Annotated in this window: 59 protein-coding genes, 1 pseudogene and 1 riboswitch (2 of these 61 cut by a window edge); of the genes and pseudogenes, 42 read left to right on the top strand and 18 right to left on the bottom strand. The window is 31.0% G+C overall.

All coding sequences use genetic code 11. The features are described 5' to 3' along the window. The 3 genes from CLJU_RS17440 to CLJU_RS17430 form a co-directional block, all read left to right on the top strand. Nucleotides 1-635, top strand: the 3' portion of a protein-coding gene (locus CLJU_RS17440; RefSeq protein ID WP_013240165.1) for a M16 family metallopeptidase. Its footprint begins 616 nt before the window's first position; 635 of the gene's 1251 nt are visible here — the last part of the coding sequence; the start codon falls outside the window, past its left edge; it ends in the stop codon at nt 633-635. Between the two features lie 32 nt (nt 636-667). Then, nucleotides 668-1519, top strand: a complete 852-nt coding sequence (gene recX, locus CLJU_RS17435) for a recombination regulator RecX (RefSeq protein WP_013240164.1) — start codon at nt 668-670, stop codon at nt 1517-1519. Between the two features lie 70 nt (nt 1520-1589). Continuing rightward, nucleotides 1590-2777 (top strand): transglutaminase-like domain-containing protein, encoded by a 1188-nt coding sequence (locus tag CLJU_RS17430; RefSeq protein WP_013240163.1) that lies wholly within the window; start codon nt 1590-1592, stop codon nt 2775-2777. Nucleotides 2778-2819: 42 nt separating this feature from the next. Here CLJU_RS17430 and CLJU_RS17425 read toward each other — a convergent pair whose 3' ends face one another. Further along, entirely contained in the window at nt 2820-3179 is a 360-nt protein-coding gene (locus CLJU_RS17425) for a tetratricopeptide repeat protein (protein WP_013240162.1), read from the bottom strand. Between the two features lie 204 nt (nt 3180-3383). Between CLJU_RS17425 and CLJU_RS23205 the strand changes: the two genes are divergently transcribed. Continuing rightward, nucleotides 3384-3515, top strand: a complete 132-nt coding sequence (locus tag CLJU_RS23205) for a hypothetical protein (RefSeq protein ID WP_013240161.1) — start codon at nt 3384-3386, stop codon at nt 3513-3515. An 18-nt stretch (nt 3516-3533) separates the two neighbouring features. After that, entirely contained in the window at nt 3534-3932 is a 399-nt protein-coding gene (locus CLJU_RS17420; RefSeq protein ID WP_013240160.1) for a hypothetical protein, read from the top strand. Nucleotides 3933-4162: 230 nt separating this feature from the next. Here the strand turns inward: CLJU_RS17420 and CLJU_RS17415 are convergent, their stop codons facing one another. Then, a complete protein-coding gene (locus CLJU_RS17415; protein WP_013240159.1) occupies nt 4163-4966 on the bottom strand; it encodes an ABC transporter permease in 804 nt (267 codons plus the stop codon). After that, nucleotides 4966-5724 carry an ABC transporter ATP-binding protein gene (locus CLJU_RS17410; RefSeq protein ID WP_013240158.1) on the bottom strand — a complete coding sequence of 253 codons (759 nt, stop codon included), beginning with the start codon at nt 5722-5724 and terminating at the stop codon, nt 4966-4968. The genes CLJU_RS17415 and CLJU_RS17410 overlap by 1 nt, the downstream gene beginning before the upstream one ends. Before the next feature lie 457 nt (nt 5725-6181). Between CLJU_RS17410 and CLJU_RS17405 the strand changes: the two genes are divergently transcribed. Then, the gene (locus CLJU_RS17405) at nt 6182-10477 is read left to right on the top strand and encodes a 2-hydroxyacyl-CoA dehydratase (RefSeq protein ID WP_013240157.1); all 4296 of its coding nucleotides are present in this window, start codon (nt 6182-6184) and stop codon (nt 10475-10477) included. A 378-nt stretch (nt 10478-10855) separates the two neighbouring features. Continuing rightward, the gene (locus tag CLJU_RS17400; protein ID WP_013240156.1) at nt 10856-11137 is read left to right on the top strand and encodes an ABC transporter substrate-binding protein; all 282 of its coding nucleotides are present in this window, start codon (nt 10856-10858) and stop codon (nt 11135-11137) included. On the opposite strand, the gene CLJU_RS17395 is transcribed toward CLJU_RS17400, so the two are convergent. Further along, nucleotides 11124-12761, bottom strand: a complete 1638-nt coding sequence (locus tag CLJU_RS17395; protein ID WP_013240155.1) for a recombinase family protein — start codon at nt 12759-12761, stop codon at nt 11124-11126. The genes CLJU_RS17400 and CLJU_RS17395 overlap by 14 nt on opposite strands. Before the next feature lie 73 nt (nt 12762-12834). Here CLJU_RS17395 and CLJU_RS22660 point away from each other — a divergent pair, with 73 nt between their 5' ends. The 5 genes from CLJU_RS22660 (at nt 12835) to CLJU_RS17375 (ending at nt 15898) form a co-directional block, all read left to right on the top strand. Beyond that, nucleotides 12835-12993, top strand: a complete 159-nt coding sequence (locus CLJU_RS22660) for a hypothetical protein (RefSeq protein WP_023162247.1) — start codon at nt 12835-12837, stop codon at nt 12991-12993. Between the two features lie 266 nt (nt 12994-13259). Beyond that, entirely contained in the window at nt 13260-13634 is a 375-nt protein-coding gene (locus CLJU_RS17390; RefSeq protein ID WP_013240153.1) for a GntR family transcriptional regulator, read from the top strand. A gap of 2 nt (nt 13635-13636) precedes the next feature. Then, entirely contained in the window at nt 13637-14494 is an 858-nt protein-coding gene (locus tag CLJU_RS17385; protein WP_013240152.1) for an ABC transporter ATP-binding protein, read from the top strand. Further along, nucleotides 14494-15144 (top strand): ABC-2 transporter permease, encoded by a 651-nt coding sequence (locus CLJU_RS17380; protein WP_013240151.1) that lies wholly within the window; start codon nt 14494-14496, stop codon nt 15142-15144. The genes CLJU_RS17385 and CLJU_RS17380 overlap by 1 nt, the downstream gene beginning before the upstream one ends. A gap of 106 nt (nt 15145-15250) precedes the next feature. Further along, nucleotides 15251-15898, top strand: a complete 648-nt coding sequence (locus CLJU_RS17375) for an ABC-2 transporter permease (RefSeq protein ID WP_013240150.1) — start codon at nt 15251-15253, stop codon at nt 15896-15898. Nucleotides 15899-16175: 277 nt separating this feature from the next. Here CLJU_RS17375 and CLJU_RS17370 read toward each other — a convergent pair whose 3' ends face one another. Next, nucleotides 16176-16418: an SHOCT domain-containing protein gene (locus tag CLJU_RS17370; RefSeq protein WP_013240149.1), complete on the bottom strand. Its 243-nt coding sequence runs from the start codon at nt 16416-16418 to the stop codon at nt 16176-16178. A gap of 235 nt (nt 16419-16653) precedes the next feature. Here CLJU_RS17370 and CLJU_RS17365 point away from each other — a divergent pair, with 235 nt between their 5' ends. From CLJU_RS17365 to CLJU_RS17355, 3 genes are all read left to right on the top strand, one after another. Beyond that, nucleotides 16654-17211 (top strand): nitroreductase family protein, encoded by a 558-nt coding sequence (locus tag CLJU_RS17365; protein ID WP_013240148.1) that lies wholly within the window; start codon nt 16654-16656, stop codon nt 17209-17211. Nucleotides 17212-17559: 348 nt separating this feature from the next. Further along, entirely contained in the window at nt 17560-19398 is a 1839-nt protein-coding gene (locus tag CLJU_RS17360; protein ID WP_013240147.1) for a serine hydrolase, read from the top strand. Between the two features lie 220 nt (nt 19399-19618). Then, a complete protein-coding gene (locus CLJU_RS17355; RefSeq protein WP_013240146.1) occupies nt 19619-20008 on the top strand; it encodes a carboxymuconolactone decarboxylase family protein in 390 nt (129 codons plus the stop codon). Between the two features lie 98 nt (nt 20009-20106). On the opposite strand, the gene CLJU_RS17350 is transcribed toward CLJU_RS17355, so the two are convergent. The 5 genes from CLJU_RS17350 to CLJU_RS17330 all read right to left on the bottom strand — a co-directional run bounded on the left by CLJU_RS17350 (nt 20107) and on the right by CLJU_RS17330 (nt 24547). Next, nucleotides 20107-20907: an ABC transporter permease gene (locus CLJU_RS17350; RefSeq protein WP_023162239.1), complete on the bottom strand. Its 801-nt coding sequence runs from the start codon at nt 20905-20907 to the stop codon at nt 20107-20109. Continuing rightward, nucleotides 20904-21590 carry a hypothetical protein gene (locus CLJU_RS17345; protein WP_013240144.1) on the bottom strand — a complete coding sequence of 229 codons (687 nt, stop codon included), beginning with the start codon at nt 21588-21590 and terminating at the stop codon, nt 20904-20906. Before CLJU_RS17345 ends, CLJU_RS17350 begins: the two co-directional genes overlap by 4 nt. Nucleotide 21591: 1 nt before the next feature. Next, nucleotides 21592-22302 carry an ABC transporter ATP-binding protein gene (locus CLJU_RS17340; protein WP_013240143.1) on the bottom strand — a complete coding sequence of 237 codons (711 nt, stop codon included), beginning with the start codon at nt 22300-22302 and terminating at the stop codon, nt 21592-21594. 179 nt (nt 22303-22481) lie between these two features. Beyond that, nucleotides 22482-23831, bottom strand: coding sequence for a sensor histidine kinase (locus tag CLJU_RS17335; RefSeq protein ID WP_013240142.1), 1350 nt, complete (start codon nt 23829-23831; stop codon nt 22482-22484). Then, nucleotides 23828-24547 (bottom strand): LytR/AlgR family response regulator transcription factor, encoded by a 720-nt coding sequence (locus CLJU_RS17330; RefSeq protein ID WP_013240141.1) that lies wholly within the window; start codon nt 24545-24547, stop codon nt 23828-23830. The genes CLJU_RS17335 and CLJU_RS17330 overlap by 4 nt, the downstream gene beginning before the upstream one ends. A gap of 400 nt (nt 24548-24947) precedes the next feature. Here CLJU_RS17330 and CLJU_RS21465 point away from each other — a divergent pair, with 400 nt between their 5' ends. The 3 genes from CLJU_RS21465 to CLJU_RS23200 all read left to right on the top strand — a co-directional run bounded on the left by CLJU_RS21465 (nt 24948) and on the right by CLJU_RS23200 (nt 32912). Next, a complete protein-coding gene (locus CLJU_RS21465; protein ID WP_013240140.1) occupies nt 24948-31361 on the top strand; it encodes a cell wall-binding repeat-containing protein in 6414 nt (2137 codons plus the stop codon). Nucleotides 31362-31799: 438 nt separating this feature from the next. After that, a complete protein-coding gene (locus tag CLJU_RS17320) occupies nt 31800-32426 on the top strand; it encodes a type 1 glutamine amidotransferase family protein (RefSeq protein WP_013240139.1) in 627 nt (208 codons plus the stop codon). A gap of 357 nt (nt 32427-32783) precedes the next feature. Continuing rightward, nucleotides 32784-32912 (top strand): hypothetical protein, encoded by a 129-nt coding sequence (locus tag CLJU_RS23200; protein ID WP_275935556.1) that lies wholly within the window; start codon nt 32784-32786, stop codon nt 32910-32912. A gap of 31 nt (nt 32913-32943) precedes the next feature. On the opposite strand, the gene CLJU_RS17315 is transcribed toward CLJU_RS23200, so the two are convergent. Next, nucleotides 32944-33723: a site-2 protease family protein gene (locus tag CLJU_RS17315; protein WP_013240138.1), complete on the bottom strand. Its 780-nt coding sequence runs from the start codon at nt 33721-33723 to the stop codon at nt 32944-32946. 178 nt (nt 33724-33901) lie between these two features. Between CLJU_RS17315 and CLJU_RS17310 the strand changes: the two genes are divergently transcribed. The 4 genes from CLJU_RS17310 (at nt 33902) to CLJU_RS17295 (ending at nt 35830) form a co-directional block, all read left to right on the top strand. Beyond that, nucleotides 33902-34222 carry a PadR family transcriptional regulator gene (locus tag CLJU_RS17310; protein ID WP_029169907.1) on the top strand — a complete coding sequence of 107 codons (321 nt, stop codon included), beginning with the start codon at nt 33902-33904 and terminating at the stop codon, nt 34220-34222. A gap of 4 nt (nt 34223-34226) precedes the next feature. Next, nucleotides 34227-34742 carry a DUF2812 domain-containing protein gene (locus tag CLJU_RS17305; RefSeq protein ID WP_013240136.1) on the top strand — a complete coding sequence of 172 codons (516 nt, stop codon included), beginning with the start codon at nt 34227-34229 and terminating at the stop codon, nt 34740-34742. 96 nt (nt 34743-34838) lie between these two features. Beyond that, complete coding sequence (locus CLJU_RS17300) at nt 34839-35261, top strand: GNAT family N-acetyltransferase (RefSeq protein WP_013240135.1); 423 nt, start codon at nt 34839-34841, stop codon at nt 35259-35261. Between the two features lie 314 nt (nt 35262-35575). Beyond that, nucleotides 35576-35830: a TfoX/Sxy family protein gene (locus CLJU_RS17295; protein WP_013240134.1), complete on the top strand. Its 255-nt coding sequence runs from the start codon at nt 35576-35578 to the stop codon at nt 35828-35830. An 88-nt stretch (nt 35831-35918) separates the two neighbouring features. Here CLJU_RS17295 and CLJU_RS17290 read toward each other — a convergent pair whose 3' ends face one another. After that, the gene (locus CLJU_RS17290) at nt 35919-36710 is read right to left on the bottom strand and encodes an alpha/beta hydrolase (RefSeq protein WP_013240133.1); all 792 of its coding nucleotides are present in this window, start codon (nt 36708-36710) and stop codon (nt 35919-35921) included. 191 nt (nt 36711-36901) lie between these two features. Between CLJU_RS17290 and CLJU_RS17285 the strand changes: the two genes are divergently transcribed. Then, on the top strand, nt 36902-37339 hold the full coding sequence (locus CLJU_RS17285) for a GNAT family N-acetyltransferase (protein ID WP_013240132.1): 438 nt from the start codon (nt 36902-36904) through the stop codon (nt 37337-37339). Nucleotides 37340-37454: 115 nt separating this feature from the next. Beyond that, complete coding sequence (locus CLJU_RS21460) at nt 37455-38870, top strand: MerR family transcriptional regulator (protein ID WP_013240131.1); 1416 nt, start codon at nt 37455-37457, stop codon at nt 38868-38870. Between the two features lie 47 nt (nt 38871-38917). Here the strand turns inward: CLJU_RS21460 and thiM are convergent, their stop codons facing one another. The 4 genes from thiM to CLJU_RS17260 all read right to left on the bottom strand — a co-directional run bounded on the left by thiM (nt 38918) and on the right by CLJU_RS17260 (nt 42731). Further along, nucleotides 38918-39715, bottom strand: coding sequence for a hydroxyethylthiazole kinase (thiM, locus tag CLJU_RS17275; RefSeq protein WP_029169906.1), 798 nt, complete (start codon nt 39713-39715; stop codon nt 38918-38920). Next, nucleotides 39693-40262, bottom strand: a complete 570-nt coding sequence (gene thiW, locus CLJU_RS17270) for an energy coupling factor transporter S component ThiW (RefSeq protein WP_013240129.1) — start codon at nt 40260-40262, stop codon at nt 39693-39695. The genes thiM and thiW overlap by 23 nt, the downstream gene beginning before the upstream one ends. A gap of 292 nt (nt 40263-40554) precedes the next feature. Beyond that, nucleotides 40555-40660, bottom strand: a riboswitch (TPP riboswitch). 43 nt (nt 40661-40703) lie between these two features. Next, nucleotides 40704-41141 carry a GNAT family N-acetyltransferase gene (locus CLJU_RS17265; protein ID WP_029169905.1) on the bottom strand — a complete coding sequence of 146 codons (438 nt, stop codon included), beginning with the start codon at nt 41139-41141 and terminating at the stop codon, nt 40704-40706. Nucleotides 41142-41276: 135 nt separating this feature from the next. After that, nucleotides 41277-42731 (bottom strand): MFS transporter, encoded by a 1455-nt coding sequence (locus tag CLJU_RS17260; protein ID WP_013240127.1) that lies wholly within the window; start codon nt 42729-42731, stop codon nt 41277-41279. Between the two features lie 155 nt (nt 42732-42886). On the opposite strand from CLJU_RS17260, the gene CLJU_RS17255 reads away from it, so the two are divergent. Further along, nucleotides 42887-43765, top strand: coding sequence for an AraC family transcriptional regulator (locus CLJU_RS17255; protein WP_013240126.1), 879 nt, complete (start codon nt 42887-42889; stop codon nt 43763-43765). A gap of 14 nt (nt 43766-43779) precedes the next feature. Here CLJU_RS17255 and CLJU_RS17250 read toward each other — a convergent pair whose 3' ends face one another. Beyond that, on the bottom strand, nt 43780-44244 hold the full coding sequence (locus CLJU_RS17250) for a DUF1648 domain-containing protein (protein WP_013240125.1): 465 nt from the start codon (nt 44242-44244) through the stop codon (nt 43780-43782). Nucleotides 44245-44447: 203 nt separating this feature from the next. On the opposite strand from CLJU_RS17250, the gene CLJU_RS17245 reads away from it, so the two are divergent. Together CLJU_RS17245 and CLJU_RS17240 are read left to right on the top strand one after the other, a co-directional pair. After that, entirely contained in the window at nt 44448-44990 is a 543-nt protein-coding gene (locus CLJU_RS17245) for a nitroreductase family protein (RefSeq protein ID WP_013240124.1), read from the top strand. A gap of 6 nt (nt 44991-44996) precedes the next feature. Then, entirely contained in the window at nt 44997-45524 is a 528-nt protein-coding gene (locus CLJU_RS17240; protein WP_023162235.1) for an AAA family ATPase, read from the top strand. A gap of 14 nt (nt 45525-45538) precedes the next feature. Here CLJU_RS17240 and CLJU_RS17235 read toward each other — a convergent pair whose 3' ends face one another. Further along, nucleotides 45539-45937: an SRPBCC family protein gene (locus CLJU_RS17235; protein WP_041705192.1), complete on the bottom strand. Its 399-nt coding sequence runs from the start codon at nt 45935-45937 to the stop codon at nt 45539-45541. A gap of 574 nt (nt 45938-46511) precedes the next feature. Between CLJU_RS17235 and CLJU_RS22080 the strand changes: the two genes are divergently transcribed. The 15 genes and pseudogenes from CLJU_RS22080 to yjfF form a co-directional block, all read left to right on the top strand. Then, the gene (locus CLJU_RS22080; protein WP_013240121.1) at nt 46512-46682 is read left to right on the top strand and encodes a hypothetical protein; all 171 of its coding nucleotides are present in this window, start codon (nt 46512-46514) and stop codon (nt 46680-46682) included. 2 nt (nt 46683-46684) lie between these two features. After that, nucleotides 46685-46846: a hypothetical protein gene (locus tag CLJU_RS21860; protein ID WP_193351968.1), complete on the top strand. Its 162-nt coding sequence runs from the start codon at nt 46685-46687 to the stop codon at nt 46844-46846. A 233-nt stretch (nt 46847-47079) separates the two neighbouring features. Further along, nucleotides 47080-47328 (top strand): annotated as a pseudogene (locus CLJU_RS21855) (CD3324 family protein); the annotation flags it as partial. 156 nt (nt 47329-47484) lie between these two features. Further along, nucleotides 47485-48291: an MBL fold metallo-hydrolase gene (locus CLJU_RS17230; RefSeq protein WP_013240119.1), complete on the top strand. Its 807-nt coding sequence runs from the start codon at nt 47485-47487 to the stop codon at nt 48289-48291. A gap of 141 nt (nt 48292-48432) precedes the next feature. After that, nucleotides 48433-49185 carry a 3-oxoacyl-[acyl-carrier-protein] reductase gene (gene fabG, locus CLJU_RS17225; protein WP_013240118.1) on the top strand — a complete coding sequence of 251 codons (753 nt, stop codon included), beginning with the start codon at nt 48433-48435 and terminating at the stop codon, nt 49183-49185. A 20-nt stretch (nt 49186-49205) separates the two neighbouring features. Continuing rightward, nucleotides 49206-49595: a hypothetical protein gene (locus CLJU_RS17220; protein ID WP_041705190.1), complete on the top strand. Its 390-nt coding sequence runs from the start codon at nt 49206-49208 to the stop codon at nt 49593-49595. Nucleotides 49596-49874: 279 nt separating this feature from the next. After that, nucleotides 49875-50504, top strand: a complete 630-nt coding sequence (locus tag CLJU_RS17215) for a transcriptional regulator Cap37 (protein WP_013240116.1) — start codon at nt 49875-49877, stop codon at nt 50502-50504. A gap of 19 nt (nt 50505-50523) precedes the next feature. Further along, a complete protein-coding gene (locus tag CLJU_RS17210) occupies nt 50524-51252 on the top strand; it encodes a polymer-forming cytoskeletal protein (RefSeq protein ID WP_013240115.1) in 729 nt (242 codons plus the stop codon). Between the two features lie 244 nt (nt 51253-51496). After that, nucleotides 51497-52090, top strand: coding sequence for a TetR/AcrR family transcriptional regulator (locus CLJU_RS17205; protein ID WP_013240114.1), 594 nt, complete (start codon nt 51497-51499; stop codon nt 52088-52090). Nucleotides 52091-52114: 24 nt separating this feature from the next. Then, on the top strand, nt 52115-52657 hold the full coding sequence (locus tag CLJU_RS17200; protein WP_013240113.1) for a flavodoxin family protein: 543 nt from the start codon (nt 52115-52117) through the stop codon (nt 52655-52657). A 5-nt stretch (nt 52658-52662) separates the two neighbouring features. Continuing rightward, nucleotides 52663-53274, top strand: a complete 612-nt coding sequence (locus CLJU_RS17195; RefSeq protein WP_013240112.1) for a CDP-alcohol phosphatidyltransferase family protein — start codon at nt 52663-52665, stop codon at nt 53272-53274. A 476-nt stretch (nt 53275-53750) separates the two neighbouring features. Then, on the top strand, nt 53751-54743 hold the full coding sequence (locus tag CLJU_RS17190) for an ABC transporter substrate-binding protein (RefSeq protein WP_013240111.1): 993 nt from the start codon (nt 53751-53753) through the stop codon (nt 54741-54743). A gap of 77 nt (nt 54744-54820) precedes the next feature. Beyond that, nucleotides 54821-56350 (top strand): sugar ABC transporter ATP-binding protein, encoded by a 1530-nt coding sequence (locus CLJU_RS17185; protein WP_013240110.1) that lies wholly within the window; start codon nt 54821-54823, stop codon nt 56348-56350. Next, on the top strand, nt 56343-57392 hold the full coding sequence (locus tag CLJU_RS17180; protein WP_013240109.1) for an ABC transporter permease: 1050 nt from the start codon (nt 56343-56345) through the stop codon (nt 57390-57392). Before CLJU_RS17185 ends, CLJU_RS17180 begins: the two co-directional genes overlap by 8 nt. After that, nucleotides 57389-57671, top strand: partial view of a galactofuranose ABC transporter, permease protein YjfF gene (gene yjfF / locus CLJU_RS17175; RefSeq protein ID WP_013240108.1) — the start only. The gene runs 725 nt beyond the window's last position; only the first 283 of its 1008 coding nucleotides appear in the window; the start codon lies at nt 57389-57391; its stop codon lies off the right edge, out of view. Before CLJU_RS17180 ends, yjfF begins: the two co-directional genes overlap by 4 nt.

Here is a 57671-nt window from a genome sequence, read left to right as displayed (position 1 = left end):
TTAAAGACTGGAAGTACAAGGAATTCACTAGAAACGACATAATAATTGAACAAAATATACCCTGTAGGGAGGTTTCTTATAAAAAAGATATAGAACAGAGTACTATTGTGTATCTTTTTACTTTTTATGGATTAAATAAAAAAGAGGAATTGGCACTTAAAATATTGAATCATAGATTTGGTGAAAGCAGCAATTCTATTTTATTTAGAAAACTAAGAGAGGAAAAAGGACTTGCTTATGACGTATATACGGATTTGGATTTAACTACGGGAGTAAAGACTCTCTATATATATACTTCAGTCAGTGAAAAGAATATAAAATCTGCTATGGATACTATAGAAAAATGCATATATAAAGTAAAGAATGAGGAAATAAAATTTGATGATAATACTATAAACTTAATGAAGAAGATATTAAAAACTGCAGTAGTATTTACCCTTGAAGATGCCACGGATATAGGAAATTATGTTTTACATCAGGCTATAGAAGGTGAAAGTATATATAAATGTGTTGATGATATAGATGAAATTGAAAGTATAACTAGAGAAAATATATACGAAGTGGCTAGAACTGTCTTAAAAGATCCAACGGTTCATGTTTTAAAAAGAGAATCTAAACGCAGCAGTTTTCACTAATGAAATTATGAATAATATGGGGGAGGGCTAGGTTGAGTAATTATACAGTAACTAAAATTGAATTACAAAAGAAAAATAAAGGTAGGGTAAATGTATATATAAATGAAGAATTTGCATTTGCCTGCAGTGCAGAACTTGTGTATAGTTATGGCATATCAAAGGGAACGTCTGTTGATATGAATTATTTAAAAAGTATAATTGAAGAAGATAATTTTATAAAATGTAAAAGTTGTGCATTGAAAATTATAGAGAAGGTTTATAAAACAGAAAAACAGATTAAGGATAAATTAGCTCAAAAACAATATGATGAAAATGCTATTTCAAGAACTATAAAGTTTTTAAAAGAATACAAGTTCGTAGATGATGATAAGTTTACAGAACTTTATATAAAAGAAAAAATTTATTCTCAAGGTAAAAATAAAATAAGATATTCCCTCATTAAAAAAGGAATAAGTGAGGATATTATAAGTAAAAAATTGGATCTTATAGATGAAGAACAGGAGGAAAAAGCTGCTTTTAACATAGCACAAAAAAAGTATGCTGTGCTTATAAAAAGTGAAAACAACATAAGAAAAGTATATGAAAAGTTGGGAAACTACTTGGCAAGAAGCGGATATAGTTTTGAAAAGGCGAGGACAGTATCGGATAAAGTCATAAAAAAGTATGCCAAGCTAGAAGATGAGAAAAAGGAAAGTTTTCAAGAAAATATTCAGGAAAAAAGTAAAGATGAACTATATAATCTGGCAAGTAAAAGGTATAGGATAATAACTAAATCAGAAACAGATAGAAATAAAATATATAGGCGGCTTGGAGAATATCTTTTAAGAAGGGGGTATTTATGGACAGATATAAAGAATACGTTAAATGAATTATTAAAGGATTAGAATGCTTGTATATGAAGTGATGTACAATCACTATCAATAAATTTTTTGCCATTTAGAGGTGATTATTATTATGAAAGTAAACCCTATAACTTTAATGATAGGGGTAATATTTTTATATCCCATCATAAAGGGATTTTTATTTAAGTTTTCTTCTAATGATTTAAAATTGGATATTGATGATGTAAGCAGAAGCATTTCATTTATAATATCTCTGATAATAGGGATATATTTTGGTAAGAAGATATTTATACAGCATGACCAGGGTATATATGAAAAGATATATAATTTAATACCTCAAAATCTCACACAATACTTTGATAACAATAACTTTATAGTATATGCAGTTCTGCTTCCCATTCTAATATTTATATGTTATAGAATAATAAAATTATTTTTTAATTTAGTAAATCGTATTATTTTCTATCCTGTGTTAGATAGTATAGATAGGTTTTTAAGACCAAAGGGGAACATGTTCAAGAGAATAGCAGGAATGGTATTTGAGCTGCCTAAGGCAGTATGTTATGCTCTTTTAGTTGTATTTGTATTAAATATAATGTCTATATTAAATGTAAGTCCTAAATTGAGCACATACTTAGAGGGCTCAAAACCTTATGAGAGCATTTGCAAAGAAGTAGTTATTCCCGTTACTAATTCTACTATCGCAAAACAACTGCCAAATGTAATAAATAATTCTTTTAAAATAGTAATAAGAAATGCAAATTCAAATGAAACAAAGAGCGTAGATCAATTAGATAGGGTTAAAAATGAAGCCAATACAGTAGTCTATTATAATGGAGTTACTTTAGATGAAGGAGTAAAATCCAATGGCGAAATAAATAGTTTAGCTAAAGCACTTGCCTCAGAAGGAGGCAATACCAATGAGAGAGCAGAGATGTTATATAATTGGATAGGCACTAATATAAGCTATGACCATGAAAAGGCAAATAAGGTGTTGAATAATGAATTCAATGTAAAATCAGGTGCAATCCCAACTTTTTATTCTAGAAAGGGAATTTGTTTTGACTATTCTTGTCTGTATGTGGCTATGGCTAGAGCCAATAACATGAAAGTAAGGCTTATAACTGGAGAGGGATTTAATGGAATAAGCTGGGTGAGCCACGCGTGGAATCAAGTATATATTCCTGAACAAAGCAAATGGATAAATGTGGATACTACCTTCTACAAAGGTGGAAATTATTTTGACAGCAGGAGATTTCAACTTGATCATAAAGATGCACAGATAGCAGGAGAATGGTAGCATAAGTAAGTTCCACTCATATTGTATTAGAGTGGTACTTACTTATTTTGATTTTGTTATATAGTTTTTCAATATGGCATTTATTGCTTTTTCACAATCAGAGTCCTCATTATCTAAGCACCATGCGTTGTTAAAATATATGAGGGCTTTTTTGTTATCTTTTAGCATAGTGTAGCAATATCCCAGGTTAAAAAAGTATTTACTTTCTCTCTTTATATTTAGAGCAGAATTTAATAAGTTAATTGCTTTTTTATAATCTTTAAGTTTTATGAAACATACTGCTGAATTATACAGTGAGGATGCTTCATTATCTTTTATTTGTATTGCCTTTTCATACATATCGATAGCTTTTTTGTAATCCCTGTCATTGTAGTATTCGTTAGCCTCTTGAAAGTAGCTCATTTTAATCCTCCTCAGTTCCTATGGAATTTCATGGTTCTCTAGTAAATTTATATCCATATTTTCTAAAAATATTCCATTTATATTTCAAAAATGTGATTAGAGACTTTATATTATTACAGAATCTAAAGGATTTTAAACAAGAGATACAGTATTTATATAGTAAGATGTAATTGCTTATAAAGAATTGGGGGGGACGAGGTAAAATTGAAAAAACATTTTAAAAGTCTTATTTTAATATTCTTTTCTGTAATACTTATTATTAGCATTGGGTGCAGCAATTCAAAAATAACTGATAATAAAAATATGGAACCTGAATCTAAAAGGGTAATAAATTAAGTAACATCAAATTATATTATGGAGTACTATTCTCATATATTAACCAACGCTGACAAGATCTTTGAAGCACATAAATTATATGCAATTGAACAGAAAGATGGATTAATAAATGTTTATATTTATACCTTATTTGAAGGATACGCATTTGCTAACGGAAAATTTGGATCTTCATGCGGCGGATCAAATCCAGCACTAGTTGTGTTGAGAAAAGATAAGGATAAATTTACTGTTGTTAAATTTCAACAGCCAGAAGATGGAGATGAATGTGGGCCATCTATAAAAAGAATGTTTCCACGTAAATATGCAGAGGAAGCTATGAGTGACTCAGGTCGTGATTTAGGACTAGAAAAACAAATAAAATTAAATGCTAAAGAATGGTTAAAAGCAAAGGGAAGGAGTGAATCACTTTCAGAATAACAATTTTATGTATTTAATGAAGCAATATTTTTAAAGAACAAAGGTCAAAGTTCAAATATCAAATAAAGATAAATTTCTTCCTAACGTCGGAAAATATTAAAATTATAGATTTCCTGAGGTACGATGGAAATCATCTTTATCTGTTCTTTGTTATTTGAACTTTGTTATTTTCAAAAGCTTTGCTTCGTAATTTTTTTAAAATACGAATTAATTATTTACAATCCTGCAATTTAATGAAGCATTATTTTTGTCAGTTTTTTTTCTGCAAGTTCCACTGCTCTGTACATTAGATAAGCTAAAATTGAAAGTATGATTATGCTAACCATTACTGTATCTAACTGTGATATTTGGCCCCCGTATATGATTAAGAAACCAAGGCCTTCTTTTGCTACTAGGAATTCTCCCATTATTACGCCAACCCAGGACAGGCCTACGTTTATTTTTAAAGCAGATATTAAAGTAGGTACTGAAGAAGGTATTATAAGATAAGTGAGAATTTGTAGCTTTGAAGCTCCAAAAGTTTTTAGAAGCCTGATTTTATCTCTATCTACAGTTTTAAACCCATGAAATACATTTATTATGGTCACAATTACAGAAATTAATATGGTGATTACAATGATAGTTGACATACCATTTCCTGCCCAAAATATTATTATAGGTGCTAAGGCAATTTTAGGAAGTGCATTTAATACAACTATATAAGGGTCAAGTACATCTGAAATGAAGTCAGACCACCATAGAAGTATAGCAATTATAGTTCCGAGAACTGTGCTAAGTAAAAATCCCAGTATGGTTTCATAACAAGTTATGCCAATATGTCTAAATAGAGTTCCTTCTGCATAGAGCTTTATAAGGTTTTTCCACATTCTAGATGGTGTACTGGTTAGAAAAGGATCTATCCATCCAAGGTCGCCTGCTATTTCCCATAATGCAAAAAAAGCTATTAAAATTATAATTCTGCTTAATATAACTTTCTTCTTTCTAGTTACTATATTGTTTATATATATTTGGTGTTCCTTGTTGTAATCCAACATTAATAATTCAACTCCTTCCATATGCTGTTAAAGTAAATTCTAAATTCTGGGTCTTCCCTGCATTTTAAAGGAGAATTATAAGATTCACTGAAAGTTATATCAAATATTTTTTTAATTTTAGCAGGCCTTTTTGAAAGTACTACTATTCTATTTGACATAGATATAGCTTCTGATATATCGTGGGTTACCATTATGACTGTTTTTCCTTCCCTCTTCAATATTTTAAATATTTCATCGCTTATATTTAATCTAGTCTGATAATCTAGTGCTGAGAAAGGCTCATCTAAAAGTAGAACTTCAGGATTTAAGGCAAGAGTTCTTATTAAGGCAACCTTTTGACGCATACCCCCCGATAGTTCATCCGGGTAATAATTTACAAAGTCCATAAGACCATAATTTTTAAGTAGAGAAGTTAACTTGTCTTTGTATAAGTCTGGTGATTTATGTTGTATTCTTATACCAAGAGTTATATTGTTCCACACGCTGGACCATTCAAATAGGTGATCTCTTTGAAACATATATCCAAGTTTTGAGGAAGCAGAAGCTAAGGGTTCATTATCTATAAATATTTCACCACAAGAAGGCTTTATAAGACCTGCTATTATATTTAAAAGTGTAGTTTTTCCGCAGCCTGATGGACCTACTATACTTAAAAATTCTCCTTCTTCTACGGAAAAGTTTATGTCAGTCAAGGCTTTAGTAAATCCTTTAAGTGAATGGTAGTTCATAAATACATCTTTTACTGTTAATTTACTCAAAATATCATCTCCCGCCAGTTTACAGTTATTAATTGGCATTTATTAGGTTTAGGCATTTTCTTTGAAATGTCTTATTACAAACTATGATTTATTATATGAAGGCTCGTAATTTATTGTTCCTGACGAAAAGACTATAACATCACAAAATTCAACACATAGCTATGAAAATACTCACATATTAATTTATATTATGGTAGTATTTTAAACTTAAAATTAATTAAGGGGTAACATGTGTTATAATATAATTACTGAATTAGGTTTAAACACAGTTTAAATCCAAATTGTATTGTAACTATGCGGCATATTCGTAGAATTATTTTCTAAATATGGGTTGTAATGGCATATACTATAAAGCATATGGATAAAAGCTATTATTTCCTGTTTATTGTTGAGTGAAAATATATTACAATATCAATGTACTATTTCAAATTATTATTTTATTAAAAGGTGATTGCTTATGAAAAATTTATTTCATGTAGGTCTTGATGTAGGTTCAACTACAGTAAAAATAGTTATATCAGATATTAAAGATAGTATAGTATATCATAAATATCAAAGACATTTTTCTGATATAAAAAGTACTATAGCTAAAGTTATTAAAGATGCCTATGAAAAATTAAAGGATTCAAATATCACTGTAATGGTTACGGGTTCAGGTGGGTTATCTGTATCTAAGTGGCTTGACATACCGTTTATTCAAGAAGTAGTAGCTTGTACTAATACTATAGAACAATTTATACCGGAGACGGATGTTGCAATAGAATTAGGCGGTGAAGATGCCAAGATAACCTTTTTTGATGGTGGAATTGATCAAAGAATGAATGGAACTTGTGCAGGTGGAACTGGTGCATTTATAGATCAAATGGCATCTCTTCTTCAAACAGATGCGCAGGGACTAAATGAATTAGCTAAAAATTACAAAGTGATTTATCCTATAGCAGCAAGGTGTGGTGTATTTGCCAAAACTGATATACAACCTCTTTTAAATGAGGGAGCTGCAAAAGAAGATATTGCAGTATCTGTATTTCAATCAGTTGTAAATCAGACAATAAGTGGACTTGCTTGTGGAAAAGTTATAAAAGGTAATGTGGCATTTCTAGGTGGACCACTGTATTTTTTATCAGAACTTAGAAAAAGATTTATAGAAACTTTAAAGCTTACGGATAAGCAGGTGATTTTTCCTGAAAATCCTCAATTGTTTGTAGCACTTGGAGCAGCTATTTCTTCTAAAAATGGAAAAGTTATTTCTGCTGAAGATTTAGTAGACAGGCTTCCTAATTTAAGCAATTCTTCAGCAGATGAAATACAAACCATAAGACCATTATTTAAAGATGAGAACGAATTAAATGAGTTTAAGAAAAGACACAGTACCAGTGTGGTAAAAAGAGCGAACTTGAATACATTTAGAGGAAACTGTTATCTTGGAATAGATGCAGGATCAACTACAACTAAGGCGGCACTTATAGATGAAGAAGGAAATTTACTTTATTCTTTCTATAAGGGTAATGAAGGCAGCCCTTTAAAGTCGTCTGTAAGAATATTAAAGGATCTATACAAAAAGATGCCTGAAGGTGCACATATAGTAGGTTCAGCAGTTACAGGTTATGGAGAAAATCTTATAAAAGCAGCACTGCATGTGGATATAGGTGAAGTTGAAACTATTGCCCACTATAAGGCAGCAGAATTTTTCCAGCCTGGAGTAGATTTTATACTGGATATTGGTGGACAGGATATGAAATGCTTGAAGGTTAAGGACAAGGTAATTGACAGCGTAATTTTAAATGAAGCCTGCTCATCTGGATGTGGATCTTTCTTAGAGACTTTTGCTAAATCACTTAATATGAGTGTAGAAGACTTTGCAAAAGCTGCAGAAACTTCCCAAAAACCTGTGGATTTGGGTTCCAGGTGTACTGTATTTATGAATTCGAGAGTTAAACAAGCTCAAAAAGAAGGAGCTTCAGTAGGAGATATATCTGCAGGACTTTCTTATTCAATTATAAAGAATGCTTTATTTAAAGTAATAAAGATGAGAAATTCAAAAGAATTTGGAGAAAAGGTAATAGTACAAGGGGGAACTTTTTATAACGATGCTGTACTTAGAGCCTTTGAAATCATATCTGGCAGGGAAGTAGTAAGACCTGATATAGCAGGGCTTATGGGAGCTTTTGGATCTGCAATTATTGCAAAGGAAAGACATCAGGCTGGGTGTGAAAGTACACTTTTAAGTGAAAATGAACTAGGCAATTTCACATCAGAAGTATCTATGAGAAGATGTGGAAAGTGTGCTAACAATTGTCTTTTAACTGTAAATAAATTTTCCGATGGAAAAGAATTTATATCTGGAAACAGGTGTGAAAGAGGTGCAGGATTAGAACGTAAAAGTCAAGATGTGCCTGATGTTTTTGCTTATAAGTATAAAAGAATATTTAATTACATTCCTCTTAAAAAGAGCGAGGCAAAAAGAGGGATAGTAGGGATACCTCGAGTGTTAAATTTATACGAAAATTATCCATTTTGGTTTACATTTTTCACTGAGCTGGGATTTAGAGTAGAAATATCTTCTCGTTCATCAAAGAGAATTTACGAACTTGGAATAGAAACAATACCTTCTGAGTCAGTTTGCTATCCTGGAAAGATGGTCCACGGACATATAATGGACCTTATAAATAGAGGAGTAAATTTTATATTTTATCCATGTATACCTTATGAGAAAAAAGAACAAGAAAATGCAGATAATAACTATAACTGTCCTATAGTAACATCTTATCCTGAAGTTATAAAAAACAATATGGATATACTAAAGGAGAAAGATATTAATTTCAAAAATCCATTCTTGTCTTTGAATAACGAACCCAAGCTGGCAGAGAGACTTGGAGAAGAACTTAAAGAGTTTAATATACCTCAAAAGGAAATATCCTCTGCAGTGGCAAAAGCTTTTGAAGAGAGTAGAAATGTAAAAAATGATGTAAGGTCAAAAGGTGAAGAAGTAATAAAATATCTTAAAGATACAGGTAAAAAGGGCATAGTACTTGCAGGAAGACCCTACCATATTGATCCGGAAATAAATCATGGTATACCTAATATAATAACATCTTACGGTATGGCAGTACTTACTGAGGATTCTGTGGCACACCTTGGAGTAGTAGAAAGACCTTTAAGGGTAGTAGATCAGTGGGTATATCATTCTAGATTATATGCTGCAGCAAGTTTTGTGGCTAAACAGGACAATATAGAACTTGTACAATTAAATTCCTTTGGCTGTGGATTAGATGCAGTGACTACAGATCAAACTCAGGAAATATTAAATAAATACGGAAAGATATATACAGTACTTAAAATTGATGAGGGTAGTAATTTGGGGGCTGTTAAAATAAGAATGCGTTCTCTTAAGGCAGCTATTGAAGAGAGAGATAAATCTGGTTTTAAACCTCATAAAGTTGGAACTGATTATAAAAAAGTACTGTTTACTGAAGAAATGAGGAAAAAGCATACTATATTGTGTCCTCAGATGTCACCTATACATTTTCAATTTCTGCAGGAAGCTTTTAAAGCATCTGGATATAACCTGGAGGTGCTACCTTCTGTAGATAAGAAAGCAGTAGATGAGGGACTTAAATATGTAAATAACGATGCTTGTTATCCTTCCATAATAGTAGTGGGACAAATGATAGAGGCATTAAAATCTGGAAAATATGACTTAAATAATACTTCTTTAATAATTTCTCAAACAGGGGGAGGATGTAGGGCTACGAACTATATAGGTTTCTTAAGAAAGGCACTTAGAGAAGCTGGTATGGAAAATATACCTGTAATATCCCTAAACACAGTGGGATTAGAAAAAAATCCAGGATTTAAAATTACCATTGGACTTGTAAATAAGGCTATGATTGCACTTTTATATGGAGACTTGTTTATGAGAGTGTTGTACAAAGTAAGGCCTTATGAAAAGATACCGGGATCTGCAAATACTCTTTATAGAAAATGGGTTGATAAATGTAAGGAAAGTGTTAAAAGTGGAAGTCACAGTGAATTTAAAAAAAATATATACAGCATAGTAGAAGACTTCGACAATCTTGAATTAAATAAAGTTAAAAAGCCTAAAGTTGGAGTAGTAGGGGAGATATTAGTTAAGTTCCATCCTACAGCTAATAACAACATTGTAGATGTTTTGGAAAAAGAAGGTGCAGAAGCAGTAGTTCCGGACTTGACAGATTTTCTTTTGTATTGTGCTTATGATGCTGAATTCAAATATAAATATTTAGATGGAAGTTATAAGGACAATATCATAAATAAATGGGCAATTAAATGTATTGAATATTTTAGAAGGCATATGAGAAAAGCACTTGAAAATAGTAAAAGGTTCACTCCTCCATCAGACATTGAGGAACTGGCAAAATATGCTTCTGAAGTGCTTTCTATAGGGAATCAAACGGGTGAAGGTTGGTTCTTGACAGCTGAAATGATAGAGCTTATAAGAAGTGGAGCAAAAAATATCGTATGTATGCAGCCTTTTGCATGTCTGCCTAATCATGTAACAGGTAAGGGAATGATAAAGGAATTAAAGAGAAGATACAAGGGAAGTAATATTGCTGCTATAGACTATGATCCAGGAGCAAGTGAGGTAAATCAGCTAAATAGATTAAAACTTATGTTGTCTGTGGCATTTAAATCTATGGCAAATGAAACTTCAGTCCAAAAACCAAAAGAAAAATTAGTACCTCAAGCAGCACTTGCTCAAAGTGGAACTAAATAATATGGGGTTTCTAAGCAAAAAATCAACGTATACTTCACATATTTTTTACAACCCTCAGCTCGATTAAATGTTTTGATAAGGCTAAGCAAAAAATTCTAAAATCTAAGGACTTTTGAAAACTCGTACCTCAAACAATTCGAAAGTCCTTAGATTTTTTACGAATTTTTTACTAAGTCTTATATGCAAAATATTTAAAAGAGCTTCGTTATTGTAAAAATATGCTTGCGTATAAGTTGATTTTTAAGTTAGAAACCTCATAAATATATAGAGCGTTCAATTAGAAACTCTATAGAGATGATAGAATTTCTAAACATTTTAACATAATTGTAGTATCCTTCATATTAATAATATAAATATTAATGTTTTTTGGAGGATTTTATGACTAGAAAGAAGTTTTGCATAGGTTGTATTTTACTCTCCTTTATATTTATAGTTACTATTTTTACGGGATGTGGTGGTAAGAAAGATAGCAAGGCATTAGTTACAGTAAAATTGAACGAGGTAGCAAGGTCTGTATTTTATGCACCTATGTATGTGGCAATAAATAAGGGAATGTTTAAAGAACAGGGTATAAATATAGATCTAACAACAGGTCAGGGTGCAGAAGCTGCCATATCAAAAACACAAGAAGGCGCAATCCGTGAAATTACGTCTTCTTAATACTAGTATCACATCCAATAAGATTTATTTGTAAAACTTCATCTTTACCATACCATATTATATTTTTTATTAAAGAGTTTAAAAGCAATTTTTTACTGTCAATATCCATTGAAGCAAGGAACTTTTTAAAATCCAAAAGCTGATCTTTTATTGAATTTAAAAATTTCTTAGAACAGACAGTTGAATTTGTAGAAGTTGATAATTTAGTTATTTTATTTTCCAAATCCACATTTTCTTTTCTTATATCAGACATTTCTTTTTTTATTATTTGTAAAATATCTATATTGTCATCTAGAAGGGAGAATTTTTTAATCAAACCCTTAAGAATTTTGTTATTAGCATCAATCTTTTTTTTTAATCTAAGCATTTGTTTTTCTGATGCATCTTTGTTTACCTTATTTGACGGATCTGATTTATAAATACGTAAAAGTGCAGATATATCCAAATGCAAAAAATATTTTTCTACGTATTCTTCTGCCTTGTAGGCATTTAACATTTTATTTTTGCATCTGCTGCTGGCTCTATTTTTTAAGTTGCATCTGTAATAGCGTTCTAAGAAATCTTTCTTTTTATTGTAATGAGACCAGGAGGACATGCCTGAGCCGCATTCACCACAAATAATCATTCCTGAAAGCAAAAATTTTTTGCCAGTACCACAGCGAGGAGAAGATTTTTTCTTACTTTCTTCTAGTATATTGTGACACTTTACCCATATATCAGAACTGACAATGGCTTCATGTTTGCCAACAGATACAATCCATTTATCTATAGGGTTTTCTTTTTTACCTCCTGCTTTTTTATTGTATACCATAAGTCCATGCTTTCCATCAGGAATACCACAAGTTATAGCTCCTTTACTTTTAAACCAGCTAAATATTTTTTCATCTGCTGTACAGTATACAGGATTTAGTATTATTTGCTGTACAGTTCCACGAGAAAATTCTCCACCATTTTTACCTTTATACTCCTTTTTACAAAGATAACTTGCGGTAGAACTAAAGTTTTTTTTACTCAAATATAGGTTATAAATAAATTTTACAAGATTTATTTCAGCTGGTACACTGCTTAACTTAAACATTTTTTTCCCTTTACCATTAGAATTCGCATATTTTACAGGTTCAGATTTGAATCCAAGAGGTGGAGTACCTCCAAGCCACCTACCTGTTTTAGCAAGTTCCAGCATATTATCCCGTACTCTTTCTGCTATGGTTTCCCTTTCTAGTTGAGCAAATACTGCAGCTATGTTCATCATGGCTCTGCCCATGGCGGAAGATGTGTCAAACTGTTCTTTAATAGAAATGAAAGATACATTATATTTATTTAGAATTTCAAGAGTACCTGCAAAATCAGCTACATTTCTTGATATTCTATCAAGTCTGTAGCATATTAAGTGAGTAAATTTTCTCTTTTTTATATCTGATATTAATTTTTGAAATTGAGGTCTTTTAACATTAGAACCACTAAAGCCTTCATCTTCGTATACCATTATTTCCTCAATATTGTTATACATCCTGTTTAAATACTCTCGGCACATCTCTACCTGGTTTCCTATGGACTCACCTTTGTCTGTGAATTTTGATTTCCTTGAATATATGGCAGCTCTTATTATGATTATCACCCCCATCTATTTATATAATATTAATCACCTTTTAAAATTAATCTCATATTATGGTAAAAATGCTAAAAGGGGTATGGTTATGACCATAAAAGTTATAGTTAATTATCCAAAAACAAAAGAGGCTGTGGAAAAATTAAAGGTTGTTGAAGCTAAGATAGTACTTAATTATCTTAAAGGCATATTGAGTTTTGATGATTTAAATGAACTTATGGGAATGCTTGAAGAAGAAAATATTTAAGTATAAAAATTTATTTGAACTTATATAAAAAATACTCCAAAAGGTACCAACATTTTAGGAGGAACAGGTGCTGTAAGCAGTGAAATTGAAGATGAAGTTTCCAAACTTATGAGTAAATAAAAAGGAATTCTCTACTACGGTGTAATAATTGTAGTAGAGAATTTTTTTTAGTTTTTCTATTGACAGAGCGTACATATTAATATATTGTATATATATGATATATACAATATACATGAAATACATAATTTAGGATAAGAGGTGATTAGTTGGATATCATCATAAGCAACTCCAGCGATAAGCCAATTTATGAACAAATATCAGCCCAAATAAAAAACATGATTATAAGTGGTTCCTTGCCTGAAGGATATGCCCTGCCAAGCATGAGACTTTTGGCTAAAGAACTGAGAATCAGTGTTATAACTACAAAACGTGCCTATACAGATTTAGAGAGAGATGGTTTTATTGAAACAGTAAAGGGAAAGGGAAGTTTTGTAGCAGGCAAGAATATGGAGATTATAAAAGAAGAACAGCTGCGCCTTGCAGAAGAACATTTACAAAAAGCTGTGGATCTTGCAAAGGTAAGCGGCATTAGATATGAGGAACTAGAAGATATTCTAAAATTATTATATAAAGGAGAATAATTATGGATGAAGCAATAAGTGTTAGGGGATTAAACAAAACTTATAAAAATTTTAGCTTGAAAAATGTTTCATTTTCTGTACCTAAAGGCAGTATCGTAGGATTTATAGGTGAGAATGGTGCAGGAAAAACTACTACATTAAAAGCTATTTTAAATTTGATTAGCAGGGAAAGTGGAGAGATAAAAATACTAGGTCGTGACAATATAAAAGATGAAAAGTATATAAAAGAACAGATAGGTGTAGTTTTTGATGAAAGTAATTTCCACGATACTTTAAATGCAAAAAACATTTCAAAATTTATGGCAAAGATTTATAAACAGTGGGACAGTAATCTTTTTTTTAGCTACCTGGATAAATTTCAAGTACCTAAAGATAAGATTGTAAAAGAATTTTCAAGAGGAATGAAGATGAAACTATGTATTGCTGCTGCACTGGCTCATAAGCCAAAACTTCTGATTTTGGATGAAGCAACAGGAGGACTTGACCCTGTTGCAAGAGAAGAAATTCTTGATATATTTTTGGATTTTATTCAAGATGAAGAACATTCTATTTTGCTGTCATCCCATGTAACTAGCGACCTTGACAAGATAGCAGATTATATTACTTTTATTCATGATGGACAGGTGGTTTTCAGTAAAAGCAAAGATGATTTGAGAGAAAATATGGGTATGTTGAAGTGTGGAGCTTCAGACTTTAATAATCTTTCTAAAGAAGAATTTATAAATTACAGAAAAAATCAATTTGGGTATGAGGTTTTAATAAACGATAAATATGATTTTATAAAGAAGTATCCAAAACTTGTGGTGGACAACACTTCTATAGAAGATGTCATGCTATTTTATATTAGGGGTGATAAATAATGCTGGGGTTAATTCTAAAAGATTTATACAATTTAAAAAAAAGTAGTAAATTTTTAATTATTTGGCTTATAGGTTTTGGGGTTATATTTTTTCAACAAGATAATATGGGTTTTTTAAATGGACTTGTGGTAATTTTAGCAAGCATGCTTGTTATAAATACTATGTCATATGACAACATAGCAAAGTGGGATAAATACGCACTGACTATGCCAGTTACAAGGAAAGATGTGGTACTTTCAAAATATCTGATTTCCATTATTTTAAGTCTTACTGGGGCAGGGATTGCAGTAGCTTTGTGTTTTGTCCAGGGAATTTATAAGCATAACTTAGATATGGTGGAGATATTTGAAGTCACTGGGGCCGTTCTGGCAGTTGGATTTTTGTTTATAAGCATTACATTACCTGCCATTTATAAACTTGGAGTAGAGAAATCACGTATTGTTATATTTTTAGTATTTTTTTTAGTATGTGGTGGTATTACAGGTATTTCCAAATCTAAACTTGCAAAGCTAAGTCTTTCTTCTTTGGCGAAGCATTATATCGATATTATTTTGCAGTACTTGCCTATTATATCACTTTTAATAACAATTTTAATTATGGTAGTTTCCTATTCTATATCTGTAAAAGTATATAGTAATAAAGATATGTAAAATATTTGATTTATTCATTTTTGTATATTAATACAACTTTAAAGGACATGTAGCAAGTTTTGTGACAGAGGGATATAATGCTATTTTATATTAGAGGTGATAAATAATGAATGGGTTGATTTTGAAAGATTTGTATAACTTAAAAAGAAGTGGAAAATCTTTGCTTATTGGAATCATGGTCTTCAGTTTAGTATATTTTTTACAGGATATTAATATGGAAGTTTGGGATGTATGGATAATATTTATAGGAAGCATATTTGTTGTAAATATTATGTCCTACGACAATATAGCAAAGTGGGATAAATATGCACTTACCATGCCTGTTACAAGAAAAGATGTAGTTCTTTCAAAATATTTAGTTTCCATTATTGTAATCTTTATGGGAGTAGTACTTGCAACAGCTTTAAGTTTTACCCAGGGAATTAGTAAACATAATTTAGATGTCATAGAAATATTTACAGTCAATGGAGCAGCTATGGCAGGTGGTTTTTTGTTTGTAAGTCTTATGTTACCTGCTATTTATAAATTTGGGGTTGAGAAATCACGTATGCTTATACTTTTAGTTTTTTTAGCACCTGCTGGCATAGTTATTGTCAAATCTAAATTTTCTAAATTAAGATTTTCTCCTTTAGATGTACAGTATATACATATTATTTTGCAGTATTTGCCTGTTATATTACTTTTAATAGCAATTTTAGCTATGCTAATTTCCTATTCCATATCTTTAAAAATATATAGCAATAAAGATATGTAAAAGAAATATTTTGCTACTATTTTGGAGGTGTAGGATAAATGGATTATAAAGATATATTGGTATTAGTTATTGTAATTGTCTTTATATTATTTGGGGAAAAGCTTTTTCCAAACAATCCTTTGAGTGCGATGATCAATTATATAAAATGCCTATTTATCCATAAGTCATAATATTTAATTAGTGGAAAGATTAGCTTTTGCAGAAAAGACGAAAGAGAAATAATATGGATGTAATTAAAAAATACCAGGTGATTTTTACTGGTATTTTTTACATAATACTATGATTGAATTTGTGTTTTCTTGTTTCTATATTCTTCTTCAGTTAGTTCTCCTCTGGCATACCTTTCATTAAGTATATTTAAGGCATTATTGTTTCCAGACGGTTGGTTATTTGGCTTACTTGATTGATGAAGGTAGCGTATAAGAGCTATAGCAGCTAGAATTGTTAAGGCAATCATACATATCATCATAAAAAGTCCCCAGCCATATCCCATCATTCCATATCCATAATAACCCATCATTGATATCACCTTCACTTTTATTGAAAAATAGTTACTAATTTAATTATTTGAATCATATATAAAAATTATTCCTATAAATTTTCTGGTATTTTTTATTGACAAGAAAAGAAAAATAACATATAAAGGAATTAGAAACATAGAATACTGATTATTAAAAACTCAACTTTAACTATTAATTAAAACTTTGTATATCTGAAGATTGAGTTAAAAAACAGGTGTTGAAAGGGGTAATAAAATGGAAGTTTTAGAATGCATTAGCGGTAAAAGAAGTGTTCGAGCATATACAGATGAAGTGATATCTAAAGAAACTATAACTAAGCTTATAGAGCTTGGCACAAAAGCTTCAACTGGTTCAGGTCTTGAACCATGGGGATTTGTAGTTATTCAGGACAAAGAGGAAATAGATTCTTTATCTGAAGCTACAAAACAGTATTTATTGAACAATATGGAAAAATATCCCTACTTAAGTCAATATGAAAGTTGGTTAAAGAATCCTAAATATAATATATTTAATAATGCAGGTACAGTACTAGTTATTTATGGAAATAAAGAATCTCACTGGCATGTTTATGACTGCAGTCTTGCAGCAGGAAATATTATGCTTGCAGCTCATAGTATGGGAATTGGAACTTGCTGGATTGGATTTGCAGAGGCTCTATTAAATACAAAAGAATTTAAAGAAAAACATGGGGTACCTGAAAAATATGAATTGGTTTCTACCATGAGCATGGGATATATGAAAACTAAAATGACTCCACCAGAAAGAAAAAAACCTTTAATATTTTCTAAGTAAAATTTATAGAGTTCCTAAACAAAAGTCAACTTATACTTGGGATATTTTTAATAATTAAAAATATCGAAGTGTAAGTTGATTTTTAAGTTAGAGAATATACACCAAAAATGGTGGAATTAATCTTAAGTTTTTCTTAAGACTTTCTTTAATATTACTTATCGAAATCACGGTATAATTTAGGTATATAGGAAATGAAGTTATACATTGACATATATATCATTAAATGATATGATTTATTTATAATATATCATTTAATGATATATTGATAAGGGGGGAGTTTTATTGAAGGTAAGTCAAATTTGTAAAATGCAATTCCTCAATCAAAAGTTTGAAGGGATGGATGTGTGAATGATTAAAAAGTGTATATCAGGTCTTCTTGTATCGCTTACTCTTGTCACTTATTCAGCTGTAACGCCTGTAAGTGCACAAGCAATTGATGGGACCGTAACAGATATAACTGCATCTAAAACTAGTTCGATTGTAGTAAAGATAAATGATAAGACAGTTACATTAGATCAAAAGCCATATGTGAATTCAAATTCAAAAGTTATGATGCCACTTGTTCCAATACTTAAACAAATCAGAAGTGATGCTGTTTTACAGGTTAAAGGTAATAATATTACAATAAAAGGTTCTAATGTAAATGTTACATTTAAAAGTGGAGATGAGAAAGTAACTGCTAATGGTAAGGCTATTACACTGTCCACAATTCCAATAGTAAATTATGGACAAGTTTTTGTACCACTTGAGTTTTTTAGTGAAGCATTTAACCAATTAGTTGATTGGGACAGTACTACTCAGATAGTCAAAATATCTGATATGAAAAAAAATACTGAAGATAGCTTCAATAAGCAATTAGTTTATGCAAATGATAAAATAATTGCTGCAAAGTTGGATGATTATTTAACTGCCTTACAAAAATCAGATAACTTTCATGGAAGTGTTTTAGTTGCTAAAGATGGAAATATACTCTTAAATAGAGGGTATGGTATGGCAAACTTTGAACAAAATATTAAAAATACATCTCAGACTAGATTCTTGATAGGATCAATGACAAAACAATTTACAGCAATGGCAATAATGCAGCTTGAAGAAAAGGGACTCTTAAGTGAACAAGATAAACTTTCAAAGTACGTACCTGATTTTCCGCGTGGAGATGAAATAACTATCTATAATTTACTTACCCATACATCTGGTATTAAAAGTTTAAATGAGATGCCTGGATTTTTGAATATGAAGCCTGAAGACTTACAAAATATAAATACTGCAATTAACTTTTTTAAGAATAAACCTCTTGATTTTAAACCAGGCACTCAATTTGAATATTCTAATTCGGGATATTTATTGCTTGGATATATAGTTGAAAAAGTAAGTGGAATGAATTATGAAAATTATTTAAATAAGAATATATTTAAACCACTAAATATGAATGATACAGGAATTGGCTATATAGGAAAAGAAAAAATGTATAATTCAAGTGGATATCAAGGATATTTGGATGTAACACCAATAAGTGATGAAATTATAGTTGATGGTGTACACGGAGCAGGCAATTTATATTCTACTACAGAAGATTTATATAGGTGGAATATGGCACTTGATACAGAAAAACTTGTAAGCAAGAAAACTATGGACAAAATATTTTCAAAGTATGTTGAAATGGCAAAAGGAAGTGGCATCTACTATGGATATGGCTGGATGATAGCTGATGGAGATAATGGTCATGAAGTTTTTCATGATGGAAATGTACTTGGATTTACAAGCAATATAGCAAGGTATACAGATAAAGGCTTAAGTATAATCATACTTACAAATTCAGGATACTATACGATAAATCCACTTACATATGCTCTTTCAAATATAGCACTTGGAAAAAATAACTATAGTATGCCTAAAGCAAAGAATGTTATAAAACTTGATGATAGTATATTAAATAAATATGTAGGTAAATATAAATCTACGGATATGGGAAATATTTCAATAACAAATAAAGGGGGACACCTTTATTATTCAGCAGATGGAACAAATCAAAAATACGAGCTTTTTGCTGAATCTCAAGATAAATTCTTTATGAGAATTTTATATGGAGATACTACATTTGATAAAAATTCAGATGGACAAATCACAGGTATTACCATTAACATGCCTGGTTATGGAATGCAGTATCATGGTGATAAAATTAATTAAAAATTAAACTTAACAAAAATAAAGTAATATAGTATTTTGCATTAGTAAGGCTGTTGATAAAATATTTTGTCAGCAGCTTTTTGAATTTTAGATTTTCATATGTCTGCGTATAAGTTGATTTTTAAGTTAGAAAATCCTATATTTAAAATAGCTTTTATACTATAATGAAAATGTAGAATAAAGGAAAAAATAATATATTATGAAAATGGGGGAATTAATTGTGAAAGATTTAGAAAGTATACTTGATTATTATAAGAATGAATTAAAATGGGATCCGCCTTTTGCTAAAGCTCTATCTAAGTATTGCCCTGATGGATTAAAAGGTTATTTAACCATGCGTGAATCGGTTCAAGAAGGACATTTACCTAAAAAAACAAGAGAATTAATTTTTGCTATATTGGATAGTTTAGATGATGAAGTAAGTGGTGCAAAGTCACATGCCGTTGCTGCCATAGAAGCAGGATTGACTATGGAAGAATTAGTAGAAGCATTTGTGATTGTAACTATTGTTAAAGGTATTAATGTTTTATGTAAAGCAGGCGTGGAGGCAATAAACGCAGCAGAGAAAAGGTTTGAAGAAATAAACTCCATAAAGGAAGATGAAAAATAGGACAAGTACCACAAAAGCACTTTAAACCATGTAAGTATAATGGATTAAAGTACTTTTTTAGTATAAACTCTGAAGATTGAAAGATAATTAGAAAAGTTTTAGACAAATTCTTTATTTTTGAATAGTTTTCTTCCTATGAAATAAGCACCTAGCAAATATATAATAGATACTCCATTTACAATCAGCAAAGATATTAGCGATATATTGTTAGCTCTAAACTTCTCCATAAGACCAAGTACTCCTATGGGAGAAAAATTACTTGTGATTGTAAGTCTGTCTGAAACAGTTAAAAATATGGAACTTACAATGCCTATAGCTATACTGATTGTCGTGTTTTTAAAAAACAAAGATATTATTCCTATGATTAATCCAAATGAAGCAACTGGAATTATTGCAGATAAATAAATTAATACAATTTTTTCTAAACCATCAAAACTCAATTTAAAAACAAAGGCACTTATGGTAAATCCCAATATCAATGTCAAAATAACTACTAGTGCTGAATAAAAGATAATAATAAGTACTTTAGATTTAAATACATCAACGTGGTCTTTAGTTAATCTTGCAAAGTATTTCATATTTCCACTAAAAAAATCTTCACCAAAGATTCCAACTGAAAATACAGTCATGAAAAATGCGAAGTAGGGTACGACTGTTCTAAATATAAATTCTGTCCTGAATTGTTTTAAAAAAATTACACTGTTCATATTTAAAATGTCCATTTTAAGCTGATTGCTGTATTTACGTGTTATAGGTGTATTATTTATTATATGTCCTTTATCTAAATTTATAAGATAACATATTGCTGCAATCATGAATATCAAGAATCCTATAAGTATATATAAATTTTTAGAATGCAGCATTTTGATGATTTCATTCTTAAAAAGTTTGAGTATCAATGTATCAGCTCCTTTTTGTTGAATAACTTAAAGTTTAAAATTACAAGAACTACAATGTATATTAAAAATAATATTATAGAAAATTTATCAGTTTGATTTTTTAAAAGGCATTCCCATAAGAATCTTCGTGGAGTTATATTTCCAATTGCTTTGGGAATAAAGTCCGACATTACAATTAAAAGAAATACGAGTAATGATATTATAGTGCTGTTTTTAGATAGTATAGAAATTAAAACATATATAAATAGTACTGGCATTAGCGCAGTTAAAAACAACAATCCCATTTTTATATTTAAAAGTAAATTAATATGTACTGAATCTTTGAAAATATAGATTACATTTAAAATAGCAAATGTAAAAATTATCATAATGCCTGTTATTAAAATAAGAGAAACTATTTTGCATAAAAGTACTTTTGCTTTGCCTTTATAAATTACAACAAATTTCATGCAGCCAGATTCATAATCACTTGTAATCATATCGGAAGCTATTGGTGCTAAAATTATGGGAAGCATAAATATAAGTGAAGACATATCACTATAAAGCAAGCTGTGAAAAGTAACTATTCCTGCGGTTTTATCTGCAAATATTACATCATTTAATAAAATGAATATAAATATGATACCTCCATATATTGATATTTTTAAAGGAGTAAAAAATTTTATGAATTCATTTTTAATCATATTAAAGTCCTACTGCTTTCATAAAATAATCTTCTAAAGAGTTACTACTATTAAGCAGATTTTTCATAGAATCTTCAATAATTATTCTGCCTTTATTTATCATTGCAACTCTATTACATATATTTTGTACTTCATTTAAAATGTGAGAACAGTATATGAAAGTTGTATCATTTTCCCTAGCTAATTTGTTAATTAAATTTCTCATATCTCTTACTCCTTCCGGGTCAAGGCCATTAGTTGGTTCATCTAATATTACAATTTTGGGCTTTGATAAAAATGCTCTTGCCACTGCAAGCCTCTGCTTCATTCCCATAGAATAATTGCTTACTTTTTTATCTTTATCATCCATTAATTTTACTAATTCCAAAACCTCATAAACTCTTTCTTTGCTTAGATTCAGGACATTTGCATAGAGCATTAAATTTTTATATCCAGATAAGTTGTTGTAAAAGCTTGGATAGTCTATCATAGCTCCTATATCTGAAGGATTGTTTTCTCCATTTTTAAATACATTTTTGCCATCTATGAAGACTTCACCACTTGAAGGTTTTAGTAAACGTAAAATAGTTTTTATAGTTGTTGTTTTTCCAGCTCCATTTGGACCTATAAAACCATAGATGTCTCCTTTGAATACCTTTATATTGATGTTGTCAATTACTTTTTTATTTTTATAATATTTACTTAAATTTTTTACTTCTAAAATTGGTTCCATTTTTTATCCTTTCTTAAAAGATTAATTTTTAGTTTGCAAACCTAAACATCCATTACATATTAACAGGTATTAGTGCATATTTTATGTATTAGTCCAAAGAGGATGTCCTGAATTCATAAATAGCAGAAGCTGATACGGTTAAGATTAAAAAATTTACGTTAAAGAAAAAGACACCCTAGTTAGGATGTCCCATGTATATTCTTAATCCATAATTCCTGTATAAACATATTGTCCTCAACGGATGTATTTATAAATACATTATTGTATTTTGTATCTATAGTATCTTTTAAGATATATAAGCCAAGGCCTCTTCCATCTCCTTTAGTTGAAAAACCTTTTTCATATATTTTGTGTATCACTGGTTTTGTATTCCCAAAGTTATTGTGAACTGCTATAACTACATAATCCTTTTTTACACAAATGCAGAAATATAGCTTAGGCAAATCACATTTCATAGATGCTTCTATTGCATTATCCAAAAGTATTCCAAGTATCCTGCATAAATCCATTATGTTCATATATATTTGAGATATATCTTCTACTATTTCTACTTTTATATTTATTCTTGAGGATAATGCTTTTATTAGTTTTGTAGAAATCAGGGCCTTTAAAGGCAGTATCTTAATATGTTTTAACTTATCTATATTTGTGTTATTCCACTTTATATCTTTGTCTATGTTGAGTACATTATCATAAAAGAAATCCTTGAGATCATTGACATTAGAAGTATCTATATATTCCTTAAGAGGAATAAGCATATTTATGTAATCATGCTTGAATTTTCTCGTTTCACTGTACATTTCTTCAACTACATGTGCATATTCTTCTATTCTATATTTTTCTTCAATTTCTCTTTTTAAATCAATTTCAATTTTTAAACTCTTGTCATAATTATAAATTATTATAAGTATGAGTATTATTGAAATAAGAGGAATTCCAAGAGGAAGATAGCATTCAGTTATAAAATATATTCCAAAATAATTTACTGAATCTACCAGAGGATAAATAAAGAATATACTTAAAGCTATAGGAATACTTATAGTTAGAATCATTCTATATCTTATTTGCTGTAGTGAAGTTTTTCTTGATTTTCTAAGTTTACATGGAATATGCTTTTTAATTATATATATTAAAAGTGTAAAAAATAGAATAATTATGAGTTCAACAATGTAATTTTTAAAAGATATTGTTTTATAAACATCTAATTTTAAAATTCCATTATACATGATGTTAATAAAGTATATTGTAAAAATGGTTATGAGTATTTCTATAGTACTTTTGATGTCTTTACTATTTTTTAATAAAAATATTATTAGTATTGTAAAGATAGGGAGTATTATGGTATATGAACCAGTTTGAAGCACCATTCCAATTATAAAAGATATGACAAAGTACTTTTTCATTACATTTAAGGTAACTTTATCTTTAAATAATATGTATATTGAAATACAACATAATAAACTAATTTGCAGTGAAGAGAAGATCACGTCTGTAAAAAGCTTACTTATAGGGAATTTTTTGATAATCATTTTATAAGGCCTCTCTTGTATCTAAAAGAAACAAAACATTCTTCTCCATTTACCATAATGATTTTGTTATTTTTCAGATCTATTTCATCAATCTTGTTTTTATTTACAATATAGGACTTATGGCACCTGTAAAAGTTTGAAGTTAGTTTTTGCTCCATATCTTTAAGATTTCCATAAAACTCTATTTGTCTATTTTCCTCATGTACCCTTATCTTATGGGGGGTACTGCTTGTCTCAATAAATAGGATATCAGACAGCTTTATATTTATTATTCTAGAATCTTCATTTACTTTAATATATCCTTCACTAAGATTTTCTCTAGTATAAATGTTATAAGCCTTCATAAGACAACTTGTTACCCGTGCTTTAAAATCATCTTCGTCTTTAGCAACATAGTCCATTGCTTCAACTTTGTATTTAAAGACAAGATAGCTCATTTCCATATGGATAGTTGTAAATATTATGAATCCAAAGGGGTCTAAGTCCCTTATCTTTTCACCAAGCTTTATTCCATTCATATTACTTTTTAAATCAACATCCAGAAAGTAAATTCCAGTTGCTGTATGATCTTCTACATACTTTAATAGCTCTATTGGGCTGTCAGTGCAGATGGATATATGCAAATCTAAAGATTCCCTCAAAATAGTGTTTTCAATAATTTGTTTAATTTTATCTCTATAAGATTTATTGTCGTCACAAATAAATATTTCCAGCATACAATACCTCGCTTATTCACAAATGATAATATAATTATATCATTATTTGTGAATTAATTATTGATTGCCTCATTAGGTACTATGGATAGTATCTAGGGGGAAATTTTTTTTGAGATCATTTTTTTATATGATCTGAAAAGTTTAAATTTAGAAATAAATATAATTAGTTTTTATTTAATATCTAGTAAAAATTTTCTGCATTATCAGAATTTCATGATATAATAAATATATGCAAAAAAAGTCGACTTATGATGAAAATATGTACTTTCAATAATAGGGTGGAAAATCAATTAAGCTCTAAGAGGAATTGGTTTTTAATCAACAATTATTTTTACATCATAAAATTGAATTCAAATTTAAATTATAGGTGACTAATAATTTATAGAAAAGAGGTGTTAATATGGACTGTACAAAAAGTACAGTATCTAGACAGCAAAAAATAGATTTTTTTACTTTAATGAGAGTTTTTTTATTTATGTTTAGTGCTATTTTACTAACATTTATATATTATAACCCGGTTAAGGCATCCGTAACCTCTGACATTTATGGTTCGGGAAGTTCTTACTATGGAAGTCCGATGGCAATTACAAAAGCATCAAATGGTGATATGTATTGTGCTTTTGCTGTACAAGGAAATGTAAAAGGCGGTTCTGGTACCATTGACTACAAGATATATAAATATGTTCCATCTACTAATATATGGACAAGTATTGTTAGTTTAAACTCAAAAGTAGGGCTAAACCAAGATAGCGATTATTATGATGGAATTTCTATGCTCATAGATTCATCTGGAATTTTAAATATTGCAGTTGTTGAGAATGGAACAGTTCTCAATACTGACAATCATTTGTATTGCAAATACAATAAAGGTCTATGTTTTGGAAAATACAACACAAATTCAGGAACATGGGATGGATCTTTTAATGCAATTGAAACACAAGCTCTTAGTGATGGGTCACTTTCAGTTACACATTATCAGTATGAATATACTAAAATGCAAATAAATGCTTCTGGTAATATTACTTTAGCATATATAAAAAGAAATAGTAATAATACTTCAGACAGCTATATCGTTGTTAAATCTGGTGCAAATTCAAATAGTACGTGGTCACAAGTTAAAGAATTACCCTTGAATTTATCTTCTGGTGAATCAGTAAGCATAAAGTATCTTGTCAGTGATGCCTTAGGAAAATTTAGCATTATTTATACTATAACAAGAAGCAATGGTAATGATGTATATGCTCTTGCTTATCCATATGATAATCCCAATCAAATACTTGATGGCTCTACAAAAGGATGTGGATATGATATTTATGGTGCGGTTACGAATTCGGCAGGTAATATATACTTAGCGTATACTGATAGTTTAAATGGGGGAAATGGAATCGTTTTCAATACAGGAGATGATGGTGCATGGGTAACATCCCCCATAGAAGCTAAAGATATACTTTCTTGTAATTGTGGAGACCTTGGAGATCTAGTAATTGATGCAAATGATAATATGTATTTTATTTCGGAAGTATATGATCCTGATAGTTGGCAAATAAACGGGCTATACTTTTATGGCATGAAAGCAGGAAGTAGTCAATGGACAAAAGGTAAAATGGATATTGACAGCCTAAATTATCTTAAAGATGCAGCAAATCAATATAGCATTACCATATATCCAATTATACCTCAAACAGATAAATTAATGGTTCATTATTTTGATAACACTAGTTTGAGTTATGGCTTTATTACAGGAGATGTAAATGATTTTTTCCCTAGTTCATCAAGTAATGTAGCAACGGTGACATCAGACAGCTATACAGTAAGTGCAGGAGGAACGGCAGATGAGAGTATAACAAATGTACCATATGGGACAACAAAAGCAGACTTTATAGCAGCACTGACAAAGGGAGAATCTCATGAGAGCTTTGATGAAGCATCACTGCATGACCCAGTGGTAAGTGGAGACAAGCTAGTAGTAACAGCAGAAGATGGAACGACAAAGGTGACGTATACAGTAACAGTAAATCCTGAACCAATTGCTGCAAATGCATCGAATAACACAATAAGTTTGGATGGAGACAGTATAGCTGCTGGAGGAACAGTAATAATAACAGCAGGAGGAGATAGGCAGGAAGAAGCAGGATCAGTAGTTGGTGATGAGAGATATATACCAAGTACGTGGACGTCTACAGAATCAGGTAAAAGTGGAAACTTTGAATTGAGTGATGATATTTATACATCATCATACCAATCAGATACACCTGGAAGCTATACAATAACAGCAAATTATAAAAAGCAGAAATGGAATGGAAGTGCATGGGAAGATATTGCTGGAGCAGTAGACAGCAAGGATGTAACCTTAACAGTAAGTGAAGTAACGGTGACAATAGGAACAGATGACCTGCCGCCAGCAGGAACAGTAGGAGTTCCATATACTCAATACACATTTACAGCAGCTGGGGGAACAGGAAACAAAACTTACTATGTAACAGCAGGAAACCTACCAGCAGGATTGAACCTTTCAGAAGATGGAGTTTTGTCAGGAACTCCAACGGAAGCAGGAACAAAAACATTTACAGTGACGGTAAATGATGATGGAGTGTGTGAGCCATCGGATAGTCATGAATTTACAATTACAGTGAGTCCTGCAAAAAGTACGGTAGCAATAGTGACATCTACAAGCTACACAGTAAGCGCAGGAGGAAAGGCAGATGAGAGTATAACAAATGTACCATATGGGACAACAAAAGCAGACTTCATAGCAGCCATAACTAAGGGAGAATCTCATGAGAGCTTTGATGAAGCATTACTGCATGACACTATAGTAAGTGGAGACAAACTAGTAGTTATGGCAGAAGATGGAACAACAAAGGTAACATACACAATTACAGTGAATCCAGCACCAACTGCTGCAAATGCATCGAATAATACAGTAGACTTAAGTACTAGTAGTATAACAGCAGGTGGAACTATAACCATAACAGCATCAGGAGATAGACAGGAAGTGGCAGGATCAATAGTTGGAGACGAGAGATATATACCAAATACGTGGACATCTACAGAATTAGGAAAAGGTGGTAGCTTTAGTTTTAATGGGACAAGTTATAATGCAAATTATGTAACAGGTACTGTGGGAAGTTATACAATAATTGTAACTTATAAAAAGCAAAGCTGGAATGGAAGCAGCTGGGTAGATAGTTTAGGAATATCAGACAGCAAGAACATAACCTTAACAGTAAGTGGAGTGACGGTGACAATAGGAATAGATGACCTGCCGCCAGCAGGAACAGTAGGAGTTCCGTATACTCAATACACATTTACAGCAGCTGGGGGAACAGGAAACAAAACTTACTATGTAACAGCAGGAAACCTACCAGCAGGATTGAACCTTTCAGAAGATGGAGTTTTGTCAGGAACGCCAACGGAAGCAGGAACAAAAACATTTACAGTGACGGTAAATGATGATGGAGTGTGTGAACCATCAGATAGTCATGAATTTACAATTACAGTGAATCCTGCAAAGAGCACGGTAGCAACGGTAACATCAGACAGTTATACAGTAAGTGCAGGAGATACAGGAGATGAAACAATAACAAACGTACCAAATGGGACAACAAAGGCAGAGTTTATAGCAGCCATAGCTAAGGGAGAATCCCATGAGAGTTTTGACGAAGCATTACTGCATGACACTGTAGTAAGTGGAGATAAGCTAGTAGTGACGGCAGAAGATGGAATAACGAAAGCGACATACACAATTACAGTGAACCCTGCAAAGAGCACAGTAGCAACAGTGACATCCATAAGTTATACAGTAAGTGCAGCAGGTACAGCAGATGAAGGCATAACAAATGTACCATATGGAACAACAAAAGCAGAGTTTATAGCAGCACTTACTAAGGGAGAATCCCATGAGAGTTTTGATGAAGCATCACTGCATGATCTGGTAGCAACTGGAGATAAGATAGTAGTAACAGCAGAGGATGGAACGACAAAGGTGACGTATACAGTAACAGTAAATGCGGCAACAGCACCTGAAGTATTTACTGTAAACCAGCCAACAAGTGCAGATAATGGAGTAAATGATGATGGAAAAAGTAGTGTAACAGTAACCTGGACAGATTCGATAACAGCAGCAGTAGATCACTATGAAATAGTAGCAAAGGTAGGAGCTGCACCAGAAGTTAGTGATACAGTGGCAGGAGAGACAAGTATAGCAAAAGGAATACAGACAGCTGCCTTTGACTGGACAGCAGGGGAAAACTTATATGTAGGAGTGGTAGCAGTAGATGCAAATGGGTTAAAGACACTATGCAGCGGAACAATAGAGAATGTAACGGTAGAAGCAGACGGACATACAGCATCAAAGAGCACTACAGCAACGGTAACATCTACAAGTTACACAGTAAGTGCAGGAGGAACGTCAGATGAAACAATAACAAATGTACCATATGGGACAACAAAAGCAGAGTTTATAGCAGCACTGACAAAGGGAGAATCCCATGAGAGCTTTGATGAAGCATCACTGCATGATCCTGTAGTAAGCGGAGATAAGATAGTAGTAACAGCAGAAGATGGAACAACAAAGGTAACATATACGGTAACAGTGAACCCTGCGAAGAGCACGGTAGCGACAGTGACATCAAACAGCTATACAGTAAGTGCAGGAGGAACAGCAAATGAAACAATAACAAATGTACCTTATGGGACATTAAAAGCAGCATTTCAATTGGCCTTAATAAAAGGAAATGCAAATCAGACTTGGGATGTATCAGCGTTATCAGACACTGTAGTAAGTGGAGACAAGATAGTAGTAACAGCGGAGGATGGAACAACGAAGGTGACATATACGGTAACAGTGAATCCTGCGAAGAGCACGGTAGCAACAGTAACATCAGGCAGTTACACAGTAAGTGCAGGAGGAACAGGAGATGAAACAATAACAAATGTGCCGTATGGGACAACAAAAGCAGAGTTTATAGCAGCACTGACAAAGGGAGAATACCATGAAAACTTTGACGAAGCATTATTGCATGATCCTGTAGTAAGTGGAGATAAGATAGTAGTGACAGCAGAAGATGGAACAACGAAGGTGACATATACGGTAACTGTAAATGCTATAGTACCACCAGACCCAACACCTGTAGAAACAACAGGTAGTGTAGTAGATGACTCTGGCAAACCTGTTCAGGGAATAAAAGCACAAGTAACTACAGAAACAGATGGAACTAAAACTGTGGCAGTAAAGTCTCAGGATGCTATAGTATTAAGGACACCAGATGGTACAGTATCACCTTTAGCGGATATTTCAGGGTTAAGTTTTTCAACAACAGGAAATACTAATGTTACATTGTCATCGGATGGAACTATTAAAGTTAAAGATTTAGCAAATGGTACACAATCAAAAATAAATGTAACGCTTGATGTTGGCAATGGTCAGAAGATTATTATTGGAACGATTGATGTAAAAGTTTCTGAAAGTGGAGCTGTAAGTATAACTAGTACGCTAATTGACCCTTATGGAATAATAACGGATTCAGTTACAGGAAAGATAATTGATGGAGCAAACTTAACGCTTTATTATGCAAATACAGATAGAAACAAGGCAAATGGGAAAACTCCAGATACAGCAGTATCGCTTCCAATTATAGATGATTTTAAGCCAAATAAAAATAAAAATCCACAAGTGAGTGATGCTAGTGGGGCGTATGGCTTTATGGTATTCCCTAATACGGATTACTATATAACAGTAGATAAAGAAGGATATGACAAATATACAAGTCCTACCATTTCTGTAGGACAGGAAATTGTGAAATTTGATGTCAAAATGAATAAATCGGTATCTTCTTCAAGTGGAGGATCAGGCGGCAGTGGAGGTTCATCATCAACACCAGCTAATGTACAATTAGAGAGAATATCAGGACAAAGCAGGGTTGATACAGCTATAGCAATTGCTAAAGCAGCTTATAAGGATAAAGTTTCAAATGTAATACTTGCATCGTCAGGTGATTATCCGGATGCGTTAGCAGGAAGTGTACTGGCACATAAGCTAAAGGCACCAATACTACTTGTTGGAAACAGCATGGAGGATAGAGAAAAAGTATTAGCTTATTTGAAGGAAAACATGGATCAAGCAGGAAATATATATATTCTTGGAGGAAATTGTGCAGTAGATCCAGATGTAGAAGAAAAATTGGAGGCGGATGGCTTTAAGAATATCCAGAGATTAGGTGGTAAGGACAGATATGAAACGAATGCAAAAATTAATGATATGCTAGCAGTAAAAGAAAGGACACCAGTAATTATTGTATCAGGAGAAAATTATCCAGATGCAATATCAGTAAGTAGTGCAGCAGCGGCAAATCAGTACCCTATATTATTGGTGAAAAAAAATGAAATATCTGATTACGTAAGAAAAAAGATTTCAGATATAAAACCAGATAAGATATATATTATAGGGCTGCAAGGAGCTGTAAGTGATACAGTAGAAAATCAAGTTGTCCAAACTGCAGGTATAGATAAGTCAAAGGTAGTGAGAATAGGTGGAACAGATAGATTTCAAACTTCTCTTAATGTTGCGAAGTATTTTAGTTCGAATGCAGATATAGTATGTGCAGCATCAGGTAATAATTTTCCAGATGCGTTAGCAGGAAGCACTTATGCAGCAAATAGCAATGCACCAATATTGTTAATTAATACTAGCTTAAGTAATGAAGAAAATTTATTTTTGCAAAGCTTAAAGCTAAAAGAAGTAACTATTTTTGGTGGAACAGGAGCAGTAAGCAAGGACGTTGAAAATGATTTATCAAAGATAACTGGCAAGTAACAAGAAAATAAATTTAGAAAGATGACATACAGGTGTCATCTTTCTTTTTATATAATGTTTAAGAAAGGATGTGCTTAATAATGTTAGTATTAGTTTATATATTATGAAGAAAAAGAACTGTCCACATTGATTCCCTTTAACAAACAAAGGGTGTTAAAGATACTAACTTAAATATGAGAAAAATATGTCTTGGCAATGAGATACATTACATTTATTTATAAATGATACTATTAAAAATCTAGGAAAGTGGGGCGTATTATGCCAAAAAATGATAATATGCTAGCAATTTTATGGATGCTGAATTTCTTAAAGATTTGATGGCCCATTATCTTCACTGACCGAATTTGTCAGTGAAGATAATATATAATAGATCGAGATGGAGTTTGAGACCATACTGTAACAAATAGCAACAATAAAATGAATGTGGAGGAATATAAAATGAAGAATACAGTATATCTTTATGTATTTGATACAATGGCAGACTGGGAAATAGGTTATTTGAGCACTGAAATCAATTCGGGAAGGTACTACAAAAAGGGATTAATGCCGCTAAAAGTAGTAACTGTAGGAATTACCAAGACCCCTATTACTACAATGGGAGGTCTGAAAATATTGCCAGAAATTGAACTTAAGGAGTGTAGTGTTAAAGATGCTGCTGCTTTGATTCTACCTGGTGGGAATACATGGACAGAAGCAATTCATTCTCCCATTATAAGAATGGCTGAAAAATATTTAGAGAAAGGTATTGTTGTAGGGGCAATTTGTGGTGCTACAATAGGACTTGCTATGGGGGGAGTATTGAATAAGCGAGCTCATACAAGCAATGACTTGGGGTATCTTAAAATGGTCTGCCCAAGCTATGATGGAGAAAAGTATTATAAGCAGGAATGTGTAGTAACTGATGGAAGTTTGATTACTGCTTCTGGAATAGCTCCCCTTGAATTTGCTTTGCATATATTGAAAATTCTAGATGTGTTCTTACCGCAAACCCTAGATTCCTGGTACAATCTTTATAAAACCCAAGAGTCAAAATATTTCTTTGAGTTGATGAGCTCAATTCAATAAAATGGCTTAAAGATGGTAAGATAGCTACTTTTCACCACTTTCCACTTTAGCGTGGGTTTTGTCGGAAGTGTTGGCAACACCCTTCTAAGGAATCAAGAGTATTTCATTGTTTATGATTATAATACTCCGATAATCAGCTATGGTGCCGAAGGAAGAATCCATTAACCTTTGGAACTGCTTGGAGGAGAAGATGCAATGACTAAAGTTAATAAGTATAATTATTAGTACGCATTCTTCATATTATGTGACTTAAAAGTAAACTATGATGAACTAAAATTGGTAATCGTATAGGGGGAATAGTATGTTTATAAAGGAGATAGTAATTATATTGATAAACAAGCAGTAAGTAATTCCAACGTGATTACTGCAAATGGCACAGCAGCATTAGAATTTGCTAAAGAAATTATGCTATATTTAAAGATTAAACCTGCAGATGAAATTAATAAATGGTATGAGTTTCATAAACATGGAATGTATCAAAAGTAAATTACACTTGAGAAAAGTAGTATAATTATGATTATTTATACCTGGAGATATTTTTAAATATACATTTATAATCAAAGGCGTTATAAATGTATATTGCACTTCCAGCTAAAGATAATACCAATAGGCTATATATGATTATAAAAATTATTTTACTATGTTTGTCCACTTTATAATAAGAATCTGTTTTATACTTAATGGTAAAATTATACGTTTGATAAGCACCTGCTGCCATAATAAAAAGTAATATTACCTTACTTTTTAAATTATTTACTGATATAAATAGATATATTAAAAATGGAAATCCAATATAACATAGAATAGGAGATATTGATTCAACTATATGTCCGCCATCAAGAGGCTTTACAGGTATTAAATTACTCAAATTTATTGTTATTGCAGTGAAACTCAATGCTAAAAAGGTATAGTCTCCTGTAATATAATAAATTATATAGCAAATAAGACCAAGTATCCCTCCCAATAATGGTCCTCCCAGTGTAATAAGTGCATTTTCTTTGCAATTCTTAGGATCTTCATGAGTTATATATGCTCCAATAGGGGTGAACCCTCCAAAAGTGACATTCAGTTTCAAAAACTTTGCTGTAATGTAATGGCCCAGTTCATGGACAATAAGAATAGATAGATATCCTACTGCATATTTAAAATTTATAGCAAATCCTAATATTAAAACTGTGAAAGAAATTATTAAAGTATTGAATAACATTTTTCTAACATCTAGCTTCTTATTTAAATTCTTTTTTCCTATTATTTGTAGCTCCTTATATAATTTAAATGGAACAAACATTAAAAACATGTTGCTATATCCACTTAAATTATAGTCTCGTATTGATTTATTTTATTTTTTTTTTACTTTATTATATTATATAATTCTACAAAAATGTTTAAAAATTAGATAAAATATTATTGACATATATATCGGGAGATGATATATTAGTATATATCGTATGACGATATAACGGAGGATGATAGATTTGGACAATAGTACACCTTTAACAGAGGCTTCATTTTATATTTTATTGGCGACACAAAAACCAAACCATGGATATGGAATTATTCAAGATGTGAGCAAAATGACAGATGGAAGGGTAACGTTGGGGCCAGGGACTTTATATGGTGCTATTAATTCAATGCTTAAAAAAGGATGGATTAGTTTATATAGTGAGGATACAAAATCAAGAAAAAAAAAGGAATATCTCCTTACAGATATGGGGACAGAAGTATTAAAAAAAGAAGTCAATAGGCTGGAAGAACTTATAAACAACGCTAAAAGATGGATGATTAGGGGGGTATAAATATATGTTAAAATTTAAATTGTATTATGACAAAGATGCAGAAGAAGCCTGGCTAAAAAAAATGTGTTTAGATGGATGGGAATTTAAAAAATTTTTTCTTGGATTTTACACTTTTAAACCATGTGAACCTGGAGAATACAATTATCAAATAGATTTGCTTGATAATTGGAAAGGTGATACAGTTGATTATTCATCTTTTATGAGTAATGTAGGAGTACAAGTTGTAGGTCAGTGGTGGAGATGGGTATATTTGAAAAAGAAAGCATCAGATGGTCCTTTTGAAATGTATACAGATGTGGAATCAAAAATTGCTCAATACAGAAGGATTGGAAATCTTTTTAAGGTATTTTCCTTTGTAGAAGCTATTTGCTTTTTTGTGGAACTAATAGGAGCAGTTAATACAGGTGACTATATCTTTGTAATATTTACAGTATTACTTGCAGCAATATTTTTGACAATGATAAGAATTGTATGGAAGTGTAAATTGAAAATTGAGAAATTTAAACGCGAAGGAATGTAGCCAATAATATAGCAATTAAAAATTTCACTTGAAGCTTACGCTGTGTAAGCATTTATACTTATAGATAAGGTTATATTATTTCAAGGAGGGGAAAATATGGATCTTAAGATTCAGTATAATTGTTTAAATATTAATTGGGATGACGTATGTGAAATATTGAAAAAAGCTGGAATGTCATATTTTGAAGGAAAAGTGCATGAGAAAGCTTTTAAAAATAGTCATACTACTATATTTGTTTTTGATAATAATAAATTAATTGGTTTTGGTCGTGCAATTTCAGATGGAGTTTACCAGGCTGCAATTTATGATGTAGCAGTATTACCTGAATATCAAGGTAAGAATATTGGAAGAACAATTGTTAATGGTATTTTAAATCGTATTCCACAGTGCAATTTTATATTGTATGCTTCACCTGGTAAAGAAGCTTTTTATGAAAAATTAAGTTTTAGAAAAATGAAAACAGGAATGGCATTGTTTTGTAATGCAGAAAAAATGCAGACAAAAGGCTTTATTGAATAGATCCTGGCAAGTGGAAGACAGAAACATTTTTCCAACCAATTTGAAAAGCACAAGTGCCTTAAGCCGTTTAAATTGAATGGCTGAGAGTACTTTTTTGGCTGAGTTTATGAAAAGTGAAAAACGGTTGGAAAAATTTCAGCAGATGCCTTTATTATTAAGGGTTTTACATATATAATGAAAATAAGAAATGGCTGTTTTACTGGTTGAACCTTAACATGAGATGTAAAGGTAAAAGATGACAGTAAATATGAGCTTTAGTATGATAGAATATATGGAATAAAGTGTTTATCATATATAAATGGAGGAATGATGCTATGGGAGAATTGTCCACCTTGCCTAATATTGGAAAAACAGTTGAACAACAATTAAATCAAGTTGGGATAGAAACAATAGAACAATTAACTGATATCGGAAGCAGGGGAGCTTGGTCTAGAATAAAAAGCATTGATCATTCTGCGTGTATAAATAGGTTGTATGCTTTGGAGGGTGCCATAGAGGGAATTAGGTGGCATAATCTTTCAGAAGAAGTAAAAGAAGAATTGAAAGATTTTTACAATACATTTAAATAATTGTGCAATTAGATGGCATAATAAAATATAGGGTTTCTAATTTAAGTGAACTTCCAAGTTAGAAATCCTATACCTTTAAGAGTTAATATTAGCGTCCATAAAACTGTAGATATTTTTCAATATTTGATTTTATATATTCGGCATTGTGATTACCACAAAATACATGATTTTGAGAAGTTACGCCTTTTTCCTTCAATATTTTATGTAAAATTGAACAGCCTTCATAAAATCCGCCTTCGTCCTTATTTCCAGCGTCAAGATATACATCAATATGGGAAGAAATACTACTGTTTCTGGCAATATGTATGGGATCATATTTTTCCCATATATCCATGTCTTTAAAATATGGTTTGTCTTCATCTTCAAGTTTCAGTTCTAAAGCAGGCATATGTCCTCCAACTTTTGAAAACATAGATTGATGTCTCAGGGCATTGTGAAGGGCTGCATAACCACCGGCAGATATTCCACCTATATATCTTCCTTTTCTATCTTTTATGGTATTGAAGGTTTTATCTGCTAGAGGTATTATTTCTTTTATAAAATAATCTTCATACATTCCAAGATTTATAATTCTATTGATATTCCCGGGATCAGGTACTTCTTTACAGATTAAGGATGAATTCAAGCAGCGGCTGTTTTCATATCTTGGAGATACAATTATCATAGGTTTTATTTTTCTGCTATTTATCATTTCATCGGCTTTAGTATCTATACCCAGATCAAGAAGTATATTTTCATTTCCACTTCTTCCATGTAGAAAATATAATACAGGCAGGGGAGCTGAGTCATTATGGCTTTCAGGCAAATATACTGATACAGCCATTTCTTTACGAAGTATATTGCTGTAAAAATTTATTCTTTCAACTTTTGATTTTTTCACTTTTTATCACCACTTTAAAAATTTTGTGCTTATTAGTAGCAGGTACTTGTATTATAATAATTGTATTGGCGGTATAAAGCAAGAATTGTATTGCTGAAATTTAGCACAATTTTGATATAAGAATATAGGCATGAAAGATTTACAAACTTATTATTATAGAAAAATTAAGTATCGAAATAGAGGTGAAGGTTGTGAAAGTAGATTATGCAGATAACTGCGATTTTCAGAGTTGGATAGATTTGCTGGAGCTTGTTAAAGAAAGCTTTCCTGGACTAGATTTAAAAGAATATAAAAATGTGCTGCACCAAAGTATTTTGAATCAAGAGGCATTAATTGCAAAAAATGATAAAGGAGAATTAGTAGGGGAACTAATATTTTCAAGGAAGAATTGTGAACTTGCATTTCTTGCAATTCATCCAAGGCACAGAAAGAAGGGAATTGCGACAAATTTAATACAGCATATGTTTGATTTGTTCCCTAAAGGTACAAATTTAAAAGTGATAACTTACCGTGAAGGTGATGTAAAAGGTATAGCTGCACGAAAATTGTATCAGAGTATAGGTTTTATTGAAGGAAAATTTATTACAGTTTTTAATTACCCGTGCCAAGAATTAAATTATATTATTTGAGCATTGTCCATGCCTGATGGCCTGGATTCTATTTTGAATGTATGAAAAATTGATTATTGACTGATGCCTTGGGTACTGGTTTATACTATGAATAGTATCTAAGGGGGAATTTTTAATGAAGATAAGTGAAGTTATGGAGATCACATCTCTTACAAAAAAAGCCATAAACTATTATGAGGAAAATGGACTTATTAGTCCTTCAGTAAATAAGGAAAATAACTATAGGGATTATACTAAAAAAGATATTGAAAAATTAAAGCAAATCTCTGTTTTAAGAAACTTTGATATACCAGTAAAAAAGATTAAAGAAATATTAGTGAACCCTAAAGAAATGGAAAAGATATTTACAGAACATTTAAATAAGATAAAGGCACAAATTTTAAATATGGAAAGATCGAAGGAAATTTTCCAGCTGTGCATAAATGACATTAGTTTTCCAAGTTCCGATATAGGCAAAGTTACTGATGACATGATGCTGCTAAAAAGAAGCCTTGACATGAGTGAAAGGGAAAAAGAAGGGTATATGAAAAGAGAGCTGATACGCATCTTTCCTGGATTTTTTGGTAGATATATTTGTTTGAAGTATTCAAATTACCTTGATGAGCCAATTGACAGTAGAGAAAAGGAAAATGCCTGGATTCATCTTGTTAAAACACTTGACGACAGTCATGAGTTAAAAGTTAATAAAGAAATATTAGAAAACATGGAATTAGATGAAATTGATTGGAATTTGCTTGAAGAAATAATTAAAAACAGAGATAAAGATTTTTATTCAATGAATGAAGAAGACATTCAAAATTATGTAGATAACTTGTATGATGCTGAACTAACTGAAACTGATTTGAAATTGTTAGAGCAGTTTGTAAGTTATACAAGTTCTAAGGATAATATAAAATATATGAACGATTTACTTAAATTAATAGATGAAGATTTAAAGGTACTCAGTTCAAAGTACAAAAAATTTCAAGAAAATCTTTCATCAGTTAATTGCAAAATGAAAAAGGTGTACACAGAGAATTCTAAGGTTAGTGCTAATGAAATTGAAAATAATATGGGGATAATTACTTTACCTGAAATGACTTTTGTTGGCTGTGAATATAAAAAAATTATTCCCCCTGGCAAAACACCTAAACTAATTGAGAATTTTAGAAAAAGAATTGATGAAATTAGTAATGTGATAAATCCCGGTGATATTTATACAATAAATGGAATAGACAGTCTTCCTCAATATGAAAAGCCTAAAACTTTAATTCACAAATTAAGCTTTTCGTTTATAGTAGGGGTACAAGTTTCAAAAGCAGAACAAATACCGAAAGACATGCAAGTATTTACTATACCTTCTCATAAGCATGCCTGGTATACTACTTCAGAAAGTAAAAATTTAAAGAGCTTTATGAAAAATGAAATACCGTTAATTACATTCATTTCCCAGGCGCATAAAATTGTTGAGTTTCCTGTGCTGACGTTATACAGCAGTGATTGTAAAGATACCAGGGAGTCAGCTGTTTATAACTATATGCCGGTAGAATAGGGATAACGTACTTGGTTTAGGTATGTTACCCAATTATTAAAGCTTTTTTATTTTAATTCACACTTTATTTTATTTATTATAGTGTTATCAGAAATTGTAAATAAGTTATCTATAAGATTAGTTCTAAAACTTCCTATACCGGTAACATGATGAGAAAGTTCTCCGCATATTCCCATAAGTGATACAGCTAAAATAGTAGCACCAAATATATCTAAGGAAGAAATATAACTTGCTATAAGTGCAGTAACCATACACCCTGTACCTGTTACCATTGAAAGCATTTCACAACCGTTTTTTATTAAATATGTTTTGCTGCCGTTAGTTATTACATCTACTGCACCAGTAGCTGCAATAACAGAATTTGTTCTAAGGGATAGTTTTTTTACAATTTCTATATTTTCATCAAAGTTATCCTCTGTTATCTTATCACATTCCCCTGCATCTATTCCTTTTGCATTGCTTTCTATACCACAAAGTGCTCTTATTTCAGATAAATTACCTTTGATGACGTCTGGATGACACTGAGAAATAAATTTCTTTGCATAATTAAACCTCAATTTACTGCAGCCAACACCAACAAGATCAATTACTTGGGGAATTCTTTCTTTAAAAGCCGTTTTGCCTGAAATCAACATGGATTTCATTCTAACATCGGTTATATTTCCAAGGTTAACTCCAAGTGCGTTAGAAGCAGATGTAATTTCAGAAACTTCTAGAGGATGCTCGGCCATAATAGGTTTTGCCCCAATAGCAAGCATTGCATTTGCACAATCATTTATTGAAATTGGATTTGTAATATAATGAATAAGAGGTTTTTTTATTTTAACATTGCGTTTTATTTGCAATAGGTTGTTTATCAGTGTCTGTTGATTTGTCATAGACTTTTACCCCCAAGTCTTTCTGAATCTTTATAAGCATTCCATTTTTGCTTAATGTTCCTAAAAAAATAAAGGCAATTGTTCCACCAATAATTGTAGCAGTAAAGAATAAAGGAATATAAAACATAAGTGAAAGGCCTTTTTTGCCCCAGAAATATGTCATAATAGGCGATGAGACAACAGCGCCTATAATACCTGTTCCGATAACTTCACCTAAAACTGCAAAAATCAAAGTATTCTTAGATATTCTATATAAAAATCCTGCTAAAAAAGCTCCGAAAACAGCACCTGTCAAAGCTAAAGGTGGAATTCCCATAAGAAACATTCTTATAATTCCAATACAAACAGCACAAAGCAGCGCATACCAAGGTCCAAAAAAAACTGCACATGTAATATTTATAACAGAAGACATAGGACACATTCCTTCTATACGAAGAATTGGCGAAATGACAACTCCCATTGCCACCATCATTGCCAGCATAAGTTTTTTTAATAGTTTTGAGTTTCTTTCCATAATAAAGTACCTCCATAATAATATTTATTTTCTAAATTTATCACATAGGAAATAAACATCATTATTGTAGGCATAATTTTAGAGTAACCAAATAGCAATTCCCTATATGACAAATCATATTGGTCGGTCGAAGCTCAAAAGCTTCCTCTCACCTTGAAACACAAGTTCCCTCGCTATTTAGTTGTATTTTTATTATAAAGCCCCGGGCGCTCCCCCACTGCTTTTTAAATATAAAAAATGGAACATACCTTGTAAGGCACATTCCATCTACACTCATAAAACATACAAAAACAGCATAAATTAAATATTTCCTTACGTCGGCATTATCCGAATCAAGTTATAGGTCGAAGCATATACTTCCTCTCAGCATGCTTAAGCATGCTCCCTTTTTATGAAAATCATACCATATGTCTTCCATGTATGCAAATTTTTTTTATTCTATTATAGATACTTTTTAAATCCTTTAACCACATCATTGTTATATCCAATTGATTCATAAAATTTATGAGCGTCTTTTCTCTTGAAAGCTGATACTAACATGGTAAAATAGCAGTCTTTTTTCCTGGCAAAGCTTTCAATAAAAGTCATTAGAGTCTTTCCGATTCCCATTCGTCTACAATTATTTTTTACAATTACATTTTCAACGACCATAAAGGGCTTACATTCGCCGCCAAGGTCCTGGCAAATAATACCTAATAATGAGCCAACTAAAGTATTATCACTATCTTTTGCTCCAATTAATATATAGTTTTTGTTTGAATTAATTAATGTAAACTTATCCTTGAATTTTTGCAAATTTGTTTTTTTACCTAAAAGTTCCTCATATAAATTTGATAAGTCATTTAAATCATCATATGTTATTCTAGTTATAGTAACCAAATTTATTTCACTTCCCTTTTCTAATTCTAAGTTCACATCACATTATAGTTTAGAATTTTACATTTTTTATTGCTTTTACTGCTGTAAATATTGTTTAAAATGCTTTGAAATAATATCTTATATAAGAGATAACTTTTAGAAATTTTTGCCATGTATATCTGCAGGTGACTGATTTGTTTGTATGCTTTTCTTATTATGCATTCTAAAAGCAGTGAGCAGTGCTCCGAAGGCACATACAATAGTTAGAACAATATATACATATTTCATCCCATATACGAAAATATCATCTCTTCCTGTAACATAGTCTGTTATACGATAACCTATCTTAATGCTCATAAAACTATATAGGAGGCTTGTGGAAAGTATAATTCCTATAATTTGTCCTAAGTTCCTCACAAGAGAATTGACACTGCCAGCTATTCCTAGTTCATTTTTAGGAACTGTTGACATTATGAGTGAATTATTTGAAGGTTGAAACAAGGATTGTCCTAAACCTAATACCACAATATAAATTATAATCTTTGTGATAGAAGAATATTGATTTAAAAATGATAGAAATATAAAACTTATACTCATAAGCAAAAGTCCTAAAAAACTTAAAAGCTTAGATCCTATTTTGTCTGACAAGTTTCCTGAAAACGGAGAAATCACAGCCATGACCAGTGGCTGTATCATCATTATAAGACCTGTTATACTAGAGTTTAGTTTCATTGCATCTTGAAGATAAAAAGGTATTATAATTATTGAAGCATTTAGACAAACAAATGATATAAATGCACAAAATAAGCTTAAAGAAAATACGTTGTTCTTAAAAATTTTCATTTGTATGAGAGGTTTTTCTATTTTATTTTCTAATACAATAAATACTACTACAAATAGAATAGATACAATAAATATTGTAATTATAATAGGATTATTATATCCGACCTTCTGCCCTTGAATCAGGGAACCAAATAAAAGTACCATTGACAGGAAAATAAAAGTTGATCCTTTTACATCAAGTTCACTATTTATTTCTTTATTTTGAGTTTTACTATGAGGTAATACTTTTAAAGCAGCGATAAATGCAATTACTCCGATAGGTACATTGACAAAGAATATATAATTCCAGCTTAAATAGTAGGTAATAAATCCACCTGCAGGTGATCCTATTAAAGTTCCCAGGGCAACAGAAGATGCCAAGATTCCAAGGGCTTTTCCTCTTTCATTTCTTGGGAAGACCTGAGTTATAATACCTTGATTGTTGGCCATGTAAGCTGAAGCACCAATGCCTTGTATAATTCTAAATATAATAAGCTCTGTAAATGAAGTTGAAATGCCGCACGTGAAGGAAGCGATAGTAAAGACAACCATTCCAAATTTAAATACCTTCATTTTGCCTATTACATCACCTAGTCTTCCAAATACTAAAATAGTTGAGCAAATCGAGATTATATAACTTGCTACAACCCATTCTATAGACACCATGGGTACTGAAAGTTTTCTTGACATTACAGGCAGAGCTACATTCACAATATTAGAGACAAGACAGGACATAAAAGTCATAGATATAACAACAAGTAAAATTCCGTATTTATTTTTATATTCCATGTTAGTTAGATAACCCCTTTCTTTTTAAAATAGTAGTATTTTATTGATATTTACTAGTGAAACATCTAGATATATAATAACAATATAAGTATTGAATTTCATTGAATATATTGATTAATATTAGCATTATATTGATATAAGGGGATGCTGTAATTATGAATAAATCTAAAATTAATTATTACTATAAAGACATGCCCGATAAAAATTTTTTTGTAGATATATTCGAAGTAAAAGTTAACAAGCTGGGAGCTACATTTGAAGAAAATTGGCATGAGCATCTTCAATTTTTTTATTTTATCCAGGGTAGTGCCTTGATCAGGTGTAATTATAAAAGTATTCATGTAAAAGCTGGGGATTTTATAATTGTAAACAGCAATGAACTTCATTACTGTGAAAGCTTATGTGATAATTTAATATATTATATTATAAGGGTTGACCTTTCATTTCTCTTTAGTAGTCAGATGGACTCCTGCCAGACCAAGTTTATGGTACCACTGGCAAAGAACCTTATTTTATTTAAAAATCTAGTTAGAAATGATAAGGACATACTCAATTGTGCAGATAAAATTATTGAGGAGTATTTTTCAAAAAGGCTTGGATATGAACTGGCTGTAAAAGCATATATATATGAGGTTATTGTACTGCTACTCAGAAAATATGTTGAAAAAGTTTTAACAGCAGGTCAATTTAACTGTCGAGTTGATAATCTAAACAGATTAAAAAATATATTTTTGTACATCAACGAAAATTTTACTGAAAAGATAACTTTAGATGAAATTTCAGAAATGGCTCATATTAGTAAAGAGCATTTTTGCAGGACATTTAAACAAATTACAGGTAGATCTCTAACGAATTACATAAATAATCTTAGAATACAAAAAGCAGATTCATTGCTGCAAGAAACTGATTTAAATATAACAGAAATAGCACTGAATTGTGGATTTAGTGATGTAAATTATTTCAGCCGTATATATAAAAAAGTTAAAAATGTATCACCGCTGAATTTTAGAAAAAATTTCTGTAGTAATTTATGAAAATCAAAATTCATTTATTTTTCTTTTACTAGTTGAAATATAAAAAATACAATCGATCCAAACAGTAAAATTAAAAAGATTGGTAGGAATAGTGGTGATAAATTTTTCCCGGTAGTTGATTGTAACGTCAAATATGAAAATACTGAGGCTATCAAAAGTTTTACAGTTCCTATCATGTTTTTTAAAATTCTATATACTTTTTCTTTGTTTTGCTCTGTTACTTGTATTCCTGTATTCCATATTTGAGGAAATTTTTCTACAATGGATATCCCAATAAATATAATCCATCCTACAAGTAAAAGCACAATCAAAGAGTTCTTGTCTGTTACTTTATCAATAGTACCAGCAGCATTATAATGTCCAGGTATTTTTGCAGGAATTGTTTTCCATAGAATAGTCAAAACAACAACTGTCCCAACTAAACATAATAAACTTAAAAGATTGACCATAATGTCAAATTTATTCTTTTTAATTTTCATTTTCAACGCTCCAAATCATATTATTATCAAGGTAAAAACACTCTTAGGAAAACAAATTGCGGTTGTATCTTCAATGTGGGTTAAGTAAATTGAATATTTGTATAAAATTATACTATGAAATTTGAAAGTTGCAAGGCTATGTTTACATTTTGCTAATATATAATGTTATGTTAAAATAATTATTAAGAAGGGAAGCGGATGATATGATTGAAGAGATTTCAACACGCAGAAGTATAAGGAAATACATAGATAGAGAAGTTGAAAATGAAAAAATACTGCAGTTGATCGAAGGCGCAAGGCTTGCTCCATCAGGAAGCAATACTCAACCATGGCACTTTATTGTGGTAAAATCAGAATCAAATAGGCAAAAAATATCACAAGTATGTCATAATCAGAAATGGATGCTTTCTGCTCCAGTTTTTATTGCTTGTGTAGCAGACATACGCTGCAGAATAGACGAAAAAATAGCTGTATCATTGGATGAAAACAGTCCGGAAGAAGAACTTAAACAGATAATTAGAGATACTTCAATCTCTGTAGAAAATATATTGCTTGGAGCTGATAACCTGGGATTAGGTACTTGTTGGGTTGGATGGTTTGTACAAAATGAAATAAGACCAATTTTAAATATACCTGATGATAAATATGTAGTTGGAATTGTCACACTTGGTTATGCAGATGAAAAGCCTAAACCTCGTCTACGAAAGAAACTGGAAGAAATTATACATTATGAAAGCTGGAAGTAATTGATTATGAATGACAAGGGTAAAATGATAAAAAATCTTATTTTCATAAATGGAACAATGGGTGTAGGAAAGACAGCAACAAGTAAAGAATTACAAAAACTGCTGCCTAAATGTGTCTTCCTTGACGGTGATTGGTGCTGGAATATGTCACCCTTCATCGTTACAGATGAAACTAAAAGTATGGTAATTGATAATATTACATATATGCTAAATAATTTCATTTCATGTTCGGAGTATGAAAATATTATATTTTGTTGGGTAATGCATATGCAAAGTATTCTTGATGATGTATTATCTAGAATAAACAAAAGGGGCTGTAAGGTGTATAAGTTTTCTCTTATATGTTCAGAAAAATCATTAATTGAACGAATTACAAAAGATATTGAAAATGGAACCAGAACAGAAGATGTCATTGATAGAAGTGTTCCCAGGTTAAACAATTATCTAAAAATGGATACAGATAAAATAGATGTAGATGAAATCTCAGCAAAAGATGCAGCAGAAATAATTTATAAACGGGTCATAGCAACATAAAAGTAATATGAAATTTATTCACCTAGTTCCTTTTTTAAATCTGCAATATAAAGTGACTGCTGTTTTTTTAGATACAAACCTGCAAACAAATTCATTATAGGATTATTTACTGATACTTTTTCTGCAAATTCAATCTGGGTACCATTATTAGCAGGACTAAAAGTTCCAATCCAATGACCCTTCATATTTTTATTAGTCATGTCAAATTCATATCGCTCATAAGGCTTTTTTAAAGTAATGTTAAATTTAGTAGGAAAATTATTTTTTGTATATTCTGTAAAAGAGTTTCCATCTTCTGAAACATCAATTTTACTTAAATCGCTTCGCCACTCATATTTATTGTTGTTTGTAACTACTTCCCATACTTTTTTAATATCTGATTTAAATGTAGTTGTAATGGTCGATTCCTTCATAATACACATTCTCCCTCATAAATTTACTATTTATCTGTATATTGTACAAATAAATTATACTATTTTATACAATATATTACTACATTTTGTTGAGTATTTTCCAACTAATTTGGGGGATAGAGATGTCTTAAGTCATTTGAATTCAATGGATGAGGGTACCTTTTTTATTGAGTTTGTGAAAAGTGAAAAACGGTTGGAAAATTTTCTGTTGATGCCTTTATTATTAAGGGTTTTAGGACTATAATGAAAATAAGAAATGGCTATTTTACTGTGGTTGAACCTCAACATAAGATGTATTTAAATTCTGTAAAAACATTTCGCATATCTATTATTCTTGAAAGTTGAACCTTAACATGAGATGTATTTAAATGTAAATTTAGCAATGTTACTTGTTTCAGTTATTATACGTTGAAACTCAACAGGGGATGTATTTAAATTAGTTTAAACTAGTATTATTATCTGCTGATACCTAAGTTGAACATTAACATGACATGTACACTTGCAGAAAATTATTTATATAAGTGATGTATTAGGCTATAATATAATAAAAGTATTATTTGTTGGAGGAATTAATATGGAGAAAACAAATAAACAAAATAACTTATATGAACAATTCTTAAAATATTCGTATTGGGACTTAAAAGAATTATTTAAAAATGCAAAAACGAAAGAAGAACAGGATTTTTATATAACATTATCTAATCTGGTGCTTCAAAAAGAACAAAAAAGAATAATAGGCGAGTAAAAATGGCTACATATACCATATTGCTGGTGTTAATGGTGTTGACAAGACATCAATATATATATGATAATACAAAACAAATTGAAGAAATAGCGTATTTAGTTAATGGAACTATTAAATGGAAAAGTAAAAATATGCCTGAATGGATTAGAAAAATTCTAAAGTAAAACTAGCTTAACATGTTAATATTAGGCTAGTTTTTATGTTCCAAATTTTCTATTGTACTTTTTAGAATACTTATTTTTAATTGAAGATCCAGAGTTAGAAAAGAAATATGAGGAATATCAATAAATCCTACTTAGTGGGAAAAGCAGAGAACTTAAATATTTGATTTTGTGATAGTCGCTTTCGCTGTGTGCGATGGGGGTGTTAGCAATGGTAGCGATCGGATAAAAAAGCAGCAGATGTATTGTCATTAGAACTCGTATCTCAAATTCAGGATTACATTGACGGCGAATATATCTATATACCAAGAAGACAATGCAACAGAAAAACCTGGGGAGAGAAAAGTGGCAGCAGAAATATGTTATTTTACAGAAACCTTGAAATCTACAGCAAATACAGAAAGGGAGCATCTATAGACTACCTTTCTGAAACATACTATCTATCTCCTAAAACCATACAGAAAATTTTATCAAAAATGAAATAATTAAAATCGCCTTTAGCAGAAAACTGAAGGCGATTTTTTAATTCTGAAAAATTTTGGAGGTTATCTGATTCGTACTGCATCCCAAAAAGTTTTGCAAAAGAATGGTTTTATAAAATATAATGAAGACAGTGAAAATTATTTTTGGGAGATGAAAGAATGAAACTAAAAGTTTTAGTAGATAACAACACCTATATAGATAGATATTATTTTGGAGAACCTGCTGTTTCATATTATATGAAAGATGAAGACACTAAAATTCTATTTGATACAGGTTATTCTGATATATTCTTAAAAAATTCAGATGCATTAGGGGTGGATTTAAAAAACATAAATATAATTGCTATTTCACATGGACATAATGACCACACAGGAGGACTTAAATATTACTTTGAAAAAAACTGTAAAAACAAAATTTCAATACTTGCCCACCCTGATGCATTTAAGGAAAAAATAGATGGAGATTTAAAAATTTGTTCTCCTATTTTGGAAGAAGAGCTAAAAGAAAAATGTAATTTGATTCTTTCCAAAGAACCTAAAAAAATTAGCAAACATATAACCTTTTTAGGGGAGATACCAAGAACGAATGATTTTGAAAATAAAAAACCTATAGGAAAGCAGGCTTCAGGGAAAGCTTTGGTTGATGATTATGTAATGGATGATACGGCACTTGTGTATAAAAGTGAAAAGGGTATTTATGTTATAACAGGATGTTCTCACAGCGGCATATGCAATATAGTGGAATACGCAAAAAAAGTTTGCAGTGACAACAGGGTACTTGGAATTATAGGTGGATTTCATTTATTTCAAGTTAACTCTGGGGTTAGAAAAACTATTGAATATCTAAGAAAAAATGATGTGAAAGAGTTGTATCCCTGTCATTGTACCTCCTTTGCTGTTAAAGCAGAAATACATAAATATTTACCTATAAAGGAAGTAGGAGTGGGGCTGGAAATAAACTGGTGAATTTTGGATTTGTTTGATACATAAAGTATGATATAATTACCACTAGTATTTTATTGAGAAATTATCTAGTGGCATATAAGCTGTTATCTCACGTCTAAAGGGAGAGGCAGGGTGGCCATTATTGCAAATAGGAGGATGAACATGATGGATTTAGGTTTAACGGATAAAGTAGCTTTAATAACTGGAGGCATTCGGGGGCTTGGTAGAGCTATTGCAGAGAAATTGGCAGCAGAAAAAGTAAAAATAGTAGTAACGGGAACTAATGAAGAAAGAGCAAGAAAAGCGGCAGATGAAATATCATCAGCTTATGGTGTTGAAGCCCTGGGTTTAAAGCATGATGTGAGTTCAGAAGAATCGACAAAAGAAGTTGTAAAATCTGTAATTGCAAAATTTAAAAAGATAGACATATTGATAAATAATGCAGGTGTTACAAGTGATGGCATAGTGATGACCATGAAAAAAGAAAATTGGGATAAAGTAATAAATACAAATCTTACCGGGACATTTAACTGTACTAAGCTTGTATCAAAGCAGATGTTAAGGCAAAGATCAGGAAGCATAGTAAATATAGCAAGTGTTGTAGGCATAATAGGAAATGTTGGTCAGGCAAATTATGCTGCTTCAAAAGCAGGAGTTATTGGGTTTACAAAGGCAACTGCAAGGGAACTTGCAGGTCGTGGTATAGTTGTAAATGCCGTTGCTCCAGGATATATTTCAACAGATATGACATCTGTACTTTCTGATAAGGTAACTGAAGAGATGCTGTCTAAAATTCCAATGAAAGCTTACGGAAAAGCAGAAAATGTGGCAAATGCAGTTTTATTTCTTGTTTCAAATATGTGCCAGTATATTACAGGGCAAGTCATCAATGTAGATGGTGGAATGGCTATGTAATAGAATATATGAGGGATAATATGAAAAAAAATTTAATGACATATTTTACAAGAATAATAAGCATAGTGTTTCTAGTAAGTACGGCAATTTCATTTTTTATTGCCTATAGGGGTATAAGAAATAAATTTGCTGCTAAATTTTTAATGGCATATCTCTTTTTTGCATTTTTTTATATATTATATATGTTATTAGTGGCTGTAATAAATTTAAAAAAATTGAAATGGATTGAGGTAAAAAAGAGAACTTTGAAATTAATGTTACTATTTGCTTTGTTTTCCATTTTGGATTGCATTTTTTATTATATATTTGGAATCACAAATAGAAGTTTGCTCAGTGGAATATGGATGTCGTTAGCATTGGCATTTGGAATGTCCTTTATGGATATTGTTTTTAAAAAGAATAATACATAGGATTTTAATGGAGTCTTATTTAAATTCACCTTTAGCAGTTATTGCTTTAAGGTGAGTTTTTTATTTTAAATAAACAGAGTTCTTGGTTTCAGGTGAAGTTTTTTTTCTCTATCTGAAACTTAGAAATCGTTATCCAGGGGTGTAGCAGCCGTTATCCCCACACTTTATAAGAAGATGGGGGATTACGGCTGGTAGCCATCGGATAAAATAACTATTGCTAACGTAACAATGTTATGTTACACTGTTTTTGAAAAAGAAATTATTGAGAGGAATGAAAATATGGAAGAGGAAAATCTAATTTCTAAAAAAGAATTGCTTAAAGTAACAGGTATTTCCTATGGCCAATTGTATAGATGGAAAAGAAAAAAATTAATACCCGAAGAATGGTTTATAAAAAGGTCCAGCTTTACAGGCCAGGAGACGTTTTTTCCAAGGAAGGAAATACTGGATAGAGTAGAAAAGATCAAGAATTTTAAAGATGATGTATCTTTAGATGAACTTGCAAGCATATTTTCGCCAAATCTTTCGAAAGTTATTTTAAAAGAAAGTGACATATCATCACATAACATTGTTTCACAACCTACTTTCACATTATATAAAGATGTTCATAAAGAAAGCAGTGAATTCAATTTTAATGAACTGCTGTTTATGACTATAGTAGATAGGTTTTTAAAATCTGGAAAGGTGAGTTTGGGGGAAGCTAAATTAGTACTTGATACTCTGGAAAAAAACTATGAGAAATTTTATGGAAGATATTGTGATGTAGTACTTATAAGAAAGCTTGGAGTTGCTGTATGTTTTTTAATGCTGATACCAAATGAAGTGTATGTTGAAACTGAAGCCATGCTTGTATTAAAGATAAATGCAGGGGAATGTGTGGAGCAATTAAAATCAAAACTAACATTATAAAATAAAGGAGAGTTTTAAAATGGAAGAGAATTTACAAGATGTAAAAATTTCTGGGGCTGGAATAATTAGAGGTGGAAAGTATGACGAAGTTAAAATAAGTGGAACTGCTAAAATGAATGGAGATATAGAGTGCAGCTCTTATAAAGTATCAGGATCTTCTAATGTGAGCGGAAATTTAAAAAGTAAAATAACTAAAATCAGCGGCAGTACTAAAATATGTGGAAATCTTGATTGTGAAGAAATAACCGTAAGTGGATCTTCTCATATAGTAGGCAGTGTTACTGCAAAAAAAGTTAAAATAAGTGGATCTTCCCGTATGGATAGTAATTTGCATACGGAAGAAATATCAATATCAGGTTCAGCATCCATAAGTGGAGATTGTGAAGCAGAAAATTTTAATGCAAGAGGAGGCTTTAATATAGACGGATTATTAAATGCAGGGAATATAGATATAGAGATGTATGGAAAATGTACAGTAAAAGATATAGGTGGCGAAAATATAAGTGTTAAATTGGGAGAAGGTCATTTTTTCATGAAGATGATAAATCTTTTCTCAAATTCTGCAAGACTTGTAACAGGCACAATTGAAGGAGATGATATTTATCTTGAAAATACATGTGCAAAAGTAGTAAGAGGAAATAATGTTACTATAGGAGCTAATTGTGATATCGAGATAGTGGAATATAGAAATAAAGTAGATGTTGGTAAAAATTCTAAGATAGTTTGTAAAAAAATAGCTGATAATTAAAGAAATAATGAGAAGAAGTAAACCAACAGTATGTTATAATTAAAACCTTTATGGATAATTTATATATTAAGATTATCCATAAGGGAAAGATTATTGCTTATGTTATGTAATAATTTTTGGATTTTCCTTAATTCATACTTTAGAGTTACAGGTAATAGAATGAAAAAATGTTGACATACAAATTTTATGATGCTATTATATTACCAATGGTAATTACCATTGGTAATAAGGACGGTGAATTAGAATGAAGACTGATAAAAGTCAAATAACTAAAGAGATTATTTTAGAAAAAACTTTGCAGTTAGTAGATGAAAATGAAGAAATTAAAAATGTTACATTGAGAGATATAGCTAAAAAGGTAGGATGTTCTCATACAAATTTATATAACTATTTTGGCAGTTTAAGCGAAATACTTTGGGAAGCCTTGGGACAAGTATTGATCAAGATGATAAATTATTCAAGAGATAATTTAACTTTTAAAGATGATCCAGAAAAAGATTATTATGTGCTCCTATCTAATTTTATTGATTTTTCATTAGATCATATTGGATTGTACAAACTTCTTCGGATGGAATCCATAGATGGAGAGCCTCCCAGTGAAGTAATGAACATAGTGGCAAGTGCAAGAAAAGAATTTGATAAAAATATTTTAGAAGCAGCTAGGGGCAAGTTGTTAGAAGAAAGGGCAAGCTTTGTAAGTGATGTATTTTTTGCTTACTTACACGGCGAAATTTCCCTGTGGATTAACAAGCGGAGACTTATGGTTAGTAAAGAAGACACTAAAGCTAAAATTTTGTCAAATCTCAAGCAGCTGTTTCAAGAATTGGTCATCAGATAAATTATGTTAAATGGAGGGATTACAATGAAAAGAGTACTGCAGGTTGTATTAATTTTGTTAGTTGTTATTATAGTGGGAACCATTCTATTTTTTAAGTGGGTAGTAAATGCTAATTCAATAGTTCATAAGAGTGATGAGAGAAAATTACTTTTAAGCAGCAGTAGTAAAAAAGCACTGGTTATTTATCAGCCATCAAGAACTAAGTTAACATCAACTATGGCAAGTAGTATAGCAGAAACTTTGCAAAAATCAGGCTATGAAGTTACAATTAATTACCCATCTCAAGAATTAAACTATGACATTTCTAAATACGACGTACTTGTTTTTGGAACTCCTATTTATGTGGGAAAGTATTCAACGGTGCTGGAATCCTATATGAAGGCAATTAAAGATTTTTCAAATAAAAGAGTGATGATATTTTCAACTGGTGGCGATAATAAGGTAACAAAAGAAATAGATCCCTTAGTACAATTAGCAAAGGGAGCAGACAAAGTTGAAGGTATAAAACTTTTAAAAGGACAAACAACTAAGGCAGCAGATGCAATAAAAAATTTAACTGGAGAGTAGAGATAATGAAAAAATATTTAAGGTATGCAGTTCCTAACTTCATTACTTTGTTAAGGGTAGTTTTAACAGGAATATTTACTTTATTTTTAAACAGAAAGCTTGCTTTAGATGGAAATGATGAGCTATTTACTTATCTAGTAATGATTTTTTTTGCAATATGTGTAACTGACTTTATAGATGGAAGAATCGCCAGGTATTTTAAATCAGTTTCAAGTTTTGGAAGTTTTCTTGATGTTTTAGCAGACTTTTTGTTTATATTGTGTGCTACAGGAATACTGATAAAATACAAACTTATTGCCTGGTGGTTTTTAATTGTAATAATAGCAAAGATTATTGATTTCTTTGTAACTTCTAAAATCATGAATAAGTATAAGTCAGAGAAGAATAAAACTTTTGTATTTGATTTTATGGGAAGAGCAGCTGCTATTTCATTTTATATAATGCCTTTTATTGTACTTTCCATGAATGAATATTTAAAAGGTAGATGTATTTTTCACGTCCTGTTTTTAACATATATAAGCACAATCATTGCTTTAATATCCTTATTTCAAAGAATAATCTTATGTATTCAAATTAAGAGAAGACAAGCCGTGAAGCATGATGGTTCTATAATTTAACCCATGCATGGCGGGTTGTCTTCTCTTATCATATCATCTTTTACAACTCTTGTGGATAATTAATACCCAACCAAATCCAATTGTATATTTTGAATAGGACAAATTAGCACCAGTAGGGGTGAAATGATCCAGTATTTATACCAATAAATATCACTTATGTAACTATTTTTTAAACATTTTTTGTTTCAATAAAAATATATGTATTTTATTGAAATAATTGTATTAGCATAATATTGAATTAAGGTAATAAATAATAATATATGAAAGTAATTGACATTTGTACCAATAAATATTATTATTATATTTAAGAAATCGCTTTCAAAACATTAATTGGTTGATTTCAAAAATGCAGGAGAAATATACAAAGAAATAGTCCTAATTATATAAAAAATCAAATCTTTACATATATGGTTTGGATGTTTTTATATATCCTGGATTTTCTGAAATAAAAATAAATATAATGGGGGGAAAGAAATATGAAATTTAAAAAGATTGCTGCTTTAGCAGCAACAGCAGTTTTAACAATTGGTATATTTGCAGGATGCGGCGGCGCAAGTCAGCAGACAAGCTCCTCAAATTCATCAAGTAAGAAAAAGGTAATTGGTTTTGCACAGGTTGGAGCTGAAAGTGGTTGGAGAACAGCAGAAACTACTTCCATTAAGGAAATTCCTAAATTAGATCCAAATTTTGAACTAAAATTTTCTGATGGCCAGCAAAAACAGGAGAATCAAATAAAGGCAATAAGATCCTTTATAGCTGAAAAGGTTGATATAATCGCATTGGACCCTGTAGTAGAAACTGGTTGGGATACAGTATTGAGAGAGGCAAAAAATGCCAAGATACCAGTTGTTATAGTAGATAGAAATGTAAAAGTAGCAGATAATTCTCTTGTTACAGCTTTTCTTGGATCAGATATGGAAGAAGAAGGTAAGAGAGCAGCTAAAATTGTAATTGATAAATTTGGAAAAGATGCAAAGCTTAACATAGCAGAGCTTCAAGGTACTGTTGGATCAACAGCTATGATAGGACGTCAAAAAGGTTTCAATGAAACTATAAAAGATTGTCCAAACTATAAAATCATAAAATCACAAACAGGTGATTTTACTCGTGCAAAAGGTAAGGAAGTTATGGAAGCATTTTTGAAATCTGATGGAAATAAAATTAATGTTTTGTGGTCTCACAATGATGATATGGCAGTTGGAGCTATACAAGCTATAGAGGAATATGGTAAAAAACCAGGAAAAGATATTTTTATAGTTTCTGTTGATGGTATTAAAGATATGTTCAAGTTAATGGCTGATGGAAAATCAAATGGTATAGTTGAGTGTAATCCTCTTTTAGGACCTCAATTGCTAGAAACTTCAAAACAAGTACTAAGTGGCAAACTTAAAGATAAAATTGTACACACTAAAGAGGGTGTATTTACTCAAGATCAAGCTAAAAAAGAATTACCTAACAGAAAATATTAGAATTGTAAATCATAATGTATGAATTGGATATTCCACATTCATACATTATGAAATTTTGATAAATGGGGGTGAATTTAATGGATGAAAGCGATATTGTTCTTAACATGGAAGGCATATGCAAATCTTTTCCCGGGGTTAAAGCTCTTTCAAATGTAGATTTTCAACTTAAAAAAGGTGAGATACATGCTCTTATGGGGGAAAATGGGGCTGGAAAGTCAACTCTAATTAAAGTGCTTACAGGGGTCTACGAAATAGATGAAGGAATCATAACTTTAAATGGAAAAAAAATTATTATTAAATCAACCCATGATGCTCAGGAAAATGGGATAAGCACTGTTTATCAAGAAGTCAATTTATGTCCAAACATTACTGTAGCTGAGAATATTTATATTGGAAGGGAACCAATGAAAAGAGGATTTATTGATTGGAATACCATGAATGAAAATGCATCAAAATTATTGGAAGAAAGATTGAATTTGAAAATAGATGTAAAAAAATTATTATCTAGCTATTCTGTTGCAATTCAGCAAATGGTGGCTATAGCAAGAGCTGTAGATATATCAAGTGGAATATTGATTCTTGATGAACCAACGTCTAGTTTGGATAGTAATGAAGTTAAACAGTTATTTAGTATTATGAGAAAGTTAAAATCCGAAGGCATGTCAATTGTGTTTGTAACTCACTTCATAGATCAGGTTTATGAAATTTCAGATAGGATAACAATACTTAGAAATGGAGAATTGGTTGGAACTTATGCTGTAAAAGATTTACCTCAAATGGACCTAATTTCTAAGATGATAGGAAAAAAGTACGAAGAAATGGTAAAAGAAAATAAGCAGTTATCTCGTGATTATTACAGTAATGAAGAAAAAAACTTGATAGAAACTAAACAATTTGGCAGAAAAGGAACTATAGATTCTTTTAGTATGAATATAAAAAAGGGCGAAGTACTTGGACTAGCAGGACTTTTAGGTTCTGGAAGAACTGAATGTGCTAAATTGTTGTTTGGTATAGATAAATCAGATCATGGAACATTGATCATTGATGGTAAGGAATATTCATATATTTATCCTCAAAAAGCTATTCAGGAAGGTTTAGGACTTTGTCCCGAAGATAGAAAAGCAGCTGGTATAGTTGGAGAACTAACTATAAGAGAAAATATAATTTTGGCTCTTCAATCCATTAAAGGAATATTTAAATACATTCCAATGAAAAAGCAGCAGGAAATTGCTGAAAAGTATGTTAAACTCCTAAATATTAAAACTCCTAGTATAGAACAGAGAATTGACAATTTGAGTGGTGGAAATCAACAAAAGGTTATACTGGCAAGATGGCTTGCTACAGACCCTCAGATTTTAATCTTGGACGAGCCTACAAGAGGTATTGACGTAGGTGCCAAGGATGAAATAAAAAAATTAATTATAAAACTAGCAAAAAAAGGCATGTCAATTATATTTATATCTTCCGAACTTTCAGAAATAGAAAGTTGCTGCGATAGGGTGCTCGTACTTAGAGATAGAAAAATTATAGGGGAGTTAGCGGGAGAAGAGGTACAAGAATCTAATATACTTAGGACTATTGCGGAAGGAGGCAATATTAGTGCATAATACTAAAACTTCCAATATATTTATGAAATTTTATCATATGCAGATATTTTGGCCGGTAGCAGCATTAATTGCGCTGCTTTTATTAAATTTTTTAGTAAGACCAGGTTTCCTTAATATAACAATTAGGGATGGACACTTATTTGGAAATGTAATAGATATACTTAATCATTCAGCGCCACTTATATTAATATCGTTAGGTATGACAATAGTTATTGCCACCCAGGGAATAGATATTTCTGTTGGATCTATAATTGCTATAAGTGCTTCGGTTTCGGCAACAGTTATAGTTGGAGGTGGTTCTGTTCCAGCGGCAGTATTATCAGGAGCAATAGTAGGTGTACTTTGTGGAATATGGAACGGTTTCTTGGTAGCTTATATTGAAATTCAACCTATGGTTGCTACGCTTATTTTATACATAGTTGGAAGAGGTATAGCCCAACTTATTACAGGCGGTCAAATACTAACATTTACTAATAAGTCATTTATTTTTATAGGAACAGGATATATTTTCTTACCTGTGGCAATAATTATTGCTGCTGTAATTGTTTTTGCAATTTATTTACTTATTAGAAAAACAGCATTGGGTTTATTTGTTGAATCTATAGGAGTAAATAGCAGTGCCAGCAAATACTGTGGCATAAGGGCACGAAAAGTTATTTTTTCACTGTATATTATATCGGGTATTCTAGCAGGTATTGCAGGCATTATTTTATGCTCTAACATAAAGAGTGCAGATGCAAACAATGTAGGATTGTGGATGGAATTAGATGCTATATTAGCTACTGTTATTGGAGGAACTTCCATGGCAGGTGGTAGATTTTATTTAGGAGGAACAGTAGTAGGAGCAATATTTATACAAGCATTAACAACAACCATTTATAGTATGGGAGTGGCTCCAGAAATTACTCTTGTAGTTAAAGCTATAGTAGTTATAATAGTTTGTATTATACAATCTGAGGCATTTAGAAAAATGCTAGTAAGAAAGAAATCAAAAAATAATACAACTAAAAGTAAACCTAAAAAAGAGGTGGCTCGTGTATGATAAAAGGGTTAACTAATAAGAAGAAAATTTTAAAATTGAATTCATCATTTATTTCGATTTACGCTACAATTGGTTTGTTTATAGTATTATTTTTAATTGGATCTGTTATGTTTAGTGGATTTTTTTCAGGACAAGTATTAGCAAACCTTTTTATAGATAATGCTTATTTAATAGTTTTAGCTATTGGCCAGACTTTTGTTATTATTACAGGTGGAATAGATCTTTCTGTAGGTTCTATGATAGCTTTTATAAGTATGATTACTGCAAGCCTATTGCAAA

It is taken from the genome of Clostridium ljungdahlii DSM 13528 (genome assembly GCF_000143685.1).
GTDB classification, from domain to species: Bacteria; Bacillota; Clostridia; order Clostridiales; family Clostridiaceae; genus Clostridium_B; species Clostridium_B ljungdahlii.
This window is presented reverse-complemented; position numbering and strand designations above follow the sequence as displayed.

What these genes read in the sequence shown, in the direction of transcription:
- CLJU_RS17375 (WP_013240150.1), top strand. Translation starts at nt 15,251, where the DNA reads ATGAATGGGTTGATTTTGAAAGATTTGTATAACTTAAAAAGAAGTGGA.
- CLJU_RS17370 (WP_013240149.1), bottom strand. Translation starts at nt 16,418, where the DNA reads ATGATGGGTTATTATGGATATGGAATGATGGGATATGGCTGGGGACTT.
- CLJU_RS17305 (WP_013240136.1), top strand. Translation starts at nt 34,227, where the DNA reads ATGTTAAAATTTAAATTGTATTATGACAAAGATGCAGAAGAAGCCTGG.
- CLJU_RS17210 (WP_013240115.1), top strand. Translation starts at nt 50,524, where the DNA reads ATGGAAGAGAATTTACAAGATGTAAAAATTTCTGGGGCTGGAATAATT.
- CLJU_RS17260 (WP_013240127.1), bottom strand. Translation starts at nt 42,731, where the DNA reads ATGGAATATAAAAATAAATACGGAATTTTACTTGTTGTTATATCTATG.
- CLJU_RS17395 (WP_013240155.1), bottom strand. Translation starts at nt 12,761, where the DNA reads ATGGGGGTGATAATCATAATAAGAGCTGCCATATATTCAAGGAAATCA.
- CLJU_RS17420 (WP_013240160.1), top strand. Translation starts at nt 3,534, where the DNA reads ATGGAGTACTATTCTCATATATTAACCAACGCTGACAAGATCTTTGAA.
- CLJU_RS17195 (WP_013240112.1), top strand. Translation starts at nt 52,663, where the DNA reads ATGAAAAAATATTTAAGGTATGCAGTTCCTAACTTCATTACTTTGTTA.
- CLJU_RS17230 (WP_013240119.1), top strand. Translation starts at nt 47,485, where the DNA reads ATGAAACTAAAAGTTTTAGTAGATAACAACACCTATATAGATAGATAT.
- CLJU_RS17315 (WP_013240138.1), bottom strand. Translation starts at nt 33,723, where the DNA reads ATGTTTTTAATGTTTGTTCCATTTAAATTATATAAGGAGCTACAAATA.
- CLJU_RS21465 (WP_013240140.1), top strand. Translation starts at nt 24,948, where the DNA reads ATGGACTGTACAAAAAGTACAGTATCTAGACAGCAAAAAATAGATTTT.
- CLJU_RS17425 (WP_013240162.1), bottom strand. Translation starts at nt 3,179, where the DNA reads ATGAGCTACTTTCAAGAGGCTAACGAATACTACAATGACAGGGATTAC.
- CLJU_RS17190 (WP_013240111.1), top strand. Translation starts at nt 53,751, where the DNA reads ATGAAATTTAAAAAGATTGCTGCTTTAGCAGCAACAGCAGTTTTAACA.
- CLJU_RS17300 (WP_013240135.1), top strand. Translation starts at nt 34,839, where the DNA reads ATGGATCTTAAGATTCAGTATAATTGTTTAAATATTAATTGGGATGAC.
- CLJU_RS17430 (WP_013240163.1), top strand. Translation starts at nt 1,590, where the DNA reads ATGAAAGTAAACCCTATAACTTTAATGATAGGGGTAATATTTTTATAT.
- CLJU_RS17200 (WP_013240113.1), top strand. Translation starts at nt 52,115, where the DNA reads ATGAAAAGAGTACTGCAGGTTGTATTAATTTTGTTAGTTGTTATTATA.
- CLJU_RS17385 (WP_013240152.1), top strand. Translation starts at nt 13,637, where the DNA reads ATGGATGAAGCAATAAGTGTTAGGGGATTAAACAAAACTTATAAAAAT.
- CLJU_RS17205 (WP_013240114.1), top strand. Translation starts at nt 51,497, where the DNA reads ATGAAGACTGATAAAAGTCAAATAACTAAAGAGATTATTTTAGAAAAA.
- CLJU_RS17215 (WP_013240116.1), top strand. Translation starts at nt 49,875, where the DNA reads ATGGAAGAGGAAAATCTAATTTCTAAAAAAGAATTGCTTAAAGTAACA.
- CLJU_RS17405 (WP_013240157.1), top strand. Translation starts at nt 6,182, where the DNA reads ATGAAAAATTTATTTCATGTAGGTCTTGATGTAGGTTCAACTACAGTA.
- CLJU_RS17220 (WP_041705190.1), top strand. Translation starts at nt 49,206, where the DNA reads ATGAAAAAAAATTTAATGACATATTTTACAAGAATAATAAGCATAGTG.
- fabG (WP_013240118.1), top strand. Translation starts at nt 48,433, where the DNA reads ATGATGGATTTAGGTTTAACGGATAAAGTAGCTTTAATAACTGGAGGC.
- CLJU_RS17335 (WP_013240142.1), bottom strand. Translation starts at nt 23,831, where the DNA reads ATGATTATCAAAAAATTCCCTATAAGTAAGCTTTTTACAGACGTGATC.
- CLJU_RS22080 (WP_013240121.1), top strand. Translation starts at nt 46,512, where the DNA reads ATGGAGAAAACAAATAAACAAAATAACTTATATGAACAATTCTTAAAA.
- thiW (WP_013240129.1), bottom strand. Translation starts at nt 40,262, where the DNA reads ATGGAAAGAAACTCAAAACTATTAAAAAAACTTATGCTGGCAATGATG.
- CLJU_RS17330 (WP_013240141.1), bottom strand. Translation starts at nt 24,547, where the DNA reads ATGCTGGAAATATTTATTTGTGACGACAATAAATCTTATAGAGATAAA.
- CLJU_RS21860 (WP_193351968.1), top strand. Translation starts at nt 46,685, where the DNA reads ATGGCTACATATACCATATTGCTGGTGTTAATGGTGTTGACAAGACAT.
- CLJU_RS17245 (WP_013240124.1), top strand. Translation starts at nt 44,448, where the DNA reads ATGATTGAAGAGATTTCAACACGCAGAAGTATAAGGAAATACATAGAT.
- CLJU_RS17295 (WP_013240134.1), top strand. Translation starts at nt 35,576, where the DNA reads ATGGGAGAATTGTCCACCTTGCCTAATATTGGAAAAACAGTTGAACAA.
- CLJU_RS17415 (WP_013240159.1), bottom strand. Translation starts at nt 4,966, where the DNA reads ATGTTGGATTACAACAAGGAACACCAAATATATATAAACAATATAGTA.
- CLJU_RS17360 (WP_013240147.1), top strand. Translation starts at nt 17,560, where the DNA reads ATGATTAAAAAGTGTATATCAGGTCTTCTTGTATCGCTTACTCTTGTC.
- CLJU_RS17345 (WP_013240144.1), bottom strand. Translation starts at nt 21,590, where the DNA reads ATGATTAAAAATGAATTCATAAAATTTTTTACTCCTTTAAAAATATCA.
- CLJU_RS17340 (WP_013240143.1), bottom strand. Translation starts at nt 22,302, where the DNA reads ATGGAACCAATTTTAGAAGTAAAAAATTTAAGTAAATATTATAAAAAT.
- CLJU_RS17240 (WP_023162235.1), top strand. Translation starts at nt 44,997, where the DNA reads ATGAATGACAAGGGTAAAATGATAAAAAATCTTATTTTCATAAATGGA.
- CLJU_RS21460 (WP_013240131.1), top strand. Translation starts at nt 37,455, where the DNA reads ATGAAGATAAGTGAAGTTATGGAGATCACATCTCTTACAAAAAAAGCC.
- CLJU_RS17320 (WP_013240139.1), top strand. Translation starts at nt 31,800, where the DNA reads ATGAAGAATACAGTATATCTTTATGTATTTGATACAATGGCAGACTGG.
- CLJU_RS22660 (WP_023162247.1), top strand. Translation starts at nt 12,835, where the DNA reads ATGACCATAAAAGTTATAGTTAATTATCCAAAAACAAAAGAGGCTGTG.
- CLJU_RS17400 (WP_013240156.1), top strand. Translation starts at nt 10,856, where the DNA reads ATGACTAGAAAGAAGTTTTGCATAGGTTGTATTTTACTCTCCTTTATA.
- CLJU_RS17365 (WP_013240148.1), top strand. Translation starts at nt 16,654, where the DNA reads ATGGAAGTTTTAGAATGCATTAGCGGTAAAAGAAGTGTTCGAGCATAT.
- CLJU_RS17235 (WP_041705192.1), bottom strand. Translation starts at nt 45,937, where the DNA reads ATGAAGGAATCGACCATTACAACTACATTTAAATCAGATATTAAAAAA.
- CLJU_RS17255 (WP_013240126.1), top strand. Translation starts at nt 42,887, where the DNA reads ATGAATAAATCTAAAATTAATTATTACTATAAAGACATGCCCGATAAA.
- CLJU_RS17185 (WP_013240110.1), top strand. Translation starts at nt 54,821, where the DNA reads ATGGATGAAAGCGATATTGTTCTTAACATGGAAGGCATATGCAAATCT.
- CLJU_RS17380 (WP_013240151.1), top strand. Translation starts at nt 14,494, where the DNA reads ATGCTGGGGTTAATTCTAAAAGATTTATACAATTTAAAAAAAAGTAGT.
- CLJU_RS17250 (WP_013240125.1), bottom strand. Translation starts at nt 44,244, where the DNA reads ATGAAAATTAAAAAGAATAAATTTGACATTATGGTCAATCTTTTAAGT.